The organism is Pseudoalteromonas sp. S3260, assembly GCF_005886925.1.
Lineage (GTDB): Bacteria > Pseudomonadota > Gammaproteobacteria > Enterobacterales > Alteromonadaceae > Pseudoalteromonas > Pseudoalteromonas tetraodonis.
This window is the reverse complement of record NZ_PNCV01000035.1, coordinates 57672-115342: the sequence shown is the minus strand read 5'-3', so window position 1 is coordinate 115342 and position 57671 is coordinate 57672. Positions and strand designations below refer to the sequence as shown.

Below are 57671 nucleotides of genomic sequence, written 5' to 3'. Positions count from 1 at the left end.
TTAATCCGGCACTTACGCCCAATAAGCATAATTGTACGGATGTTTTTGGTTTTGCTAATCGACGTCTCAGTCGCTCAAGCCACATGCTTTATTTCCCCGTAGCATTTTTAGGCGTCAAGTTTATCAAAATAGTCTAGGGAAGTCCTTGAGATTTTTAACAACCGATTAATTTAAATTAAATTTATAATATATTGATTCACAGAACAGATTAAACGCGCATTGTTTTAATTAAAGCTTATAAACGCGAGCTTACTATACTTGATTAAAACACTCAGGTATTAGATAATCTCGTGCATTAGTATAAAGGTATTGAGGGTTATAAAATGTCTGAAGAATTACCCATTAAGTTTAGCGACGCAGCCGCTGTGCGTGTTAAACAGTTAATCGACGAAGAAGAAAACCCAGATCTAAAACTGCGTGTTTATGTCACAGGCGGTGGTTGTTCAGGTTTTCAATACGGTTTTACTTTTGATGAAAAAGCGAATCCTGGCGATTTAGAAATTGTTAAAAACGGGGTTACCTTAGTCATTGACCCAATGAGTATCCAGTATTTAGTTGACGGTGAAGTAGACTACACCGAAGGGTTAGAAGGGGCACGCTTTTTTGTCTCTAACCCTAATGCCACAACAACGTGTGGCTGTGGCGCTAGTTTTAGCGTGTAAAGATACCGTTATTTGAAAAAAAACCGCTTAATTAGCGGTTTTTTTATGTGTTTAAAGTCATAACTCAGTTGGTCTGTATTCTGTTATTTGTATTATTAACACAAAAAAACCAAGTACGAATGCAGAGAAAGCTAAAATATAGATAAAGCCTTTTTTACCCTGTTTGATTGGAATTGCATAATGGCGTAAAAAAAAGTACCAGCCCAAGCATAAAATAATAGGCAGTAAAAAAAGTAGTCTAAACATGATTTAGCCTTTTTAAACAAATAATAAGTTAATAATAAACGGCTTATATTTAAATGAAACAAAAAAGTTATAAAATATTTAACCTTATTCAGAGTTAGTAAATATTTGTTGTTAAACTTTAATCGCATAATTACTAATTAATCATTCAGATCAACGGTGAATGGTATATAATGTATCCAAGAGTGAAACGGGCAAGGTTTCATTTTTCACAATAATAAAGTGTTAATACATATTTGAGCGTTTTTATTGGTTGAATTGTAAGCGTTTACACTGCGCTTTAGTGAGTGGTTGTAGGTTTACAGTGTTGGCGATGTAAAGTGCTTAGCTATATGTATATTTAAACAACGAGTAGGAGTTGTATATGATGGGTAAAACCGTATCTTCGGAAGAAAATGCAAAATTAACAAAGTGGCTTAAAACTAAACGCCATGAAAAAGGCTACACCATGCGTAGCTTAGCGCAAATCTTGGGTACGCCACATTCTTTTATTGGCAAAATTGAAAATCAGGAACGTCGTTTAGATGTAATTGAGTTTGTTCGCTACTGTAATGCATTAGAAGTCGACCCGTATGAAGCATTAAGCTTAATTAAAGCTGACTAACGCTTTCTTTTTGGCTGTAATCGTAAAGTTAAATTAGCGTCTACAGCCAATACTAGTGCAGGGATGCATTAGGTATTTTTATGATAATTTTGCTCTAGTGCATATAGCTTGTGCCTAATTAGAAATAAAAACACTAATGAGGGTAAAACCATAAGTGCAGTTAATACAAAGAACAATGACCAATTCCCCATTAGCCAATCATCAATAACCACGCCGCTGTAACTCGATAATAACGTACGCCCTAAATTACCCAATGATGCCAATAGCGCATAATGGGTGGCGCTAAATGCTCTGTCACACAGCATAGATATAAAAGCAACCATTGCCACTAAAGACCAAGCTTGGGTAAAGCCATCAACTACAATTGCCATTGCATATAAGTGCTCTTGTGGACCAGCTAAGGCAATCCAAGAAAACATTAAGTTAGATGCTGCCATGGCTACGCCACTAATAAATAAGCCTTTCACAATGCCATATTTATGGTTAAAAATACTGCCCAAAAAGGCAAATACAATGGTGATTAACCCCGTGCCGAGTTTTGAGTAATTTGCTATTTGCGTATTACTAAAGCCAACTTCTTTATAAAATACAATCGACATCCGCGCTAAAAATGCTTCACCAATCTTAAATAAGAAAATAAACGCCAGCAGCGCCAACGCGGTTTTAACGCCATTTTTAGCAAAAAAGGTTTTAAACGGATCAACCACGGTAACGCCTAGCCATGCAAGCGTTTTTGTCAGTGGTGTTTGTTTAGTGGCGGCGAGTTTTTCAAGATAAACACGTTCTAGTTCGGCATGTACGGCTTCGCGATTTGATTGTGGCTCTTTAGCCCAAAATACACAGCTAATTAATAACAGCATAATCGCGGATAAAAAATAATACACCTGTGGCCAGTCAATATTTGGCATATCAGCCATGTAAAAAGGCACAGCTCCTAATAAAGCATAGCCAGTCCACCAACCTGAGGTGGCCATTGCAGCAGCCGCGGTGGCTTTGTGAGATTCATTTTCACTAAGGGTATCTATTCGAAAGGCGTCAATTGCAATATCTTGCGTGGCAGAGGCTATAGCGATTAACAAGCAAAGTGCGGCGGCAACCGCTAGGTTTGCTTTCAAATCAAGTCCTGCAAGTAGCAATGTGCCAAGCAAAATAAAGCTTTGGCAAAACAGTATCCAACTACGGCGCTGACCAAGCCAATTATATAAAAAGGGCAGTTTAGTGCGGTCGATTAAAGGTGACCATAAAAAGTTGATGCTGTAGGCACCAAACACAATGCCAAATAGGCCAATCATGCTGCGGCTCAAACCTTCATCTTTAAGCCATGCCGACATTACTGAGCCAATTAATACCCACGGAAAGCCACTGCTCATTCCAAATATAAAAACATTAATCAAACGTTTATCTTTAAAATAAGAAAAGTATTCTCTAACAGAAAGTGTGCTATTCATAGGGGCTCATTGGCTTATACAAAGAGCAGCGAAGGCTGCTCTTATTAAAAAAGTTATAAAGGAACTTGCTCAAGCACCTTAATATTTAATATAACGACCGGTTTTTCGGGTACAAAGTTGTAGCCAATTTTGTCATTAAATCCGGTTTTTACAGCCATGATTTTATCGAGTGTTTCATAGCCTTCCATCACACTGCCAAACACTGCAAATCCCCAATCACGGCCAGGGTTTAAATGATCGTTATCATCCATATTAAAAAAGAACTGACGCGTTCCTGAGTGTGGTTCACGGTCTTGATAAGCCATCGCAATGCTATACATATCGTTTGTTAAGCCGTTACCGCTTTCATTAAAAATAGGGTCGTTTTCATGTAGACCATCGTAATCTTTATCATAACCACCGCCTTGAATTACAAAGTCACGATCATTTTCTACGTCGCGTTCTACACGATGAAACACACTGCCTTGATAGCTTTTATCCGACACGTAAGTCAAAAAGTTATTAACCGTAATAGGAGCTCTTGAGCGGTCTAATTCAACCACAATGCTGCCCAACGATGTCACAATTTCTACTCGAGGAAAAATGTTATCTTTTTGCACAAAACGACCCTCTTGAGCCGCTAAGCTACTAACGCTAAATAATAAGCTTACGCAGATTAAAAAAAGTTGCTTCATTGTTAACCTTCTAAAAATGCAATTAATTCTGGGTCAGATACAATGCGGGTAATTAACTGCTCAGTCAACTTATTGAGCTGACCTTCAACTTTTGCCCTATCATGACCAAGTGGTCCAGATAAATTAGCATTACCGCTATAACGCTTACTGAAATTACTGGTTGGGCGAATCACCCGTACTTCAAATTCAATCTTGGCATCACTGGTATGGCTCATTAGCTTTTCTGTAACCACAGCTTGCAGTGCGTGAATATCTAACTCAAAACGCAATTGCGCTAAATTAGAAATGCTAGCGCCATTGCGACTCAGTGCACTGTCTAGTGCACTTTTAACCGATTCAGTAATACCTGTACTGGCAATGGTTTTGGTTTTGCTCGATTCAATCAGCTTTAAGGTTGTACTGTCACCACGTAAATCAATCACGCTGGTGTTTAAGCTGCTGTTTATTGTGCTTATTTGACCACTTTTATACACAGGGTTGAGAATAAGTTGATTAGGCTGATTGGCACATCCCGAAAAAACCACTAATGTACAACAGCTCAATAATGCTTTTAAGAGTTTCATTTATAACGTCCCACTATTTTTAGTTGCGCTGAGTACCACAAACTTTTTATTAGAGCCTAATAAAGTACAGTTACCAAACATACGGTTTAGTTTGTCATGGTAATCTAGATGGCGGTTACCAATAATACGCAGCTCGCCACCTTCTTTTAATGTGTCTTTTGCTTGCTTGAACATTTGCCATGCTATGTGGTCGGTAACCGCTTGTGCTTGGTGAAATGGCGGGTTACACAATACAATATCTGCGCTTTCACGTTCAAAGTCAGTTAAACAATCATTCTCTATAAAGGTACATTGTTCAAACTTGTCTTCCATGTTGAGCTCAATGTTGAGTCGAGCTGATTCAACCGCCATATATGACTCATCAACAAAGCTAATATGCGCATTAGGACAGCGCGCTAATGTCATTAAACCAACTACGCCATTACCACAGCCTAAATCAATAATATTTTTGGCTTTATTTGTTTGCGGCAAATAATTAAAAAAGAAACGCGCGCCAATATCAAGTGAATCACGTGAAAACACATTGGCATGATTGCTTATTGTAAAATCAGTGCCTTCGAGCGGCCAGCTCACTGGGAAATCTGCACCTTTATAACCGCCAGCGGCTTGGCTAATAATTAAGCGTGATTTTTTTACTGCGAGGCTTGTTTTCGTCTCACCAATAAAATCTTCAAATGCTTTAATCGTAGAGTTATGCACGTCTTTAGTTTTTGCTGCGCCAATAACCGGTGTACCGGGCGCCAGTACTTCGCTTAATTCAGATAGCTGATACTGTAAAAAAGCCAATGTGCGTGGTACTTTTACCAACACTAGGTCTACTTGTTTGGGCAAAGCCGATAAACTATCAAGCTGGCTAAACGCAGTTGTTGCAATTTTGTTTTGCGCTAAGTTATAAGCCGCCGCCTGATGGCTAATATATGAGTCGTTTACTGAACAAACTGTTAATTGTTGCTTGCTAAAGTAACAGCTAAGTGCACCAAAGCTGTCGTTTAAGATCAGCAATGAGCGACAATCAGGGTAGTGTTCATTAACATAGTCAATGAGGTATTCGTCTGCTGAATCCCACGCTTGTAAGCTGCGGTTTTTTTGATCCAAAGGAAAGCGTTCAAGAGTAAAGGTGTTATCGCCGAGCGTAGCTTGCGTAGTCATAATAGTTTAATGATCGGTAATCAAATGATAGGTAAATTCTAACATGCAACCGCCAAACGCCAACCCCCAACTGTTACCAAATGGCTTTTCTTATCAAAGTAGGGTGCTTAGTGCGCAAAAAAGCCTCGATTTATTTTATTATTTGCAGCAAAACTTAAATTGGCAACAACCAAATATAACGGTGTTTGGCAAAACGGGGCCAATACCAAGGCTGCAATGTTTTATCAGCGAAGAGAATCTTGAGTACGGCTATTCTGGGCATAAACTCGATTTAGAGCCTTGGCCAGACGTATTACTTGCTATGCGAACACGTTTAGAAAATCACCTACAGCAACCGTTTAATTCAATTTTGGTTAATTATTATCGAGATGGCCACGATAGTATGGGCTGGCATAGCGATGATGAGGCGCAGCTAGGGCCTGAGCCTACCATAGCCTGTGTATCGCTTGGCGCAGAGCGATTATTTAAACTTAAACACAAAGTAAGTAACCGCATTACTAACATTAAATTACAAAGTGGTAGCTGTTTAATAATGAGCGGCCAAAGCCAACAAAATTACCAACATGCATTGCCCAAACAAACAACGCTTAAACACCCTCGAATAAGTTTAACGTTTCGCTATATTAATAATGGTTTCAGTTAAATAGCATTAGCCATGGTATAGCCGCAGTTGTTATAGTAAGCACATAACTGAATTTTGAGGATGGTTTTTATGTCAATGCAAGAACAAATACGTAACAAGCTAGCCGATGCGATTGCGTGCAAGCATTTAAATGTGATCAACGAAAGCCATATGCACAGTGCAGGCACTGAATCACACTTTAAAGTGATTGTAGTTAGTGAGGAATTTGCTGGTAAGCGATTATTGCAGCGTCATCGTGAAATTAACGAAATTTTAAAAGATGAGCTGGCAAATCATATTCATGCGCTTGCGATGCACACTTACACTCCTGAGGAATTTACAGAGCACGACGGTGAAGCGCCGCAGTCGCCTAACTGTATGGGTGGCTCAAAAATTGGATAACAGGTAGCTAGAAGGTGGTTTGAGCAGAGCGTAACTGATCAGATCAGTTTTTTTTGTTTTAGCCTTTAAACTAGCGCTAATTTTTATTGTAAAAGATATAGGATGATCAATGGTCATTAAGCCTAAAATTCGCGGATTTATCTGCACCAATGCACACCCAGTAGGCTGTGCAGAGCATGTACAAGAACAAATTAATTATGTTAAGCAGCAAGGGGCATTAAAAAATGCACCTAAAAATGTATTAGTTATTGGTGCGTCTACAGGCTATGGCCTAGCGTCTCGCATTACCGCTGCATTTGGTGGTGGCGCTAAAACATTAGGTGTGTTCTTTGAAAAAGAAGGCACTGAGCGTAAAACAGGCTCTGCGGGTTGGTATAATACGGCGGCGTTTCAAGCAGCCGCTGAAGCTGAAGGTTTATGGTCAAAAAATATTAATGGTGATGCGTTTTCTAACGAAATTAAACAAAAAACAATCGACACCATTAAAGCTGAATTAGGTAAAGTTGACTGTATTATTTACAGCTTAGCATCACCACGTCGTACTGATCCAAATACCGGCGAAGTGTTTTCTTCAACGCTTAAGCCAATTGGTAATGCGGTAACCACTAAAAACTTAAATACGTCAAAGCGTGAAATTGATGAAGTAACTGTTGAAGCGGCAAACCAAGACGATATCGACAACACTATTAAAGTAATGGGTGGCGAAGATTGGGAAATGTGGATTGACGCACTTAAAGAAGCGGATGTATTAGCAGATAACTTTAAAACCACGGCTTACACTTATATTGGTAAAGAACTAACGTGGCCAATTTACGGTCATGCAACAATTGGAAAAGCCAAAGAAGATTTAGACCGTGCCACTGCAGCTATTAAAGCTGCTACCCAAGATTTAAATGGTGAAGCCTACGTTTCATCGCTTAATGCGGTTGTTACTCAAGCAAGCTCTGCAATCCCAATCATGCCGCTTTATATTTCTGCCTTGTTTAAAGTGATGAAGGCTGATGGCACTTACGAGGGCACAATTGAGCAAATTCATGCGCTATTCAGTGAGAACTTATACGGTGATTCACCTCGCTTTGACGAGGGCGGGCATTTATTCCAAAACTATAAAGAACTGGAAGATGACGTTCAATCTCGCGTTCAAGCCATTTGGGATAGTGTAGATACAAACTCAATTGATGAGTTAACCGATTATATTGGTTACCATAATGAATTTTTACGCTTGTTTGGTTTTGGTATTGACGCGGTTGATTATGAACAAGATGTAAATCCTGTTGCGCCTATTGCCAATATGATTGACTGACTTGTCGCTGTTAGCGCATTTTTGAAAAAGTCGCCTTGTGCGGCTTTTTTGTTTTTTAGCTTTGATTTGAAAAAATATTTGCTAATTGTTGGCTAATTTACCACTTTGGTCTAGCTTGTATTTTATTAATTGTTAATTACAAAACTAAATAAACGTTTCTCTCGTATAATTTTCATAAATACACTCGCATAGTCAGCCACAATAATGTTAAAATCAAAGCAATATGTGAGGAGTTTTACTGCGCTGCTTGTTTGGTATTTATAGCAAGTCATTTTATATAGCTTGCAATAATACAAATAGCGGCGTGGTTAGTACGATTTTTCAGTTTCTTTCCGTTAATGTAGTGCAAGTGCGTATGATCAATATAAAAAAAGGTCTGGATTTACCCTTAGAGGGCGCACCTCAGCAAGTTATTCATGATGGTTCTGCCGTCAAACGTGTAGCTGTGCTAGGTGAAGAGTTTATCGGTATGCGTCCAACCATGCATGTTCGTGTGGATGACCAAGTCAAAAAAGGCCAGGTACTTTTTGAAGATAAAAAGAACCCAGGCGTATTATTTACTGCACCAGCTTCTGGTACAGTAAAAGAAATTAATCGCGGTGCTAAACGTGTTCTGCAATCTGTTGTTATTGAAGTAAACGGCAGTGAGCAAATCACCTTTGGATCTTTCTCGGAAACTGAGCTTAACAGCTTAGACCGTGAAAAAGCTAAAGAAGTACTAGTTCAATCGGGTCAATGGATAGCGCTTCGTGCTCGTCCATTTAGTAAAGTAGCAGCGTTGGATGCAAATCCGAGCTCTATTTTTGTGACAGCTATCGATACCAATCCACTTGCTGCAGATCCTGCAGTAATTATTGCTGAGAATGCGAAAGCGTTTGAAGCAGGTTTGGCTGTTGTGTCACGTTTAACCGATGGCAAAGTATTTGTTTGTAAGCAAGTAGGTAGTCAAGTTCCTAGTTCACCTATTGCTCAAGTAGAAGTACATGAGTTTGGTGGCGTGCATCCGGCTGGCCTTGTTGGCACTCATATCCATCACCTTGACCCAGTATCTGCTAGTAAGCAAGTTTGGCACATTGGTTACCAAGACGTTATTGCGTATGGTCACCTTTTCCTTACTGGTGAAATTTACACAGACCGTGTGATTTCGCTTGCAGGTCCGCGTGTTAAGAATCCTCGTTTAGTGAAAACACAATTAGGTGCTTCACTTGATGACTTAGTTGCAGGTGAATTAGAAGACGGTGATAACCGTGTTATTTCTGGTTCTGTACTTGCAGGTGCTACGTCGTCTGGCGTTCATGCATTTTTAGGTCGTTACCATGTTCAAGTATCTGTATTACTTGAAGGTCGCGAAAAAGAGTTTTTTGGCTGGATTGCACCAGGTAGTGATAAATTCTCTGTAACGCGTACATTCTTGTCTCACCTTACACCGAGTCGTTTATTTAAAATGACAACGTCTACGGGCGGTTCAAAACGTGCCATGGTTCCACTTGGAAGCTACGAGCGTGTTATGCCACTTGATATTTTGCCAACGCTATTACTACGTGACTTATTGTCTCGTGATTTAGACAGTGCAATTTCATTAGGTGCGCTTGAATTAGATGAAGAAGATTTAGCGTTATGCACCTTCGTTTGTCCTGGAAAATACGAGTACGGCGCAGCCCTACGCGATTGCTTAACTACGATCGAGAAGGAAGGCTAAAATGGGCTTAAAAACTTTCTTAGAAGATATCGAACCGCATTTTGAACCAGGTGGTAAGCATGAAAAATGGTACGCGCTGTATGAAGCCGCTGCGACTATTTTTTACACGCCAGGTTACGTAAACAAAGGTTCAACTCACGTTCGTGATAACATCGACCTAAAACGTATGATGATTTTAGTGTGGATGGCGACGTTCCCTGCCATGTTTTTTGGTATGTTCAACATCGGTCATCAAGCAGCTATGGCGCTTGGTAATGGTTTTGAGCTAGCTAACATTTGGCAAGTAGGTTTGTTCCAGTTATTAGGCGGTGAGTTAACCGTTGATGCTGGTTGGGGCGCAAAAATGTTCTACGGAGCCTGTTTCTTCCTACCTATTTATGCAACAACCTTTATTGTCGGTGGTTTTTGGGAAGTATTGTTTGCTTCTGTGCGTAAGCATGAAGTAAATGAAGGTTTCTTCGTAACCTCTGTATTATTTGCATTAATCCTGCCTGCAACGATTCCTTTATGGCAAGTTGCGCTAGGTATTACTTTTGGTGTAGTTATCGCAAAAGAAATATTTGGTGGTACAGGTCGTAACTTCTTAAACCCTGCGCTTGCTGGTCGTGCGTTTTTATTCTTCGCATACCCTGCACAAATTTCAGGTGACACAGTATGGACTGCCGTAGATTCATTCTCTGGCGCGACTATGCTTGGTCAAGCGTTTGCTGGTACGTTAAATTACGCGACTGATATTGAGCTTTGGTGGAATGCGTTCTACGGCTTTATCCAAGGTTCTATGGGCGAAACGTCTACACTAGCAGTGCTTATTGGTGGTTTATTCCTAATTTATGTACGTATCGCGTCTTGGCGTATCGTGCTAGGTGTATTCCTAGGTATGGTAGTAACCTCATCAATACTAAATACTATTGGTTCTGAAACTAATGCTATGTTTGCTATGCCTTGGTACTGGCATATGGTATTAGGTGGTTTTGCATTCGGTATGTTCTTTATGGCTACTGACCCTGTATCTGCTGCATTTACTGATAAAGGTAAATTAGCATACGGTGCGCTTATTGGCTTTATGGTTATCATGATCCGTGTTGTTAACCCTGCATACCCAGAGGGCATCATGCTAGCAATCTTGTTTGCTAACTTGTTTGCACCATTATTCGATCACTTTGTAGTGCAAGCTAATATCAAGCGGAGGTTGGCACGTAATGTCTAGTAATAACGAATCAATTGGCAAAACGCTAGCTGTTGTTGTCTCATTATGTTTAGTGTGTGCAGTTATTGTGTCGCTAACGTCTGTGCAACTTCGCCCTCTGCAAAAAGCAAATAAAGCAAAAGATATTCAAAGCAATATCTTAGCTGCTGCTGGTATTGGCAAAGTTGATAACGTTGCCGAAACGTTTGATGCTAAAATCGAAACTCGCTTTGTTGATATGCAAAGTGGTGAGTTTGCTGAGCCGGTAGAAGATTTTGACTTTGAAAAAAGCAAATACGATGCTGATTTAAGTAAATCTTTAAAAGAGAATGGTATTAAAGACATCGCCGGTATTCAACGTATTACCAAGCGTGCGCCTGTTTATATCTCTAAAAAAGACGATGGCTCTACTGATGCAATCATCCTTCCTATTCAGGGTTATGGTTTATGGGGTTTAATGTACGGTTTTATCTCGCTTGAAAGCGATGGCGAAACTATTAAAGACATCATTTTCTACAAACATAACGAAACACCTGGTCTAGGTGGTGAAATTCAAAACCCACAGTGGACTGCAACGTGGGAAGGTAAAGAGTTACCAATCCAAATCGTTAAAGGGACTGCAGCCGGTGATGAGCATAAGATCGATGGTCTTTCAGGTGCTACATTAACGTCTAATGGTGTTGACCATGCAGTTGATTTTTGGACTGGCGAAAATGGCTTTGGCCCTTTCCTTGCGAAAGTACGTAAAGGAGCATTGAACTAATGGCTGATACTAAAGAAATGAAGGCGGTCCTATTTGGTCCAGTTTTCGCTAACAACCCAATCGCATTACAAGTACTTGGTATTTGTTCTGCGCTAGCGGTAACGTCTAGCTTAAAAAATGCATTAATCATGTCAATTGCATTGACCTTGGTAACTGCATTCTCTAGCCTTTTTATCTCGACTATTCGTAACCATATCCCTTCATCAGTACGTATCATCGTACAGATGACGATTATTGCATCATTAGTAATCGTGGTTGACCAAGTACTACAAGCTTTCTCTTACGCTACGGCAAAAGAGTTATCAGTATTCGTTGGTCTAATCATTACTAACTGTATCGTAATGGGTCGTGCTGAAGCTTATGCAATGAAGTCACCGCCATTAATGTCTTTCCTTGATGGTATTGGTAATGGCTTAGGTTACTCTGTAGTGTTACTTACTGTTGGCTTTATTCGTGAGTTATTCGGTAAAGGTTCACTATTCGGTGTTGATATTATTCCATTAGTACAAAATGGTGGTTGGTACCAACCTATGGGTCTATTGATCTTACCACCGAGTGCATTCTTCATCATTGGTTTATTCATTTGGGTACTTCGTACTTATAAGAAAGACCAAGTAGAAGCTAAAGCGTAAGGGGCGATAAGTGGAACATTATATTAGTTTATTTGTAAAAGCCGTTTTTATTGAAAACTTAGCATTAGCATTCTTCCTAGGTATGTGTACTTTCTTAGCCGTGTCTAAAAAAGTAACTACATCAATTGGCCTAGGTGTAGCGGTTATTGTTGTATTAGGTATTTCAGTACCGGTTAACAACTTGGTTTACCATGCGGTATTAGCACCAGGTGCATTAGAGTGGCTTGGTTACCCAGAAGCAGATCTTAGCTTTTTACGTTTCTTAACTTTCATTGGTGTTATTGCAGCACTAGTGCAAATTCTTGAAATGGCATTAGATAAGTTCTTCCCACCGCTTTACAACGCATTAGGTATTTTCCTACCACTAATCACAGTTAACTGTGCAATTTTTGGTGCGGTATCTTTCATGGTAGAGCGTAACTATAATTTCGGCGAGTCTGTTGTTTATGGTATTGGCGCTGGTGTGGGTTGGGCGCTTGCAATTACATTACTTGCAGGTATCCGTGAGAAAATGAAGTATTCAGACGTACCAGATGGTTTACGTGGTTTAGGTATTACCTTCATCACTGTTGGCTTGATGGGTCTTGGCTTTATGTCATTCTCTGGTATTTCACTGTAATAATAGCGAGGTCAATCATGGATATTTTCTTAGGCGTTGGTGTTTTTATCGCTATCGTTGTAATACTAGTTTTAATCATCATTGGTGCTAAATCTAAGCTAGTTGCAAGCGGTGATATCATCATCGGCATTAATGGCGATCCAGACAAAGCCATTAAAACATCAGCAGGTAGTAAGCTATTAGGTGCACTATCTGAGTCAGGTATTTTCGTATCTTCTGCATGTGGTGGCGGTGGCTCTTGTGGTCAGTGTCGCGTTCACATTAAAGAAGGTGGCGGTGATATTCTGCCAACTGAACTTGACCACATCTCTAAAGGTGAAGCACGTGAAGGTTGTCGTTTAGCGTGTCAGGTTAATGTTAAAAATGATATGGAAATTGAACTTGAAGAGTCAATTTTCGGTGTTAAAAAATGGGATTGTGAAGTTATCTCTAACGATAACAAAGCAACGTTCATCAAAGAACTTAAGCTACAAATTCCAGATGGCGAGTCAGTGCCGTTCCGTGCGGGTGGTTACATCCAAATCGAAGCGCCAGCTCACCATGTTAAATACGCTGATTTCGATATTCCTGAAGAGTATCGTGGCGATTGGAACCATTTTGGTTTCTTCGACCTGGAGTCAAAAGTAGACGAAGAAACAATTCGTGCTTACTCAATGGCTAACTACCCAGAAGAAGAAGGCATTATTATGCTTAACGTGCGTATCGCTACGCCGCCGCCAAGAAACCTAAGCCTACCATGTGGTAAAATGTCATCGTACATTTGGTCACTAAAAGAAGGCGATAAAGTAACTATTTCTGGTCCATTTGGTGAGTTCTTCGCTAAAGACACAGACGCTGAAATGGTATTCGTAGGTGGTGGTGCAGGTATGGCACCAATGCGTTCACATATCTTTGACCAACTTAAGCGTTTAAACTCTAAGCGTAAAATTAGTTTCTGGTATGGTGCGCGTTCTAAACGTGAAATGTTCTATGTTGAAGATTTTGACGGCCTAGCTGAGCAAAACGAAAACTTCGTTTGGCATACAGCGCTTTCAGATCCGCAACCAGAAGATAACTGGGAAGGCTATACTGGCTTTATCCACAACGTGTTATTTGAGAACTATCTTAAAGACCACGAAGCGCCTGAAGATTGTGAGTTCTACATGTGTGGTCCTCCAATGATGAATGCGGCAGTTATCTCTATGCTTAAAGATTTAGGCGTAGAAGAAGAAAACATCTTATTAGATGATTTCGGTGGCTAATACCCAAACTAAATAAATTTAGTTAAAATACCAGCCTCATAGCACTAAGTGTTATGAGGCTTTTTTATATCAACTGATTGAGTTTGGCTTTACCGCTGATTTTAGTTGATACTCTATTTAACCTTTATAAGTAGGCTATTATGAATCGATTAAGTACAGTTAAAGGCGTGGTAGCCTTATTTTTAATCATATCCACGTTACTTATCACCGGTTGTGGCAATTCACAACACAACGAAGAAGCTTACCTTGAAGGTAAAACGATGGGTACAACTTACCACATTAAGTTTTACGCTGAGCAAGTTGACCCTCAAGCAATACAAGCAGAAATCGATGCGGTTTTAGTTGATATCAACCAGTCTATGTCGACCTATATCGAAGATTCAGAAATAAACACCTTTAACCGTTTAGATGCCAACGAAGTAATGCCAATCAGTGATGACTTCAGGGCAGTTATTAGTGAATCTATGCGTATAGGTAATTCAACTAAGACCCTAGATGTGACTATGGGGCCGCTAATCGATTTATGGGGATTTGGTCCTGATAAAAAACCAACAAAGCGCCCAACGGATGAAGCACTGGCAAATATGGTCAGTAACATTGGTATAGATAAGCTGGTCCTTAATGAGCAAGGGTTAGCTAAAACAGTTGCTGATTTAGAGCTGTCGTTTTCGGCTACCGCAAAAGGCTATGGTATTGATAAAGTTGCTGAGCTATTACAAAGTAAAGGTATTACAGATTACATGGTTGAAATTGGTGGAGAACTGCGTATTGCTGGTACAAAACCAGACAATCAAGCATGGCGAATAGCAATTGAACAACCTGATGCAAATCCGGGCGAGCGCAAAGTACACCGCGTATTAACACCGGGTAATAATGGTATTGCCACCTCTGGCGATTATAGAATTTTTTATACTATGGATGGTGAAACCTATACGCACCTTATTGATCCGATGACAGGTATGCCAATTAAGCACGACTTAGTCTCTGTCACAGTTTTGCACCCAAGTGCAATGACGGCGGACGGTTTAGCGACTGCTTTAACGGTAATGGGCATGGAAGGGGCACAACGTTATGCTGAGCAGCATGATTTACCTGTGTATTTAATTGCGAAATCGGCACAGGGGTTAGTCACCTATTCAAGCCCTGCGTTTAAGCCTTATTTATAGTCTTTAGGTTTATATCCTTATCATGAGGGTATATAATGCAATAAGCTCAGATATGATGTTTGGGCTCATTTTATTGCTGAACAATAGGGGCTAAGCAATGTCACTTTTTTTTCTAACCTTTGGCTTACTTATTTTAATTGTCGCTGCGATGGCGATAGGCATGATAGTACAAAGAAAATCGATGGCGAGTAGCTGCGGAGGCTTAGGCTCTGTAGGTATTGATAAAGCATGTGATTGCGATGATCCATGCGATAAACGCAAAAAGCGTCTGGCCAAAGAGCAAGTATGGAAAGAAAACCAAATTCTTTAAATAGGGTATCCCTGTTTAAACAAAAAACCTCTCGTAGCTCACTACGGGAGGTTTTTTATTTATATCGGCATAAATAAATCACCAGCCGATAAAATAATCGTGTTTTTATCTTGAACAGAAAATTCTCTTTGTTATACTCACGCCCGAACTTTCAGTAAGTTTTGAAAGTTCTATTGATGCGGATCAAAACTAGCTTGGCAAAATAGTGCTAATGCGTTGAGACTGTATTTCATGTCACTGTATAAGGCTTTACGGCTGCAACCTTTTTTGTTGCCACGGTGTACACCGAATTTTGTTATTAGTCATTTTAATAGGTTAATGTTTTTGAGCTCACTTTCTTTGTTTCATACCAGCGCTTTGCTTACCTTAGGTAAGTCAGTGTTGCATGAGCGCTTTAAAAAAGCGAAAAAGGGCGTGAGTGTGGCTGTAACATTATTAGTTTTTAATGTCGTTATGTTGCTTAGTGGCGCTATTGAGGATGCCTTTAGGCTTGAAGCATTGGTCAGTGATGGCTTTTTTATAGAGCCATTATTACTGACAATTGCCGAATTTTTAGCTCATCCCATCTTATCGTGTCAGTTACTTATTGGCCTTTGTTGGCTATTGTTCCACATGTTTCCAGCGCGTCGTGCTGGGATAATCCTCCGTAAAGCAGCCTTTGCTTTTAGCGAGGCTAAAGTTCAGCAACCAGTGCAAGCTGCGCATGGTTGTCGTGCTCCACCTAGCTTTACAGGTTGTCTGTTTACCCATTAATTTTATGGGTATAGGTTACACCTGTGGTATCTAATTATTTATTCTTGCTGTAAATAACGATTACTTTCATTGTAGCTTAGTGTTTTTTACACACTCTCAGCCAACCACACCTCACCCAAGTTAATTTTTATTGCGTTATATTAATGTGTTTAAAAAAGCTGGGTTGGTTCTGCTAGGTGTTTATTATTAAGCCAGTGGTCAATACTTCATGCTTGCATTCGCTCTGCATTATTGTAATTCAATCTTAATTAACTTGGGTTTTTATCAAATATCGTTGCTAAATATTTTTTGGCAGCTAATAAAAACTCTTTAGGTTTTAGGATAGTCCCTTGTTAATTCGTAACCTTTTTAATATTGCTTTAGCTAGTATGGCGCTGATTTTATCAGGCTGTAATGGCGGGGTACTCGACCCAAAAGGGCAGATAGGTATTGATGAGAAAAATCTGATCATCATCGCCACTGTGCTTATGTTGTTAGTTGTGATCCCCGTTATTGTGATGACTTTATATTTTGCTTGGAAATACAGAGACACACAAAACCATGAAATTTACGCACCAAAATGGGCTCACTCTAATAAGATTGAGGCTGTTGTATGGGCGGTTCCTATTGTTATTGTTGTTATTTTAGGTGTGATCACCTGGCAGTCAACTCAAGAGCTTGACCCCTATAAACCGATAGAGGGTAAAGGTGAACATCTTACTGTTGAAGTGGTGTCACTTAATTGGAAGTGGTTATTTATTTACCCTGAACAAGGTATTGCCACGGTAAACGAATTGGTATTTCCTGCTAATGTTCCGGTTGAATACAAAATCACGTCAGAAAGTACCATGAACTCGTTTTTTATTCCTCAGTTAGGTAGTCAAATCTACTCAATGGCGGGTATGGAAACTAAGCTGCATTTAATTGCTAATGAGCCAGGCACGTTTAAAGGCTTTTCGGCTAATTACAGTGGTGCGGGTTTTACTGGTATGAAATTTAATGCCATCGCAACGCCAACAAAAGCTGACTTCAACCAGTGGGTTGAACAGGTAAAAACTAACGCTAATAACCTTACTCATGCCAATTATGTTGAGCTTGCAAAAGCAAGTGAGAACAACCCAGTCGCTTACTATGGCAAGGTTGATGACGGTTTATTTCATACCATAGTGATGAAATACATGCAGGCGCATGGCGATATGAACAAAAAACACCACTCGATGGATAAACATCAGCAGATGAGTAATGAGCATCAAGCAATGGGTAATCATTCAATGCCATCATCACACAGCCAGGGCGAGGAATAATCATGTCGTTTTTAGGTAAATTATCTATAGATGCAATTCCGTTTCATGAACCTATTATCATGGTTACCATGGCGGTGATTGCTGTTGTCGGGCTTATTATAGCTGGGCTAATAACAAAATATAAAAAATGGGGTGTGCTTTGGCGTGACTGGATCACCTCGGTTGATCATAAACGCTTAGGCGTTATGTACATTTTATTAGCGCTAATCATGCTGTTTCGTGGTTTTTCTGATGCCATTATGATGCGTGCGCAGTTAGCGCTTGCTACCAGTGGCGCGCCAGGTTATCTGCCACCAGAACATTACGACCAAATATTCACCGCTCATGGCGTTATTATGATCATCTTTATGGCGATGCCATTTATGATTGGTTTAATGAATATTGTTGTACCACTGCAAATTGGTGCCCGTGATGTGGCTTTTCCATTTTTAAATAATTTAAGTTTTTGGTTTACCGCTAGTGGCGCCATTTTAATAAATCTATCGCTGATATTTGGTGAATTTGCTAAAACAGGCTGGGTTGCTTACCCACCGTTGTCGGAGTTGACCTTTAGCCCTGGGGTGGGGGTCGATTATTATATTTGGGCCTTGCAAATATCGGGGCTCGGTACGCTATTAACCGCTGTTAACTTCCTAGTGACAGTATTTAAAATGCGTGCCCCTGGTATGACACTGATGAAAATGCCAATTTTCACTTGGACATGTACGTGGGCAAATATCTTAATTGCGGCATCATTTCCAATTTTAACCGCAGTGCTGGCCATGCTAACGCTAGACCGTTATTTAGATTTCCACTTCTTCACTAATGAAGCCGGCGGAAACGCCATGATGTATATCAACCTGTTTTGGGCATGGGGTCACCCAGAGGTATACATTTTAGTATTACCAGCTTTTGGTATCTTCTCTGAAATAGTGTCGACCTTCACTGGTAAACGTTTATTTGGTTATAAATCGATGGTATATGCCAGCGGTGCCATTTCTATTCTTGGTTTTATTGTATGGTTACACCACTTCTTTACTATGGGTTCAAGTGCCAATGTAAATGCCTTCTTTGGGGTAATGACCATGGTCATAGCTGTGCCTACTGGGGTTAAGTTATTTAGTTGGTTGTTTACTATTTACCGTGGCCGTTTGCGCATTACTGTACCTGTACTTTGGACGCTTGGTTTTATGGTTACCTTCAGTATTGGTGGTATGACGGGGGTATTACTGGCAATCCCTGGTGCCGATTATGTATTGCATAACAGCTTATTCTTAATCGCTCATTTCCATAACACCATCATTGGTGGCGCAGTCTTTGGTTACTTAGCGGGTTTTGTTTTTTGGTTTCCAAAAGCAATGGGCTTTAAGCTTGATGAACGTTGGGGTAAAGCATCATTTTGGTGTTGGTTAATCGGTTTCTTTGTAGCCTTTATGCCATTGTACGTACTCGGCTTTTTAGGCATGACTCGTCGCTTAAATCACTCTAATAATCCTGATTGGAATATCTGGCTTTATATTGCTGCAGTGGGTGCCGTGATTATTATGTTCGGTATTATTTGCCAAGTTATTCAGCTTTATGTGAGCTTTAAAAACCGCGAAGCGCTTGATGATACCACCGGCGATCCTTGGAACGGTCACACCCTTGAATGGTCAACGTCATCACCGCCACAATACTATAACTTTGCTGAAATCCCGCATGTTGATGATATTGATACATGGACTGACATGAAAGAAAAAGGCCTAGCTTATCAAGGTAAATCTAGCTATAGCCCAATTCATATGCCAAAAAATACCGCATCGGGTGTGCTTATTGCTGCGAGTTTAACGGCGTTTTGTTTTGCCATGATCTGGCATATTTGGTGGTTAGCAGGGCTTGGTTTTATTGGTGCAATTGCGCTATTTATTAACCGCGCTTACACCAGCGATGTTGATTACTACGTGCAAAACGATGAAATATTACAAATTGAAGGCGCGCATATTGCCAGTAATACGAAGGAGGTAAGCGCATGAGTACGTTATCTGCAACTCAAGGCCATGTAAATTTTGAGTCTCATAGCGTAAGTCATACGCATGAACATCACGATACCTCTGGCGATACAATCTTTGGCTTTTGGCTTTATTTAATGACCGATTGCCTTTTATTTGCCTCATTTTTTGCAACCTACGCAGTGCTTTATATGAACACCGCAGGTGGTGTATCGGGCAAAGATATTTTTGAGCTTGATTTTGTTGCCGTTGAAACTGCGGCGCTACTTATAAGTAGTATTACTTTTGGTTTTGCCATGATTGCCGCTCAAGGGCAAAAAAAGGCGCTGACGCTTGGTTGGCTCGCGGTCACTTTTTGTTTAGGCGCGGTGTTTATTGGTATGGAAATTTATGAGTTTCATCATTTAATTGTTCATGGCAATGGCCCACAGCAAAGTGCTTTTTTAACATCGTTTTTCTCATTAGTGGGCTTGCATGGTTTACATGTAACTGCAGGCCTTATCTGGATGAGCATAATGATGATTGAGGTGATTAAGCGCGGTTTAGGTAAACAAACCGTCACGCGCTTAAGTTGCTTAAGCTTATTTTGGCACTTTTTAGATATTGTGTGGATTTGTGTATTTACTGTTGTTTATTTAATGGGAGCAATGTAATGAGCCATAGCGAAACGCATGCTTTAGCGCAAATGCAAAGCCAACATCATGATCAGTCACACGGCAGTGTAAAAACCTATCTTATTGGTTTTGTCTTGTCAGTGATTTTAACGGCCATTCCATTTTGGATGGTGATGGAGGGCGATTTTTCAAAAGTCACCACGCTTTGGAGTATCGTTACTTTTGCAATCGTGCAAATTTGGGTGCATTTAAAATACTTTTTACACCTTAATTTCACCACCGATGAAGGCAAAGCGAATACCTTTACCTTCTTGTTTAGCGCGTTGATCATCGTCATGGTGGTTGGACTGTCTGTTTGGATCATTTATGAATCAAACGCAATGATGATGTATTAGAGGTTTCAGATGTTTCGTCGTTATTTAGCTGTTACTAAGCCAGGTATTATTATGGGGAATTTGATCAGCGTTGCCGGTGGTTTTTTACTTGCCGCCCGCGGTGATATAGACCCATGGTTAATGTTGGTTACCTTGGTTGGTTTATCGCTTGTTGTTGCATCGGGATGTGCCATAAACAATGTTATTGATAGAGACATTGATGTTGCTATGGCACGTACTCGCTCACGTGTAACTGTAACGGGCGAAATGTCTGCAAAAGCCGCTTTAAGCCATGGCGTGTTATTAGGGCTAATTGGCTTTGGCTTATTAATCGCCTTTACCACTCAAGCGGCGGTATTTTTTGCCGCCTTTGGCTATGTCATTTATGTAGGGGTGTACAGCCTCTACATGAAACGCAACTCTGTTTACGGCACCTTTATTGGTAGTCTATCGGGCGCAGTTCCACCTGTTGTTGGCTATTGTGCCGTTACGGGTGTGTTCGATATGGGTGCATTAATACTGCTGGTGATGTTTAGTTTGTGGCAAATGCCGCACTCATATGCGATTGCTATTTTTCGCTTTAAGGATTACCAAGCCGCTAATATTCCAGTATTGCCCGTGGCGCAAGGTGTTAATAAAGCTAAGCGCCATATTGTGCTTTATATTGCAGTATATGCTTTAGTAGTGATGCTATTGCCAATTAGTGGTTATACCGGTGCTGCCTTTATGGCCGTTGCCTGTATTACCAGTTTTTGGTGGTTACTCATGGCACTTAGAGGGTATCGCTACAACATAGACACCACCCGTTGGGCACGCCAAGTGTTTGCGTTTTCAATTATTAATATTACCGCTTTGAGTATTGCCATGGCGGTTGATTATCAAACAATTGCGCCACAGTTAGTGGCGCTAAACTGATCTAAAACGATCAATGAACCGAGTTAATTCCCAAAGTTAACCAAAGGCTCTGAGCATTGCGAGGAGCCTTTTTTCATTCCTAAAATAAGGCTGCTATTGAGTGCTTATTGGCATCTACCAGACTTTGTTTTATTTTATTTCTTATAGCGGCTGATTTATTTTGACTGAGTTTGAAGTTACCTTGCCAGTGAATTGGCGTAAGCTCTATAAAACTCAGGTGTTGATACATTGTATTGCGATGCTGCTCAGGCACTTCATCAGTTTTCCACTCAGGCTCAAATGTTTTCTCAAAATGACTAGTAAGGGTTCGCATTACGAGATCTTTTTTTAGCTCATCTTTAATAATATGTACTTTTGCAGTCACTAACACCGATGCGTAAAGCCAGCTAGGCAATGTTTGATTATCCGCATAGGAGGGTGATAAATAGCAATTGTCACTATTAAAGAGTAAATTCACCTGTTTATTATCAAGCTTTGATAGTGGATTATGCTTTGCTACATGTGCAATAAACATATTTTCTAAAGAGTTGAATAACATAGGTACATGACAAATGTTATTTAATTTACTATTTGAGCAGGGCATAAAAATTGTTGCTAATGGAAAGTTATTAATAAGCGCATGCAATTGCTCGGTATTTTTTTGCATAAAGTGCTCGGGTGGGTACATTATAATTGCTCCTCAAGCCGTAGCTTTATAGCTGGCCATTCATCTTCTAGGCGTCGGTCTTTTTGGGCTATTCCTTCATACTTAGCGCCTAAACGGGCAATTGCATTGCGTGATTGTTGATTGTGCTCATGGGTATTAAAGCTAATCCGTACTAAATTAAGTTGATTAAATGCATATCTCAGAAGTAAATATTTTGCATGCGTATTTACGTATGTCCGCTGTGCAGTGAAGCTAATAAAGGTATGGCCAATTTCAGCGCTTAAGTTGTCACTGTCTAACCTAAATAAACGGGTTGTGCCAACAACTTGCTGTGAATGTTTATCAATAATGGCAAATACCACTTGCTCGTTTTGATTAAACTGCGCGCTATGTGTAAACCATTGCTCCAACTTAACTTGAGTTTGTGCGTAATTACTTAATACCCACTGCCAAATTTGTGGATGTTTACCTGCTTGATATAGACCCTCGAGATGTTTGAGTTTAAGTGGCTCTAAGGCAACCTTGTTGGTTTGATGAATTTGCGTTGTGAACATTATAAGCCCCATATTTTGCTATTTATTCATAACAAATGTACGCTTTATTGGTTTATTAAAAACAACCAAAATTTAATTTTTACCTATACCAGTTTGGAAGGTGTTTATGCAGCCACTTAATATAAAGCTCACTAGCCAGAGTAAAGCTAAATACCTGCAAATAGCAGATGCACTTAGGGAGTCGATTATAAAAGGGGACATTCTCGCTGGCAGCAAACTCTGCTCTGCACGCGATATGGCACAAGCATACGGATTAAACCGTCATACAATAATGAATGCCCTACAACTTCTTGTCGCAGAAGGATGGTTGGAATCCTATGAACGATCAGGCTACAGCGTTACCAATACATTGCCTATTCAAAACAGTATAAACATTGCCCAGTCTCAAGCATTGGCTCCTAAGCCGTATCGATTTGCTACCACGCTTACGGTGTCAGGACCTACAATGGACTTAAATCACTATGCTTATAACTTTGCTGGAGGCTTACCCGATTTAACACGCTTTCCCTATAAAGAATTTAAACGCTCTGTAAGTCATGTGTTTAATCATTTAGATACCAGCCAATTTCACTATGGTAATGTGGCTGGGCAGCCTAATTTAAAATCGCAAATTAGTCATTATTTACACAAAGCACGAAACCTAAAAACAGCCGATATTCTTATGTGTAATGGCTCTCAAGAAGCGCTTTTTTTAGTATCAAAAGCCTTTATTAATAAAGGCGATTATGTTGCAACCGAAACCTTAGGTTACCCGCCTGCTCGTAAAGCATTTGCAGCATGTGGCGCGCAGCTTATAGATATAAAACAAGATGATGAAGGGTTGTGTGTTGATGATTTTAAAACTCAGCTTGAACGCTATCCCATTAAACTTCTGTATTTAACGCCACTGCATCAATACCCAACGACTGTGACCTTATCACCCACCCGGCGCTTACAAATTTATCAGCTGTGTTATGCCCATAATGTGATGATTATTGAAGATGACTACGACCATGAATTTCACTACCGTTGCCAGCCTTTGCAACCCATGGCTGCCGATGACCCCGCAGGCATTGTGATATATCTATCAACGTTTTCAAAAATTATGTTTTCAGCAGCAAGGATTGGCTATATCTGTGCAGCGCCTGGGGTAATCGCACAATTAACCGCATGGAAGCAGCTAATGAACCATAAAAATGATGTGATTATGCAATTAGCTGTCGCACACTGGATGAAAGAAGGTGGTTTTGAACGCCATTTAAAGCGTATGACAAAGCTCTATAAGCAGCGCTATGAAGCGATGGGTGATTATCTAGCGCAGCTGCAATTATCAGGCTATCCAATTGAATATATAAAACCCGACGGTGGCATGGCGATGTGGGTTAATTTAAATAAACCGGTGGACCAATTAAAGCAAGTACTGCAAAGTAAAGGCGTGTATGTACAGGTTGAGCCTGAATTTTACTTTAAAGACTCAGAACGCAGCTTAATACCTAAGCAACACAGTTATGTACGTTTAGGATTTGCTGGGCAATCAACTTTGGCGATGCAAGCTGGACTTGAATTGATTGCTGAACACGTTTTCAAATAAAGCTTATTTGCTTAAGCTTTCAGCATCATAAAACATCGGTTTCAATGTGCCACAATTTATAAATTTATAATTGAGCTCACCAGCAGAGGGCACTTCAGTTGAGGTGCGAAACTTTTGTAAACAGGCACCACTTAAATCAACAAACATAATATGATGATAGCTTGGTGGTTGAGTTATTTGGTGAATGTAAATACGCTCGTTATTTTTTAGCGTAACCATGTCGTACTGTTGCCATTTTGAGGCTGGGCTTAAATCAGTTAGCTCACGAGTAAATAACTGCTCGCTAAGCTCTATTAATTTATCGCTGTAAACTAAGCTACCTCCTTGTCTATAATCTCCAAGATACACATCTGCGGTAATCGCGACTTCTTCGCCTCGCATTAAGCGTTGAATATTAAACGGCTTTGATTTTACTGTAACTAACTCAGCATCACGTACTAAATCTAAAAATGGAATATCAGATACATCTACCTTGTACATAACATGCATATCAAAGGGAAGCTCAAAGCTTGGAATGTTAATGGCGTATACACTTGAACCTTTATTAACCAATACCATGGCATGCTCTGCTTCATATTTGGGGTTTAATGGCGGAAGTTCTGGTGGCTCTTCGGCATTAGCAAGCGAGCTGGTACAAAATATAATGCTGATAAATAAATATACGAAGTAGGGTAGCCGCATAATAACCTCAATTAATTTATAGATATAAAGTGTAGTATACATTTATACATAATTATCTTTAGTTATATTTTAGTAAAGCTTAAACGTGATACACACTAAAGCTTTAGCGTGTATCAGTACATTTAGGGTTAGCTATTATCTAATTGCTTTTTTCACTTCGCGCCAGTCAATAATTTTAAAGTTTTGTGGTTGGAGAGGCATACGATTATAACCGTCTTGTACTATAAGCATACCCTCAGGATAACCTGGTAAAGCTTTTGCTGTAACGGTTAAACCGTCAGTTTCACCTACGCCATCAATGCCTTTATCTAGGTTTGCAATTACATTAAACTTACCTGCAAAGCTTAGACTAGGCTGTGTGTCATCTGAGATTTTATAAAGCACATAGCTATTATCGCCTTGGCTTGATACCACTAAATAGCGAGCATCATTAGCATGATAAATTTCCATACCTTCAACATCTGCCACCAGTTGCTCATTAACACTTTGTAGCTTTACTGCTTTGTTACCAGCGGTAGGCTCTGCACCGATATACCAAATGCCTGCATCTTCTTCACCTGCAAATAGTTGGCCTAGATTATCATCAGCGCTACAGCCTTCAGGTTGGCTTGGTAGAGTAAACTCTCTAACCAGTTCACCACTTAAATTACTTTGCTCACCGATGAGTTTATATTGCTGAAATAAACCTGATTTATCATTAACAAACACGTAATGGCCAGACTCAGAGGAATACATACACATACCGTAAATCTCAGGTAGGTTAGTGGCTATTTCTGTCACATGGTTTACTTGGTTATCGCCATCTACAGTAAATACGCTAATGCTATTAAGAGTACGGTTACTGGCAGTGATCCACGTATGGGTCTGGTTGTTTATGTCTTGATGTTGGCGCACATCAACATTATTTAAACGGCCAACATTAAGCGATTGTACTTTGCTGCCAGCAAGGTCATAAACCATCAAGCCGCGGCGTTTATCTGTGCCTAAAATTAAGCTTTTTTTAGCGTCTTGCTCATTAATCCAAATAGCCGGATCATCTGCTGCATCACCAAACGCAGCAACCGGTGTAGTTTGTGCGCTGGCATGAAGGTGAGTCATCGCGACATTGTTTTGTGAAGTCGCTGTTTGCGCTGTGTAGTTAACGTTTGCTTGAATGTAAGCGCCTGTTTCATCATCAATTAATACCAGCTGGGCTTGACTGTCATTGATAAAGCTCGCTGCAACAGACTCTATTGTGTGCTCACCTGCCAGCGACCATTGGCTTAGCTTGTCTGTTTGAGCTTGGTAAGCATAAACCTTATTACCATCAGTGGCACTCAGCCATAATGTACCGTCTTGTGATACCGATAGAGCCCCGATTTCACTGTTTAATTCGCCGTATGGCTGTACTAAAGCCACAGGTTGCTTATTGGCAGCTGATTCCGCATCAGCATTAATGGCCCACACTCCGAGCTCTGCCTCACTCACATACAGGGTTTTTGTGTCGTCATTTACTGCACAACCTGAAGCCTCTGTGACTGCAGAGAACTCACGTACTGCGATATTTTTAGCTTGGTTAGTGGCTAAATCATAAATAACCGTTTCGCTGATCAAGCCGCGAACATCTGGCACAAATGCTGATACAGTTTCGTTATTGCTATTTTTAAATAAACACACGGCATCGGGCTGGGCTTGAGGTGGACTAATGCGGGTGAGTTCATTTAGCTGCCAAGTTTGGCCATTTTTTATAAGCTTAAAAATGGCTACGTTGTCTTGGTTGTTATCTAGAGTTGCCAATAAAAATTGCTGCGCTGATAATTGTTTTAGTGAAATTGACTTAAAGTTACCGGCTAACAGCACTCGGCTTTTCTCGTTATCGGTAAGTAATAAGCCCTGGCTTTCGCTCGTCATTAGCCATTGATTATTACCAAGTGCAGCTGCTTGTGAGCCTTGAATGTTTTGTTGTGGGCCAAATAACTTAGCCTCAACAGCCAGCTTTGCTATTTCAGTCGTGTTTTGGGTATCGTCATTACTTGTACAACCGCTAAGCGCAGTTACAAGCACAGCACTTGATAGCACCGCTGAAATTGTATTTAGTTTAAAGTTCATTATTTTATCCTTTACTTATCTAGGTGCTTTTCAGTGTTAAAACGTACTTCACCAAGGTGATTAATCGCGCTTACACTGAGAGTTTCGCCATTGATAGAGATACTTAAAAAACCAGGTGTTGCTTCTGCGTAGCGGGTAAATTCACGTTGTTTTACAAACCGCGCTTCGCTGCCACCACCAGAGACAAAGTGAGCCACCTTGCTATTTTTTGGTTGGTTGTATTGCAAGTCGTGCTCGTGCCCTGCGATATAAGCGTGCACGTTATGACGCTCCAAAATAGGTTCTAAAATGTCGCGAAGCCCTTGGTTGCGGCCAAAGCGTTTGCCGCTTGAGTAAAGCGGGTGATGGCCTACCACAATTTTCCATTTTGCGTTACTGCCAGCAAGTTGGGTTTCAAGCCAATCCAATTGTGTTTGATAACTTTGCCCTTGAGTTGAGCGGTATTTTTCACGGGTTTTATATTCAGGTTGAATCGGGTTGGTATCTAAAAACACCATTAACACTTGCTCGTTGTTTTCAAGCGCAAATGTTTTACTGTAGTACCTTGCAGGTAACTGCCAGCGCTGACTTTTTGCGGTGTAGTCAATTTGTGCTTGGGCATTACCTAAGTAATCGTGATTACCTAAAACAACATACCAATCTTCAAATGTGTGCGGGCCATGGTATATGTTCTCAAAGGCTGATTGCCAAAGAGGATCGTTCACACTTGCCACGCCATTTGGGTAAAAGTTATCGCCGGTCGAGACAATAAAATCGGCATCAGTTTGATACATAGCAATTTCTAGCTGATGAGCCACCTCTTTTTGATAAAAGTGGCCGTTGTGTCCCCAATCACCAATAACCATAAAGTTAAGGCTATTAGGTAACGTAGTTAACTTGGCTATTTTTTGTTGTTGATATAGTGCATCTTTATAAATAACGGGCTCACCAGCACTGAGCGCTGATGAGCTCAGTAGGGCGGCCATTATGAAAGACAATTTAAACATGTTCTAACTCCAAAAAGGCACGTAATAGCAATTTATCACGTGCCTAAAATGATGATACCTGCTATTAAAATGCGTAGCGCAACATTAGTTGAACCACAGGACCTGCTTCTTCCGATTCAAGCTCGTACTCATCAAAGTCACGATTGTTTTGATCATCAAGCGAGTCAAACTTATTGAAAACTTCGTCTTTACTGGCATCCAGTAAGTTTGAACCTACAAGGCGTAGAGTGATGTCATCCCAGCGCTTTTCAACGAAAAGCTCTAAATCAGCACCGTAAGAGGTGGTAACTTCTTCACCTACAAAGCGTCCGTATGCATCACCTTGGTTACGGTAAGTTGCACCAAATGATGCACGCAGTATTGGTAAATCTTGGATAAAGCCAATGTTATAAACATAATCTGATTGGTCATTAAACTTACGTTTACCAAAGCTGTCTTCAACTTCACTATCAAGCCAAGAGTAGTTTAAGAAAATACCAGTATTTGGCATGTTGATTGCGCTCAGTGGCGTTGATAAATCAAACTCAATACCTTGTACTGTGCCATCGCCAGTATTTTGTGGTTGCAGTACAAATGTACCTTCGCCTTCTGAGCCTTCAACACCTGTGCTGGCAATTTCAATTAAATCGCTAACGTCACGGTAAAATACGTTTACACCGACAACGCCACTTTTACCTAAACGGTATTCGTAACCTAAATCGATACCCCAAGAAGATTCTGGCTTAAGGTTTGGGTTACCTAAAAAGTCATTATCAGCGAGCTCTTCTTCAAGTAGGGCGGGTGTTATGTAGTCAAAGTCAGGGCGACGTAAGCTACGTGCAATAGAGGCGCTTACTCGACCGTTATCACTTACACTGTAACGAAAGTGAGCCGAAGGTAAGAAAAAGTCATAGTCATTCTCGGCAGTTACGCCTTCATTGGTATCGGTAATACTTGAATCAGTTGACTCCCAGCGCACCCCCATCTCCCATGAGAACACATCCGCTTCATGCTTGATTAGCGCAAATAAATCAAAACGGTCTTCTTCAAGTTTATTAACTCCGCCGTCTACTGGTTCAAATTCGTTGTTAAATTGTGCTAATGACATTGGCGTCTCGCTAAATTGAGCCCATCCAGTCAGTGTTTGCTCACTTTCATCTTCAGCGACAAAAATGGCGGTATCGCGCTCTTTGCCTTGCACAAAAGCACCAAATTGAACTTCTTTCGAGTCACCTACCAGTAAGCTGTGCTGCCATTGTAATGACCATTCTTTATCATCGATATCAACGGTTTCTTCTGCTTCTTCAAACACCATTGGGAGCTCTGAGGTATCAAGCTCAACTTCTTGTTCATAAACAGATTCTTCAAAGCTGGCATAACCTAATTTAAATTTGCTGGTACCGCCCAGTAGGGGTAATTCATAGCCAGAATTAATGTTGTAGTTAGTTTGGTCAATAAACGAAACGTTTGCGTTATCTGAGATTAAATTACCACCCTCAACGACAGAGCCTGAGGTTGCAGTGGGGTCGTCGTATTCAAAAGAGCGTTCGTCTTCGGTGCGGTCGGTATCAACCCACATGGCGCTAATATCAAACTTGCCGCCGTTATCAAACACCTTTTCAAAGCTGGCATTTAAAGAGGTATCATCACCATCACGAGTATCAGATTGATCTTCACGGTTATCAAAATCGTCTGTTGCATAATTAGGGTTATTTTCAGGGCTATCGCCATAACGTCTGCTTGATTTTTGTTTTGGGTTATAACGACCTTGTAAATTGGCACCTACTAGTAAACGGCCACCTGCAAACTCAGTACCGTAAACGCCCGCAAAGCTTTCTTTTAGTTCGCCGTCATCGTAACGTAAGCCACCAGCGCGAATATAACCGCCGTCTAAGCTATAGCCATCGCGAAGTACAATATTAAGTGTGCCTGCTATGGCATCGGCAGAGCGGTTGGCACTAGATGAACGAATAATTTCTACACGCTCAATTAATTCTGCTGGAATACGGTCCACAAAAAATGAACGGTCAGCACCGGCACCCGGTACTTCTTCGCCATTAATGAGTACTTTAGTATACGCAGGGCTTAAACCGCGCATACGTGCGCCGTCTGATTCAAGTACGTCAGATAAAAAAGTCACACTAGGAACACGCTTTAGTGCATCACCCGCGGTGAGTGGTTCAAAACGCTGAAAGTACTCTTGTGAATATTCAAGCGTGGGCGCTAGTTCTTGCGAGCGGTTGCGATAACCAATCTCACCATAGACCACAAGCTCTTCAGAAATCTTTACTTCAGGTTCTCTTGGCGATGTTTGTTCTTGTGCATTTACGCTAATACTAAATTGGCTCAGTGCTAATGCCGCCACAACAGCATTTAACTTAAATTGTTTCATTGATTTGCTCCGGTTGTCCTTGGTTTGGTGAGCAAACTAAAAAAAGTTAATGACGCTAATGTGACAGTTTTACAGTTAATTCCTGACAAAACGCGAACTTAGTGCTTTTTAAACAGACATTTGAGCTGTTTAAACACGGCTCCAGCGCACTAAAAATGGTTATTACGAGGTTAAATACTTATAAATTTTAATCTCAATGTCATATCAATGAGCCAAAATGACCCTGACGAACACAGCATGACTAAGCTAGCATGCAGACCAACATAGACTAAAGAAGCCACCCTAATGCGATATAACCCATTTACCAACCATGCAAAATTAACTAATACCATCATTTTATTATTAGTTATTGCTGTAGCAATATGCGCTTACTTTGGTGAACTTAAGCAATGGCAAGAAATTGCGTGGCTCGATATTGTTGGTGAGGGCGGTATTGTGTTGATGACACTCAGCTGGATAGTTGCGTTACTTATTTCACGACCGCCAGGCAAAGTAACTACCTTATTAGTGTTAGGTTTAGGTTTGTTTATGTTCTCAGCCACACTCGATTTACTCGATGAGTGGTTAAAGCAACCTTCACAATTATGGCTCACCTGGTTTGAATCACTGCCAGCGCCGTTTGGTATGTCGCTTACCAGTGTTGGGCTTTATTATTGGCATCAAGAACAATTTGTTTTAAATCGTCAATTGCGTCGTCGAGAAGCGCATCTGCGAGAGCATGAAAAAGTCTGTCCTGTAACAGGGTTATACCGAGTTAACTACTTACATTCACTCATGCAGCAACAACAAACAGAGCAGCAAGGCGGCACTTTAGGTGTTATTGATATTCGTGATTTTGCAAAGTTTAATGCGCAGTTTGGTTTTAGTGAAGGCGATAGGTTACTAAGAGAAATTAGTGATTTATTAGTAATGAATTGCCGATTAAATGATGTGCTTTGTCGCTATGCCGGAGATTGCTTTATTGTGCTTATGCCGAATACCAGCCAAAGCCAAGCCAAAGAATTACTAGCGCAAATGAAAGCGGCGCTTAACCATTGTGCGTTTAAAGTCGCAAAAAGCAAAGGCGCACAGTTTCAGCATATTTTAACCGCCACCATGGCAATGGATTTAGCGCAAGATCCAGTGCAGCAAACCAGCCTGTTACATCAACAATTACAACAACAAAAGGCGCTTGTAGGTGCAGCAGTATATTAGCCTAGATGATAAATACCTCAGCGCCGAGGGGATTATCACTGCGCTGGTGGAGCTTGCTCAAGGACGAGGGATCCCGCTGCATAAATTGCTGCGTGGTACGGGTATTTTTGAGCAAGATTTATATGATCTACCACAGCGCTTTAGTTTATCGCAGTTATTGGCTTTAATTAGCCAGTTTAAAGCCTTAATGAAGAGTAATGATAGTGGCTTTTTACTGGGTCATCAATTGGTTAATGACGTTAGCCCAGCAGTGCAAAGTGTGCGTTTAAGCCCCAGTTTAGGTATGGCTTTGAAGCAATTACAACAAATTAGTACCGTTATTGCCCCTTTATTATTTACCCGTAGGCATATATTTAAAGACGATTTATATCTGTACTTGCAACCGAGTATCGGTATGGACGAGTCATTAAAAAATTATTGTTTTGAAATATACAGCGCTGCGTTAATGAGCTTACTAAAACGAGTATGTAATGTGTATCCACATTGTTATTTTGACTTTACTTGTAAACGCCCTCGGCATATTCAAGAATATGAGCAGCACTTAGGCTTACGAATACGGTTTGAACAACCCTATACCCGTTGGCACTTTAATAAACAACTACTTAAGTGCACAAACCCAGAGGCTAGTCAGCTTAGGTGGCAGCAGTGCATAGCGCAAAGTGAGTTACATAAGAATGTATCACAGTCTTTTGTTGAGGCTGTGTGCCAGCGCATTTACCGTGATAAAAACAACAGCCTTGCTAACAGTGCTGAGCATTTTGCCATGAGCTCTGCTACGTTTAAACGTAAGTTAAAACAACACGGTGTCAGTTACTCTCAATTACAAGATGAGCAAAATAAACTTAAAGCGCTTTATTTACTGGGGGTGTGCCAGCAAGGTAATGAACGAGTGGCTAATCGGCTTGCATTTTATGATATTCCTAATTTTCGCCGTGCATTTAAACGTTGGACAGGTATTACGCCGAGTCAGTTAAAAGTATAATTAAAAACTGGCTGCTTGCTCAATAACAATGCCATGGCGCTTTGCTAGTCGCTGATGATCTCTGTCATAGCCTCCACCAATCACAGTGGCCACCGGGGTGTTATTTGCAAGACAACGCTTAAGCACTAAGTGGTCGCGCTTTTCTATTCCTTGCCAACTAATATCCAGTTTGCCTAAGCCATCCTCTTGCCAAATATCAACCCCAGCATCATACAAAACCAGATCTGGGTTAAGCTCGTTTAATAAAAATTGCAGCGTATCGTCAACAATACCTAAGTATTCAGCGTCTTGCATATTATTGGCTAAACCAATATCTAAATCGCTAGGGGACTTTCTAAACGGGAAGTTTTTCTCACAGTGTATTGAACAGGTAAACGCATAAGGTTGATGAGCCAGCATGGCTGCCGTGCCATCACCTTGGTGAACATCTAAATCAAAAATGAGTACGTTAGTCACTTCACGGTTTTGAATTAACGTTTGTGCGGTAAAAGCCAAATCGTTCACCATACAAAAACCCGAGCCAAAATCACTGTGGGCATGGTGAGTGCCACCCGCTAAATGGCACGCAAGACCACTTTTAAGCGCTAAACGCGCAGTTTGCAGTGTCCCTAATGGGGCGGTAAATGTGCGGTTCATTAGTGCTTGCGACCAGGGTAAGCCAATACGGCGCATGGCTTTTTCATCTAGGCGATTATGCCATAAATCGTGAATGTAGTTTTCACAATGTACTATTTCTAGCTCTTCTACACTACCATGTGGTGGTTCTGTGATATTACTGCCAGCAAGCCCAAGGGTTTTAACATGCTGGTATAGCTGCGCAAATTTACTCATTACAAAGCGATGCTTGGGATCAAAACTAAACGAGTAATTAGGATGATAAACTAAAGGTAGATTGGGATTTAGACTCATATCTGCGTCGTTTAATTATTTTTGGTTATGGTAATCAACTTCACGCAGTGCGTCTATTTATGTTTGGTAAATAAGCGTTTCAAGCTCACGGTGTAATAATGTTTCATCAGCAAGGTTTAGTTCAACCAAGCGCTTTAAATGCGTGATACTGTCTATATCAATACTATGGCATTTAAGGCCAACATGATTTTCTTCTATGTGACGAATAACCACCGGCATTTTTATTTCAATATCGCTTTGTGGCAAAGTAAAGCGCAGTACTGCCTCGTCATTTTTGTTCCCAGTAAATGCATCGCTTTTAGTAATAAGCGCACCATGTAAAGAAATATCTAATAGGGTACATGCATACTGGGAGCTAGCCGTTTCCAATTGCGCTGCTGTAGAGAACATAATACGAGAAAATTGCCGACGGTTTTGCATAATAATCTTATAAAGTTGTTATTTATAATAAGCATAGCTGGTAATGCTCAACACGCCAATTTGCTCAAAGATAAAAATAGCTCGCATAAAAAAGCCCCGCATAAAATGCAGGGCTTTTAACTTATTCACTGTGGCTGTTAGCCAATTTTTTTGTACTTAATACGCTTAGGCTGTGCAGCTTCTGCGCCAAGGGTCTTTTTGAGCCACTCTTCGTACTCAGTGTAGTTACCATCAAAGAAGTTAATTTGGCCTTCGTCACGGTAATCTAAAATGTGTGTAGCAATACGGTCAAGGAACCAACGGTCATGCGAGATACACATGACACAACCAGGGAATTCTAAAATAGCATTCTCAAGAGCACGTAATGTTTCAACGTCCAAGTCATTGGTTGGCTCATCCAGTAGCACTACGTTGCCGCCTGCTTTTAACAGCTTAGCTAGGTGTAAACGGTTGCGCTCACCACCAGATAAGTCTTTAACAAACTTTTGTTGATCGTTACCTTTAAAATTAAAACGGCTAACGTAAGCACGGCTTGGGAACTCAAAGTTACCAATTTTTAGTACATCTTGGCCATCAGAGATTTCTTGGAATACCGTTTTGCTTTCGTCCATGTTGCCACGGAACTGATCAACAGTTGCCAGTTCTACTGTTTCACCAATGCTGATATTACCGCTATCTGGCTGCTCTTCACCGCTTAGCATTTTGAATAGCGTTGATTTACCTGCGCCATTGGCACCAATAATACCCACAATAGCGCCTTTAGGCATGCTAAAGCTTAAATCATCAATTAAAACACGGTCGCCAAAGCTTTTACGTAAGTTGTTTACTTCTAATACTTGGTCACCTAAACGTGGGCCAGGTGGAATAAACAATTCGTTGGTTTCGTTACGTTTTTGGTAATCAGACTGCTGTAGTTCGCTAAACTGCGCCATACGTGCTTTTGACTTAGCTTGACGACCTTTAGGGTTTGAACGCACCCATTCAAGTTCTTGTGCAATTGATTTTTGACGTGCTTTTTCAGATTTTTGCTCTTGCTGTAAGCGGGCATCTTTTTGCTCAAGCCAAGACGAGTAGTTACCTTCCCACGGAATACCTTCACCACGGTCAAGCTCTAAAATCCAGCCAGCAACATTATCAAGGAAGTAACGGTCATGCGTTACTGCCACAACGGTGCCTTCGTAGTCATGTAAGAAGCGCTCTAACCAGGCAACCGACTCAGCATCTAAGTGGTTAGTTGGCTCATCGAGAATAAGCATATCTGGTTTTTCAAGTAACAAACGACAAATAGCAACACGACGGCGTTCACCACCTGAAAGGTGCTCAATTTTAGCGTCCCACTCAGGTAAACGAAGTGCATCGGCAGCACGCTCTAAAACGTTATCAATATTGTGGCCATCATGCGCTTGAATAATTGCTTCTAATTCGCCTTGCTCTTTTGCCAGTGCGTCAAAGTCAGCACCTTCCATTGCGTATTCGTTATACACTTCGTCAAGGCGGTTAAGGGCATGTTTTACTTCACCTACAGCTTCTTCAACAATTTCACGAACTGTTTTGCTTTCGTCCAAAACAGGCTCTTGCGGCAAGTAACCAATTTTAGTGCCTGGTTGAGGGCGAGCTTCACCTTCAAAATCTTCATCAACACCTGCCATAATGCGTAGTAATGATGATTTACCAGAACCATTTAGACCTAGCACACCAATTTTTGCACCAGGGAAAAAATGCAACGAAATATCTTTTAAGATAGTGCGTTTTGGTGGCACAACCTTAGATACTCGACTCATCGAGAATATAAACTTATCAGGTAAAACCATAGAAGAAGCCTTCAATAATAATAAAAATTTCAATGCTGTATTGTAGTGGCTCACAGGTGAAACAGTCAACGAATGGGGCTGTTTTAAAGTACATATTCAATTTGTACAAACCGAGTGAATAAATTTCATTTAGACATCTATACATCTAGAGGTTGATATTTTTCACATTCTGTTCATAATGAGAGCGTATTAATTCTCGGTTTTTATGAGCAGGAGCTTTAAGAATGCCAATTACAGTAGAAGACGAATTGCCAGCTATTGCACGTTTACGTCATGAAAACGTGTTTGTAATGCCAAAAACACGTGCAAAAACGCAAGAAATACGCCCTATGCGTTTGGCTATTCTTAATCTTATGCCTAATAAAGTAGAAACCGAAGTACAGTTTATTCGCTTGTTGGCTAATTCTCCGCTGCAAGTAAATGTAGAGCTACTGCGCCTTGACACGCATCGTAGCAGTAGCAACTCAGAGCAACACTTAGATACCTTTTATCGTTACTTTTCAGAAGTGAAAAACAATAATTACGATGCACTATTAATTACCGGTGCGCCTTTGGCACATTTAGAGTATGAAGAAGTGGCGTATTGGGAAGAATTCAAAGTGATTATTGATTGGGCCGAGCAGCATGTAACCTCTACCTTGTTTTCGTGCTGGGCTGCCCACGCGGCTTTATATCACCGTTATAATTTAAAGCGCGATTTAAAAGACAACAAACTCTGCGGGGTGTTTACCCATCAATGCTACTTTGCCCATGGTGCACTTACCCGCGGCTTTGACGATACCTTTTTAGTGCCGCACTCACGTTATGGCCACATAGATATAGATAAAATAAACGCTTGTGAAGAGCTGGTGGTATTAGCGGGCTCTGAACGAGTAGGGGCGTATTTACTTAAAAATAAATCGGGCAGCCAAGTGTTTATTACCGGCCACCCAGAATACGATGCCGACAGTTTAAAAGCCGAATATGAGCGCGATTTACAAAAAAGCCCCGATGCGCCAAAGCCCGAAAACTATTTTCCTGATGACGATGCCAGCAAGCAACCGTCTAAAACATGGCAAAGCCACGCGTTTTTACTGTTTTCAAACTGGTTAAATTATTACGTTTACCAAACCACACCCTATGATATTAACTTAGTTAGCCAAGACGTAAGGACTAACAACTATGCCGAATAATCCTCAAAACAATAAGCATCAAGAGCTGAGCGCTGCGCTCAAACAGCGCATTTTAATTTTAGATGGTGCAATGGGAACCATGATCCAAGCGCATAAGCTTGAAGAGCAAGATTACCGGGGGGAACGTTTTAAAGATTGGCACGTGCTTATTAAAGGTAATAACGATTTATTAAGCCTAACCAAGCCTGAAATTATTACTGACATACACCGCAGTTTTTTAGCCGCCGGTGCCGATATTATCGAAACTAACACCTTTAACTCGACCACTATTTCGATGGAAGATTACGACATGGCGAGTATAAGCCGTGAAGTTAATTTAGAGTCAGCTAAGTTAGCCCGTGCTGTATGTGATGAATTTAGCGCTAAAACCCCAGAAAAACCGCGCTATGTAGCAGGTGTTTTAGGGCCAACATCTAAAACCTGTTCGTTATCTCCGGATGTAAACGACCCGGGCTATCGTAATATCACCTTTGATAAGTTAGTGACTGCGTATGTGGAGTCGACCCTTGCGCTTATGGAGGGCGGTGTAGATATTATTTTAATCGAAACCATATTCGACACGCTTAATGCAAAAGCCGCCTCATTCGCGGTAGAAGAGGCGTTTGAACAAGCAGGGCGTAAATTACCAGTAATGATATCAGGCACTATTACCGACGCCTCAGGCCGCACGCTTTCAGGGCAAACCACCGAAGCATTTTATAACTCTATTCGCCATATTAAGCCGCTTTCAATTGGCTTAAATTGCGCCCTAGGGCCAGATTTATTACGCCAATACGTTGAAGAGCTATCACGCGTATGCGAAACCTTTGTCTCTGTTCATCCTAACGCGGGCTTACCCAATGAGTTTGGAGAATACGATTTAGAAGCAGGCGACATGGCAAAAGAGATCATAGATTGGGGTAAATCGGGCTTTATTAATATTGTTGGCGGTTGCTGCGGCACTACGCCTGCGCACATTCTTGCCTTTGCCAAAGGGCTTGAAGGCGCAGCACCACGAAAATTACCAGAGCTTGAAGTGCGCATGCGTTTATCAGGCCTAGAAGCCTGTAACTTAAATTAAGGAGCCGCCAATGACCCAACAAATTGCAGTATTTACCAATGTCGGCGAGCGTACTAACGTAACTGGCTCGGCCATGTTTAAACGTTTGATCATGGAAGAAGACTACGAGACCGCCCTGAATGTGGCCCGCGAACAAGTAGAAAATGGCGCACAGGTTATTGATATCAACATGGACGAAGCCATGCTGGACTCAAAAGCGGCCATGGTTAAGTTTTTAAACTTAATTGCCTCAGAGCCTGATATTTCTAAAGTACCTATAATGGTCGACTCCTCAAAGTGGGAAGTTATAGAAGCAGGCTTAAAGTGTATTCAAGGCAAGGCCATTGTTAACTCCATTTCACTTAAAGAGGGTGAAGAGCCGTTTATTCGCCAAGCTAAAATTATAAAACGCTTTGGCGCCGCCGCTGTTGTGATGGCGTTTGATACCGAAGGTCAAGCCGATACCGCCGATCGTAAGTTTGAAATTTGTGAGCGCAGCTACCGTATTTTGGTCGACGAAATTGGCTTCCCGCCAGAAGACATTATATTCGACCCCAACATATTTGCCGTTGCCACCGGTATAGAAGAGCACGACAACTACGCCGTAGAATTTATTGAAGGCACCCGCCGTATTAAGCAAAATTTACCGCACTGTAAAGTGTCGGGTGGGGTGTCAAACGTATCGTTCTCGTTTAGAGGTAATAACCCAGTACGTGAAGCGATTCACTCGGTGTTTTTATACCATGCTATAAAAGCGGGTATGGATATGGGCATAGTAAACGCAGGGCAGCTTGCGGTTTACGACGACATCCCCGATGAACTTCGCAAAGCCGTAGAAGATGTAATTCTTAATACCGACCCCGGTGCTGGCGAGCGCCTTGTTGAACTTGCGCCTAAATATTCAGGCATGGCACAAGCTGAGCGGGTAGAAGATTTAGAATGGCGCACTTGGTCGGTTGAAAAACGCCTAGAGCATGCTCTAGTAAAAGGCATAACCACCTTTATAGATGAAGATACAGAAGAGTGCCGCGCTGGCGCCGATAAACCTATTCATGTCATTGAAGGGCCACTTATGGATGGCATGAACGTGGTTGGGGATTTATTTGGTGCCGGTAAAATGTTTTTACCCCAAGTGGTTAAATCGGCTCGGGTAATGAAACGCGCGGTCGCCTACCTTGACCCATTCATTGAAGCCGAAAAAGAAGAGGGCGCGACCAACGGTAAAATTGTTATGGCTACCGTAAAAGGTGACGTGCACGATATAGGTAAAAACATTGTAGGCGTAGTACTGCAATGCAATAACTACGAAGTAATCGACCTTGGGGTAATGGTCCCAGCAGATAAAATACTGCAAACAGCAATTGACGAAAAAGCCGATATTATAGGCCTTTCGGGCTTAATTACCCCATCGCTTGATGAAATGGTACATGTTGCCAAAGAAATGAAGCGTCGTGGCTTTGAGCTGCCGCTAATGATTGGCGGGGCAACCACCTCAAAAGCGCATACCGCAGTAAAAATAGAGCCGCAGTACGACAAAGGCGTGGTGTATGTAAATAATGCCAGCCGCGCCGTGGGTGTGGTGTCTAATTTACTTTCTAAAGATCACAAAGCAGAATTTTTAGCTAAAACCACCGCCGAATACGACAAAGTACGCGAACAACAAGCACGCAAAAAGCCGCGCTCAAAACCAGTTACCATACAGCGCGCCCGCGATAATGCTGCAAAGCTCGATTGGGATAACTACACGCCACCCGTGCCTAAAAAGCTGGGCGTGACCGAGTTTAAAAATGTATCAATCGCGACTTTACGCAAATACATAGACTGGACGCCGTACTTTATGACCTGGTCAATCGCCGGTAAATATCCGCGCATATTGACCGACGAAGTAGTGGGCGAACAAGCACAAAGCTTGTTTAAAGATGCCAACGACATGCTCGATGAACTTGAAAAGTCAGGCAGTTTACAGCCATTAGGTGTTATTGGTTTATTCCCTGCAAACCGCGTGGGCGATGATATAGAAATTTACACCGACGAAACGCGAAAAGAGCTATTAACTACCTCATGTCATTTACGCCAGCAAACCGAAAAAACCGACTTTGCTAATTACTGTTTAGCCGATTACATTGCGCCAAAAGGCACGCCTGATTACTTTGGTGCGTTTGCGGTAACAGGTGGCTTAGAAGAAGACGACCTAGCCAATGCGTTCGACGCACAGCAAGACGATTACAATAAAATAATGGTAAAAGCGGTTGCCGACAGGCTTGCTGAAGCCTTTGCCGAATACTTGCACGAACAAGTGCGTAAAGAGTATTGGGGATATGCACCAGATGAAGACCTGCCTAACGATGAACTCATTCGCGAAAACTACCAAGGTATTCGCCCAGCACCGGGTTACCCAGCGTGCCCAGAGCACACCGAGAAAAAGAAAATTTGGCAGTTACTCGATACCGAAAAACGCATTGGCATGCAGCTCACCAGCTCATACGCCATGTGGCCAGGCGCTGCGGTTTCGGGCTGGTATTTCTCACACCCAGAGGCAAAATACTACGCCGTAGCCGCTGTGCAAAAAGATCAGGTGGAAGACTACGCCAAACGAACTAATATGACGCTCACAGAGGCTGAAAGGTGGCTATCGCCTAATTTGGGGTATGAGCCAGAGTAAAAGAGCAGCGGTCAAAAGTTGAAGCGGTCAGTTTTTAGCTGTCAGCTATCAGTAAAAGAAAAACGAGCCTAATTTGGCTCGTTTTTTAAATTACACATAAAAAATCTTTAAGGATTATTAGCGAGTAGCTCATCTACTTTTTTTATAACATCTTCTGGTGTTGGCTCAGTCGTTTGTTGTTTTAACTAATCTATTATTTCTGAGCTGACTCTGTAACCCTTTTCAATGCAGTAGTGTTGAGAGGTAACCCAAATATCTGCCCCCCTAGAGGTGCAATACGAATTACAAACAGTGTAGCCTTCACTTTTAATTTTACTTTTACTTTCAATAAAGTAGGTATAAGTAGGAACTGAAATCAATAGCAAAATCAGAGTAACCCCGCAGAGCTTATACCATTTAATTAGAAGCTCTGGTTTTATTTCAATATTTCTTACTTTTAAGAATATCAGTCGAGTAAGCATTGCAAATGCTGGCGTGCCTAAAATTAAACACGCACTAAAACTCTTCTCCTCAAAGATTAGCTGATGTTGATTCAAAGCTTCAAAAACGAGTGTCACCTCACTGTATGAGATCATAGGCAGAGTAATGGTGAGAACAAAGAAGAAAGTAAATAAAAAAATACCCTTTATATTTTTACTTAACGTTATTCTTTCGTGTTTTATTAAACTCCCTTTAATCATCATTTAAATAAGGTATACAAATAAATTACGGTTAAACTTTATATGGTTTTCGTCATGTGCATTATAAGCAACTCTTAGACTAGCTATAATTTTTTAGTTATCCTATTAGTATAAATTAAACACATAGCTGTTCCTTCAACAAGAGCGCCTACAAGAATAAATAAACTAGACTCCACTTTAAATCTTTCACTGTGAAAAACGAAATAGCAGGCTTTGTTTAGGCTAAAAAAAGTAAGGTGTCTTATGTCAATTTTAAAAAAGCATAAAGCAGGTTTAGTTTATATAAAAATATTATCATCGTATCAATTTTTAATGGAATTGGTTGTGCAATTAGCTTTTTTAAAAGGATTGACATGAATAAAAAAACTTCAAACTTAGTCGTTATATTTTTATCTGCATTCATTACATCGTTTGTTAGCCGCTATTTAACTGATTCAATAATAAACCTAAAAGATCTACCTTTTTATATGGAGTTTTTACTTTTCCTAGCTATTTATTTGGTAATTTATTTCCCACTAAATTGTGTATTCGAAAAATTCGTTGTTAAGTCAACATCTGATAGTTAGCAAAACAGTAAGGCAGAATGAGTCAGAGGGTTCGCTATACAAGGCTTTACAGGTATCTTTGCTTATTGTTTTGTCGCATATCTGTGTAGTAATCGGCTTGCTCTTAACCACTTTTAAACAAGGCAATTTTATGAAAACGATTGGCATGCTCGGAGGTATGAGTTGGGAGTCAACAGCCAGCTATTACAAAGCGTTAAACCACGGTGTTAAAAATGCGTTAGGTGGGTTGCATAGTGCTAAAATTTGTATGGTGAGCGTCGATTTTGCGGAAATTGAAACGCTGCAGCATCAGGGCGATTGGCAACAAACAGCCACTATACTCACCGATGCGGCTAAATCTGTAGAGGCTGGTGGTGCCGACTTTTTACTTATTTGTACCAACACTATGCATAAAGTGGCCGATGAGATTGCCAGTAATATTACAATTCCTATTTTACATATTGCTGATGCCACCGCAGAGCAATTAAAGCACTATGGCATTACGCGAGTAGGGTTATTGGGCACGCAATTTACAATGGAGCAAAACTTTTACAAAGAGCGTTTAACCGATAAGCATAACATTGAGGTATTAATACCTGAACCTAATGAGCGAAAGCGAGTGTACGAGGTTATTTATTCGCAGTTATGCCCAAGGGCTTATTGATGATGATTCGCGAGCCGATTATGTGCGTATTATAGAGCGATTATTTGCACAAGGCGCACAGGCCATCATTTTAGGCAGTACTGAAATCGCCTTGTTGGTAAAGTCACAACATACGCAGGTTCCGCTTTACGATACCACCAAAATACATGCCGAGGCAGCAGTAAAACTAGCGCTGGCCAAATAAATAAGATTGAGCTTAATTCTGTAAATAATCACTTCGTTATGCTTGCATACACTGATGCTAATAGTTAAGGAATCTGGGGGTAGAGGTGAAAAAGCTTACTATTTATTTGTTACTTTTATTATCTGTTGGATATTCTTCAGTTGCTTTGTATTCGCTTATTAATAGTGATATTGAAGATGTTATTATTTGCAGCACTAATGAGAATACTCACTATATACCAAGTGACGCTTGCGAATATTACTTGCTTAATTATAGAGCAGATAAGGGTGATATCGAATCACTTGAATCAGGCGCTGGTCTAGCATTTTTATTTGAAATTAAAGATATAGATAAGCGCGATGCTTATATCGAATACTTTATTTCTAAAGGAATCAAAGTAAATACGTTAAGTCACATAGATGGTTTATCACCTCTACACTCGGCTATTTTGCTTAATGACTTTGGTTTAGTGCAACTTTTAATGGATAAAGGCGCGAGTATTACCATTAAAGAAAAATCACATGGGCTTACACCTTTAGAGTTTATTCATAAACTGAGTGAAAAAAATGCTCAGATAGATAGGCAGCTGATATCTGAACTTTTGACGTCGATTTCAAATAATAAACAGGCTGGTTAATTCAAAAATTACCGAATATGTTAAATCTAGTGATTCTATTATTAACCAACAAAAAAACCGCCAAATGGCGGAAAGCTTAAATCAAAGACATCAAGGACTGTGCTTGCGTTAAAATGTGTACACGATTTTAGTAGGTTGTGTACACTTTTTCAACTAGACAAGCACTACTAACTCAGCAATACTTCTTATAAGGAATAAATCAGCCAGTAAGAAAAATGGAGACTTTGCAAAATGTTATTTGGACTTATTAATGATATAAAGGCGTCAATACGAAGGAAAGAGCTTGATAGGGAGTTAGAAAGAAGCACAAACAAGATTTTTTCTGATCTTCAGTTGGATTCTTTAAGCCGGTTATTTGACGGTGTTAACTCGAAAAAAACAAAAGAAATATTGACTGCTTTTAATCAACTTTACAAAAAAGAATGTACGGGCGAAAGGATTATTTTTATTGGTAGCGAGTCATATACTTTAATCTTTGTGAAAGGAGCCTTAACCAAGATAAGAAAAGTGGAAGATAAATTTGGAAGAGATTAGCATGTAACTTATACAAGATATTTTTTGTACTTTAAAATATTGGATCTGGGTGCTAATGGTCTTAAACGCGTAGATACTCAGCCTGAAAATATATGACGGAAAATATAGAAATACCTAATATTTATCATATACTTAATGTTTTTAATAAACGTTTTACTTGTGTTGGTTGCCATTTTTTTCCGTCAATTTGTAAATTAGTCATAGCTTTTGCTAGTGATGTATTTGATTGATTGGATTTGATTAGCTCTAAAACCATTGGGCGCAGCTTCTCAGCTCTTTGCTTAGCAGCTTCTTTCTTAGCTGCAATTGCTTTATCGTGACCAGCTCTAACACCCCCAAGCTTCACGCCACGGGATTTTGCTTCTGCTAGTGCAGCTTTTGTACGCTTACTTATAAAATCTCTCTCTTGCTCGGCTAGGGCTGCATAAATGTGTAATTGAAACTTATCAGCGTTTGGCATCATTGCGACTTTAACGTCTACCTCTTCAATTACTCTTGAGAACACGCTTACTTTCCTAGATAAGCGGTCAACTTTTGCAACTAAGAGCGTTGCACCATTATTTTTACAGGCTGCAATGGCATCTTGAAAGTGTGGGCATTCTTCTATATCAGAGCCACTATGTATACTTGTATGGGTACTTACAACTTTATAAGGCTGCTCTGAATAAGTGTTGAGATAAATAGATACATCACGCTGTTGGGCTTCAAGACCTAAACCACTGTTGCCTTGCTTCTTTGTTGAGACACGATAAAACACAACATACTTTTTCATAATTAATCACCCAATGTTTTAGATGCGATATATCATATACCAAGGGGTTACATACTGCAACGTTCGTTGGTTGTGTAATGTGTGCTTGCGTAAATAATAGGTATATCAAGGATTTAACGATATTTGTGTGTATTCAAATAAGGTTAGTATATAGTTAATTAAGTGGTTGGATAGGCTGCTAGTGGCGTGAATACTGGCTTTCAGGGGAATTATATATTAATTTTTTATATTTTCTCTGTAGCTATGTGATCGTACTTCCAGTTCGTTTAACAAAAAAGCTTATTTTATTTGAGTCCTTCCAAATTTATATGGTTTTGTACCTTTTCGAATTTTGCATATGTAGCTGATCCAGTAAAAGGAGGCCTTTAATTGAGTATGATTTCCTCTACTTAAAACCCTGTGATATTTGTAATTATTGTCTGGAATGGTACAAGTGTAAACATAACCACTGTTATAAGATTCGGAGGTAACCTCTTTAAGCTCTATGTCTGGTATATATTGCCTTAAAGTTTTATCCCAAGCTGAAGAGATAACACCACTTATACCCGTAGCTCGATTTTTCTTTTCACTTACAAATGTATGAAGGTGAACGTGCCAGCCCTTTTTATCTTCCCTTTCAACACACCAAGCATAAAAGAGTTTTCCTCTATCTTTGTTATCCCATAATCTTCCGTTTTCAAGCAGCTTGAAGAAATATTTCGTTAACTTCTCAAAATCTTTCTCTGTGTAATATTCAGATACCGATTTAGGAATTTTTAATACTCTATGTTGATGCAGGAGTTTAGCGTATGTGTTACTGGCTGAATCCATTAGCTTATAGCAAGATTCTAAGCGATTAACTAGGAGGTTTTGTTCTTTGTTATTAACAGGCAATTCTTTATATTCAAGTTTCTTAAATAACCTTCTGTTTGTCTCGGGCATAGTAATTATCCTTTTAATTTATTTTATAAGTATAGCGATAAAGATATATACCTTTTAAAAAAGGTTATAAGGTTTTTCTTATATAGTTGAACACTCAAAAAGGCCTGTAATGGTGGTTGTTCGGTGCATTCTTAGTGTTGCTAACAATAAACTTTCTGATATAAAAAGCTAAGGGGAAGTTTTGACATAAACCTTTATCAGAAATTAATCTCAATAGGATAATTTAGGCTAACCATTTGGGTAATTCTAATTTCATCAAAACCAAGTTTCTCTAGTGTCAATGCAAAATTGTAGCAGGGTGGGTTAGTTGTCATGAAAGAATATCCCAATCTTTCCAAAAGTTTTTTTACGTTAATCTTTTTATCCGTCATGTAATTTCCTTAATAAATAAAAAATAAGCTCTCTAAAATGAGGGCTGAGAGTTTTTTATATGTTTTTAGTGTGATTGTATTGCTGAGGTACTAAAGTGGCTGAGATGGCGTGCTAGGGAGGTTAATCTAGCAAACTAAGTAATGATTGTTTGAGCTTTTGCTCGTTATCTGCTTTTTTATCTTCTTCTTTATCTGCTTGTTGTTGTTCGTACTCACTTAATAAGTCGTCAATAAACGATTCTTTTACCTCATCAAGCTCATTCTGATACTGAGTTTTTACTTCCCTCTCAAGAAGTTCCAATTCTTTGTCCTGAAGCGAAAGCGGTTTATTTAGAAAGACTTTATAGCTGCCATTTGCTGCAATTGTCCGCTTGTAATCAATTGTATAATCCGCCCATTTTGATTGGTGTAATTGTTCTAACACTTTGGTAAAAGTAGGGGCAAACAAAACAATTTGAGAAAAATCCTTATCATTACCCAAAGGTGGGAGTGCTTTAGTATATTGGGCTGTAGCGTTGGATAACCTCTTAGCTAATTCATCATTATCTATTAGCCATCTTTGTTTATGCTGTTCTAAAACCTTTTGAAGTTGGGCAGGTAATTTCTTGCTCATTATTCACCACCTCCAACAATTTGGCTTACAACCTTGCTTAGTGGTATGCCCTCGTTCAACATGTTTAATGCTTTAAGGTATTTAGAGCGCTCAACAGTGTCTACTTGAACGCCTAGATCTCTAAGAATATCCTTCAAGCTTGTGTGTTGTTTAATCAGCTCAGAACAAAGCAGTTCGCCTGTTTGAATGTTATAAACGCTTTTAGTAGTGGTTACTATTTCGAATGTTGTCATGTGTGTATACCTCTTGATTATAAAAAGAAAAAAAGCACAGAGCTCCGCTAAAGACTGATGAAAGAAATGTAGGAGTTGTGCTTTAAGTTTTGGAAAGTGGGGGGTGGTTTAACACTAGTGAATGTATTGGTGTTTATACAACTATTATACACCAGTATGAATAATTATGCAACTATTGTGCATATTTGATGGGTGTTTATTCACTTGTATCTATGGGTTTATTAATTGTGGTAATCGATACGATTAATTTTTTCTTGATACAGTTGTATATCAGGGTCAGTATAATTCCTCGTTGCCGTATTATTTCTGCTGTGACCAACTAGGTGGTAAACATGTTCATTATTTAACTCATCATTCATCATATTTATAACTGAATGTCTGAAGCTATACATTACGATTTTACGATTCCAGAGATCGTATGTAGGAATATTGAACTCAGCTCTAAAGAAGTTGAAGTGTTCTGTTAACTTGTTGCTTTCAAAATTGAAAAGCGCTTCATCAACTTTATCTTTAACAAAATCCATAAAACCTAAACTTATCAATTTTGTATGAATAGGTACTCGTCTTTGTGCATTTACTGTTTTGCCACTTCTAATATAAAAACACTCAATACCTGTTTCTGGATCGGTAATGATGTCATCATAGTGAAGACTCGTAACTTCCTCATTCCTCATTCCGTGGTACGCCATTATCAACACAGCCCAGCTATATCTTTGACTGAGGTTTCCCGAGCAATAATCAATTATTAATCTTGCTATATCGGCTGGCATTTTAGCTCGAGCACATAGGCGATTTTTTGGGATAGCTAGTGCTAACTCATATTCACTTAATGGGTTTGTATGAATGTGGTTTTTGTATTTAAGGTATTGAAATATATATTTTAACGTACTTCTCCAATCAGATAATGTAGACGTTGTTAATAGTTCAGGCACTGCAAACTCATTTAACTGTGATTGATCTGCATCGCGTAAAAAGTTCCACAAGGCTTCTTGTTTCTTGGCTTTCTTAGTTGCATTATCAGGAAACTCATCATTTTCATCAAAACCATATCGCTCGGGTCTTAGCTTACCTCTTGTTGGTAATTTACAAATAATGTTCCATATGTCTTCAATATCTTCATGAGTAACAGTATCTAATGACTGTCCATTAAACGCTGTAGTGAGCATTTGAAAAGCGGGGTTAAGATTCGCTTTAAATTTATTAAAGTTTTTAATATCTTGTCTTGTTTTTCTTAGATAATTCCAAAAGTCTTCTTCAATATCAGTTAGGTATATTTTTTTTACTGGTATAGGTTGCTGCTGATTTTCAGTAACTAATCTCGTATTTACTTCAGCTGGTAGAAAATCTTGGAAGTGCTCTTTAAGAGAGTTAAGCTCTGAATTAGCTAATGTTATATTGTTGTTATCATTTGCTATGGATATCTTATTAGCGTAATTGTCAATAATAGACCCTAGATAACTATACCGTTCGCTTTCTACTGAAGGGTATTCAAAGTAATACATATAATCGTGTTCTGTGTCTAATTCATACTTACCAGTTGCGGGGTCAGGGGCTGATAGAGCAAGCCTCAAATAATCAAATTTATAAGTTATTTTTTCGGATAACCATTGTGAATATGTTAGGTACTCAGGGCGGGGTTCTGGGACAGAAATAGGTAAGTTATCATAATCATATTGGTGGTTTCTTTGGCTGTCTGTTTCTTTGTACCACTGATTAAAATAACTTTTTGCTGTAGTAGATAATGGCTCCGTTATTGCTTTACCAACTCTAACAACATCGTTTAAACGATTAGAGAGCAGCTTATCTATGAATTGGTCAATATCCTCTTTGCTCACGGGCTTCCCTAAATAATTTGCTTTTCTAATGAAACACATTATCTCAGAAACGTAAGCTCTACAAGAACTTGGGCTATCTGTTTTGAGTGATTTACGATAAATCTTGTCTGATAAACGATAATTAAAGCTGTAAGTTTCATTTCGTTTTATTGTGTGAGCTATTGTGGTCATAATTATGTGTACAAGGTTTGGCACAATAGGAGTGTACTTTGATAAATTGCTGATTATAATGTATTTATTTGAACATAAAAAACCGCCAAATGGCGGTTTTTTATTAGCAAGTAAAGCTGTTAACACGCTTATATTAATGACCTTTCTCAAAGTCATTTACTTCGCGCTCGGCTTCCTCTTTCGACTTACCGTATTTTTGCTGAATTTTACCAACAAGCTCGGTACGGCTACCTTCAATTTTATCTAAATCATCGTTGGTAAGATCGCCCCATTTTTGCTGCGCTTTACCTTTAAGTTCTTTCCAATTTCCTTCGATACGATCGCTATTCATAATTAGCTCCTTATTAAGAGTGATGATTTTTCATTTTAAAAGCGTTACTAATAAAATGATTTTTAACGTTCACTTATAAAGTTGCAAAGCCTATACCAGAAAATAAAACTTTTAATTTTATTTATATATCAACTGTTTATGGTTTTTTGATGCGTAAAGTTTTTTAGCTGGTGGCGAGCTTTATAAAAATTCTGCAGGGTGGCTTGTAATTATTTCAGGGACTGTCACTTCAGGGGGGGTTACTTCAAGGGGGATTATTGCAGGGACACTGTGCTGGCTTTTATTAGTATAAAAAAAGCGAGCTATTAAAGCTCGCTTTGCTGTTTAATAAAGGAATTAATGTCTAAAGCTAGGCATTAGCGCAGGAATGCCTGGCAGCATGCCTACCAGTGCCATTACACCGGTTAATAGTACAAACATTATAAGTGGGATGACCCAGCGACTCATTCGCGATAAATCAGCACTTCTTTCTTTACAGCCAATAAGGCCCAAGTTATCAAGTAGCATAGTTAGTGACCAACCAAATGCAGGGTTTACTAGGCTTGATGCAAACACCACAATGGCGGCTGATTGGGTGGTTTTACCTTCACGGGTCATTTCCATACCCGCTTCAAGTAGTGGAATAAACACCCCTACAATTAAGGCAACACATAATACTGGCTGCCAAATAGCTAAGTCCATTGGGTAACCCCAAACACCCGCGATAATACAAAATAACGCAGTTAAAATTGCGCCTGCAGGAATAGGGCGTTTTGCAATAGCAGCAGGAACAATGTAAGTGCCCCAAGATGACGCAAAGTTAGCACCGCCTAATAGCGAGCCAAAGGTTTGTCTTGTTGATGCGCTAAGCATGGTATCGTCGATATTCATTTGTACTTTTTCAGTACGCTCTGGGTAACTAATTTTTTGAAATACTTGATGGCCTAAAAAGTCAGGCGACCACATAGCAACCGCTAAAACTGCAAAAGGAAGTACAACCACAAAGCTTTCTGCTGTTGGTAAGCCAAGCATCCAGCCGGTGTTTTCGCCCCACCAGTACATAGGGTTCATGTTTGGTAAGCCCGGTGCAGTATGAAACTCAAACGGTGCGCCCAATGCAAAAGCAGTAAAACCACCAATTAAACAGCTCAGTGGCACGGCTAACCAGCGTTTTTTGTAATGCTCCAATAAAGCATAAAGTAAAATTGTGGCTAAGATTACGATAAAGGCAATATGGGTCATTTGAATTTCTTCAGCCCATGCAAATAGTTTTTTAACCTGAGAAATGGTACCCACAAAGCCTAAATAGAGAAGCAAGCCACCACATACCCCTTTACTGGTGAGCTTGGCCATGAGACTGCCGCCTTTACTGAATGCTAATATCAATCCAAAGGCACCTATGAGCAAGCCAAAGGCCATAGGGTGTCCGCCTGCGGCAACCACAATAGGAATTAATGGAATGAGTGGGCCATGAGTACCCGCTAAGTTAGCGGTCGGTAAAATAAAGCCAGAAAATAGTAAAATAAATAACGAAACAATTAAAAGTTCGTAGCGTACGTTTTCAAGTACAAAGCCATCACTCAACCCCAAAGGGCCTGCAAAAGTGGCAGCAATGGCTGCAACCATCACAACTTTACCTATAGTTGCGGCCATCGCTGGAATGGTGTCTTCAAATTCAAAGCGATAATCTCTAAACGGTAAATTTGGACGCCAGCGTTTTGGCTGCATAATTTGCAGTTCGTGCTCTAGATAAGCGTCGCGGCTTTCAAACTCAGAGCTGGGTTTATGAAGATTTTCATAGCTATCGGACACGGTTTGAGTATCCGCTCCTGGTATAGCATCAGATGAATTATCATCTAGCGGCTTGGTGGTCATGACTTCTCCTGCAACTTAGTTGCTAACTCAAAATAAAAATACAGCTTTTACAAAGCAAATGAACGTTGAGTGCGCAGGGTAAAACAGCTTGCTACAGATTGTAATTAGGCAAAAGGTCGTGCATAGCCCAGTTTAACGCTTTGTAAGTGTTAACAAAAATAGCAAAGGGATGTGTTGTAACTGGCTTGTTAAATTTAAAAGATCTTTAAATTCAATGGTTTATGTTTTTGTTTTTACAGTGTGATCTTGCCATGTAAAATAGCAGAAAGGTCATAAAATCAGCAGATTCAGCAGCAATCATTCTTTAGTCTAATAAAGGTGGCGTTAGCCGCTATTTGCTTATTATAAATACAATTAGCCGCAAAGTTGCACAAAAGCTAACAATACTAAGCTTTAACGGAACGACTATTTTTGGACTCAAGATAGGGTTTTGAAAGGTAATAATAGGAGTAAAGTAAAAATATGGCGCAAAGTGACTAAACGAGAAATGCCTTTATGTAACGTATTTATAAAGGCATTTCTGGGTACGCTTGTTTGTTTTCACCGCCAGTTAAACGCTGTAACAACCGACGTTGGCTTGACAGTAATTGCCCTGAGCGTTCATTCATTATTTTGCAGGTTTTAGTTTTTAGCTCAAGCTGGTGTAATAATTTTGTAGTGAGCGAGTTTATATCAGCAGGCAGCAACGCGGTTAATTGTGCTAAGCCTTCTTTGCCACCTTGCAGGCCTAAACTCACCAAAAAGCCATCGCGCTGGTTATGTGATTCATTTAAGCTTTCTAAAAAGCCAAGCATTTTTTTATTGTGTGTTTCTAGCTGAGATTACGTTGGCTTAGCAATTCGTATTGCGTTTCAAGTAATTCAATTAACGCGTCTAGCTTAATAATGTCTTGTTGCAGACTTACAATATACTCTTTTACAGTTTTCATTTTTTATGAAGTTCAACCATAGCGTTAACGGTTTCATCAATACTAATTTTAAATTCACCACTGGCAATTTCAGCCTCGGTTGACGTGTTAGGGAGCACCGAGTCAAACCGAGCGCTATGAGCCAAATAACCCAATAGCTAACAACGATGGTTATGTATTTTACTCCAACGTAAATGCACTTGAAGAAATGGCCGACATGATGTCTGCAAGTCGCAGTTATCAAACATCTGTTGAAGTTATGGGGCGTGTAAATAGCATGCAGCAAAGCATTCTTAAGTTAGGACAATAATTTTATGCAAGTTAATTCAGCCGTTCCAAGCGCAGCCGACGGGGCAAAAAACACTACGAATATTGCCGGTAATAGCTCAGCAGATGAAATGTCGACCATGTTTTTAGAGTTACTTGTTGCGCAAATTAGTAATCAAAATCCATTACAACCTATGGACGGCACTCAATATGTGAGCCAGCTTGCGGAGTTTTCTAATGTTGAGTCGTTACAAAGCATTCGCCAAAACACCGCCGATGGTTTGGATTATGTGAGCAGCTTAGCGGTGCTTGAAGCCACTAATATGGTTGGCCAAACGGTTGATGTACAAGCAAGCAGTATTGCTCTTGAACAAGATGGCAGTGTCTCTGGCATGGTTAATTTAGGGGAAGCGGCAGACTCTGTCACTGTGCAACTTTATAACCAAGATGGTGAATTAGTTGAAGAAAAACAACTGCCTTATTCTGGAGTCGGTTCATTGCGTTTTGAATTTGAAAACCAAGAAGCCGGTGCGTATGCAGTGAGAGCGTATGCCACTACTGAAGAGGTACCAAAGCAGCTTGATACTTGGCTAAGTGGTGAGGTTGAGCGTGTTTCTGTAGGTAAATCGTTAGAAGATATTTTATTACAAGTCGATGGTTTGGGTAATTTTGGTATCACTGAAATTAATCAAGTGGCATAAATAAGAGGAATAAATAATATGTCTATGTTCAATATAGGATTAAGTGGTCTTAAAAGTACCCAAACAGGATTAGAAGTAACCAGTAATAATATTGCTAACTCGGGTACTGCTGGTTATAAAAATAACACCGCAGAATTTGCCGCAGTGTATAACGGCAGTCAACGCGGCGGCGTTAAAGTTGCCAATGTTAAAGAAGATTTTGTCACCGGTGGTGAAATTGTGCGCACCGGTAATGCGCTAGATATTGCTATTGATGGCCAAGGTTTTTTTGCCATATCAGAAAACGGCCGCACGGCTTACACCCAAGCAGGCCAGTTTCAGTTAGATAACGACTTAATATGAATCGTTATAACGGTAATAAGAGTCAAATTATCGAACTAATGAAAAAACATAACACTAACGTGGCTGATGAAATACAAGAAAAAATGTACGATTTTGACAGCTTAATTAAGCAAACAGACGAGACATTAACCTTGTTGCTTAATGACATTCCTGATGAGTTATGGACGATGTCATTAAAGGGTGTGAACAGTGAGTTTTTAGCGAGTGTTTTAGGTGCACTACCTAAACGTTTAGCGCAAGTGTACCAACAACAAATTGACGGCTTAAGTGCACAACCATTGAGCAAAGTGATTGCCGCCAGAAAAGAAATTATGTCGATTGTCAGAGACATGAGCAAACAAGGTGATATTGAATATCGCTTATTTGAAGAAGAGACTGCAGGCTAACTATGAGTCAAGCATTTAGGTTTCCCACTTTAAATAAAAATGAGCAACATCAAACGCTGCAAGAGCGTTTAGATGCTGCTCAGCGTGTTGGTTTACAGCAGGGCTATGAAGAAGGGCTCACGCAAGGGGCAGCCGATAAGCAAAGTGAGTTAGAGCAGCAAATGGAGCAACAAATAGAGCTACGGGTTGCTGAACGTCTTGAAGCGCAAAAAACACAGCTTATTGAACGTTTTAACACTTTATTCGACAAAGCGAATAACGAACTACTTAACTTTAATGATGAGTTTAAACAAGATCTTGCCTTGATGATAAGCAAGTTAGCAGAGCATGTTATTGACTGCGAGCTAAAAGTACGCCCCGAAATACGCTCGCAGCTGATTGAAAAAGCCATTACCTTGCTTAGCAATCGCGATGTAGTAACAAAAGTTATGATCTCAGGGGCTGATCGCCACTGCTTTAATGATGCACGTTTAGCTGAATTTTCGGTGCCGGTTTACTTTGATGAGGCTCTGATCAGTGGAGACGTTGAACTGGTGGCAGAGCAACAAACACATCGATTTTCTTTTTCAGAGCGCCTACAAAGCTTACTGGATGAAGTGATACCTGAAATACTCAAAGCGCAGCCGCATGACTAACCCCTTACACACTAGTTTAAAATCTGCGCTGAAAGCGATAACCTCGCCTGAATTAGTTAAAAGTTATGGCCGCTTAACGCGAGTAAATGGTTTAACGCTTACCGCTACCGGTGGGCAATTTGCTATGGGTGAAAAATACCAAGTAGAAAGTGTTGATGGTCACTGGTATGACGCTGAAGTCGTAGGCTTTAATCAAGATGAAGCCTATTTAATGCCCCTGAAAAAAATACAAAATTTATATTCAGGTGGACGCGTTAGGCCAGTTATAAAAAACAACCATGTGGCTATTTCTGAAAAGTTATTAGGGCGTGTGCTTGATGCGCAAATGCAACCCATTGATAACTTAGGCCCACTTGAACAAGACAGCACAAAAAGCGCCAGTAAATTGGGTAACGATTATTCTTTAACACCGCTGGAGCGCAAAGGCGTTATCGAGCCGCTAGATGTGGGTATTCGCGCTATTAATAGCCTATTTAGTGTAGGTAAAGGCCAGCGGTTAGGGTTATTTGCAGGTTCGGGTGTGGGTAAAAGTAAATTACTTGGCATGATGACCCGTTTTACCTCGGCCGATGTAGTTATTGTAAGCCTAGTCGGTGAGCGTGGTTGGGAAGTAAAAGATTTTATTGAGCAAAGCTTAGGTAAAAAAGGCTTAAAAAAAGCCATTGTAATAGCATCCCCAGCAGACGATTCTCCCTTATTGCGTATTAAAGCCGCCGAGCTTAGCCATAAATTGGCGGCTTATTTTAGAGATAAAAATTCAAATGTATCGCTGTTGATGGACTCATTAACCCGCTATGCGCAAGCACAGCGAGAAATTGGCTTATCGGTAGGTGAGCTGCCCGCATCTAAAGGGTACCCGCCATCGGTATTTAGTAAATTAACCCAGTTGGTTGAAAGCTCCGGTAATAGTGAAAAAAGTAAAGGCAGCATGACCGCCATTTATACGGTATTGGCTGAAGGCGACGATCAACAAGATCCAATAGCCGATAACGCCCGAGCAATTCTTGATGGCCATATAGTATTGGATCGCACCTTAGCAGAAAGGGGTCATTATCCGGCCATTAATATTGGTTCATCGATTAGTCGAGTGATGCCAAATATAGTAAGTGATGAGCAGCTAAGTTTTTGTTATAAATTGAAAAAACTTTATAGCCGCTACATGCAAGTGCATGAGCTTATTCCTTTAGGGGCGTATCAGGCAGGTAAAGATCCTGAACTCGACAGTGCGGTAAATTTGTATCCAAAAATCGAATCATTTTTATGCCAAGGATTGAACGAACAAGTGGATTTCTCACAGTCAGTGAATCAGTTAAATGCAGTGATGGGTGAACTGAATGATTAATAAATTTTTAGGATTACAACAACAAAAATTAGATAAAATGCTGGCCGAGCAAACTCAATTACAACAAAGAAGTAACTTAGAGCAGCAACGACTATCGCAGCTACAACAGCACATAAACAGTATGGATAAAAACCAGCAAATGAGCTCGGCGCTAAGCTTACAAAATTTATCAGGGATGAAACGCATTTTGTCTGGTTTGTCAGCGCAGCAACAAGCGCGGATTCATGATTCACAGCAAGATGAATTACGTCAACAGCAAGCTTGTTCTAAGCAAATGAGCTTTACCAAAGGCATAGAAGGGATAGTAAGCAACAGGCACCGTGCTTTTCAAAGCCAAGCGCAGCAACAAGAAGCTAAAGTTTTAGATGAAATGATAAGCCAAGCACATAGTCGTACCCTACATAAATAACTGCTAATTTTTGCTACAATGGCGACAAAGTATTTTAGGGTAAATAGCGTGCTGCCGGTTCAAGAAATATATAACTCACTCATTGATGCATTAAAAGCCAACCCAATCACCTTACTGCAAGCGCCGCCTGGTGCAGGTAAATCAACGTGGTTGCCATTACAGCTTATGCGCGATGGGCATTATAAACACATAGTGATGTTGGAGCCTCGGCGCTTAGCTGCACGTAATATTGCCAATTATTTAGCGCATTGCCAAAACGAAACGCTGGGGCAAAGTGTCGGTTTACGGGTGCGAGGTGAGAGTAAAGTAAGCGTACACACGCGCCTTGAAATAGTCACCGAAGGCATGCTGACACGCATGTTACAAAATGACCCTGAACTCAGTGATGTTGATTTACTGATTTTTGATGAGTTTCATGAGCGCTCTATCGCAGCAGATACCGCGCTGGCTTTTGCTTTAGAATCGCAAGCGGCGCTACGTGAAGATTTAACCATTATGCTGATGTCGGCCACCCTTGATAGCGAACGCTACACTGGGTTTTTTAATTGCCCAGTGATTCAGTCAAGCGGGCGAAGTTACCCGATTGACGAAATATATTGCCCAATAAAAGATGAAAGCCGCTGGCTTGATGCCATCCCCGCTATTATAAAACAAGCACTCAATGAGCAAACCGGCAGTGCGCTGGTATTTTTACCCGGCCAGCGTGAAATACTGCGAGTGCAGCAAGCGCTGAGCGACTTGCCCAGTAATTGTATTGTTGCCACATTATTTGGCGAACAAGATAAAGCTAATCAACAAGCTGCAATTTCACCTGCGCCTCAAGGGATGCGAAAAGTAGTATTAACGACCAATGTTGCCGAAACAAGTTTAACCATTGAAGGTATTAGAATTGTTGTTGATAGCGGCAAGCGCCGTGCAGCCAGCTTTAATTTAAAAACTGGTGTGACTGAGCTTACTACGCAAAGTATATCGCGTTCATCGGCAGTACAACGCGCAGGGCGTGCAGGAAGAATAGAGCCAGGGGTTGTGTACCGGTTAGGTTCAAAACAAACTTTTGAGAGACGAAACAGCCACGATAACCCTGATATTCTTACCTCAGATATTAGCCAACTGATGCTTGAGGCAAAGCAGTGGGGCGCAAGCATTAGTGAACTCACCTTACTTGACCCGCCGAGTGAGCAACAATGCAGCCAAGCTACTAATTTATTATCTATGCTTGAAGCCATAGATAGTAACGGTAAGCTCACCACGCTGGGCAGTAAAATGTTGGGCTTTGGTGCCGATATTCGCTTAGCGCATATGTTATTAAAAGCGCAAATGTTAGAGCCACGGTTAAGTGGGGTTTATCGCTTAGCTATTTATTTAGTGGCCTTACTAGAAAGCCGAGTTAACACTGCCAATGAGCTCAACCTAGCACTGCATAGTCAACAACAACGACCACATCCGGTGTTTAAGCAGCAATTAAATTATTGGTTAAAACGCTTAAAATTTACCGATAGCCGCACAGATTTAAACACTGAACATTTAAGCTTATTAGTGTCGCTTGCCTACCCAGATCGCATCGCTAAAAAACGTGGCAATGGCTACTTATTAGCAAATGGGGCAGGGGCTGAGCTAAACCCTGACTACTGGCATAATGACGAATATATAGCTATTGCCAGTATGGGCGGGCATAAAGGCGGGCGAGTTTTTGCAGCCACGGCGCTAAATCCATTAGCGCTTAAAGAGTATTTACCGCATTTATTCACTGAGTTGACCCGCTGCGAGTTTGATGAAAAAGCCGCTCGGTTTATTCATCAAGATGAAGTAAAACTTGGGGAAATTACCCTTAGTAGCCAACCAAGTAAACATAAGCTTGATAAAACAGAACGGGCCAAGGCATGGCTTAGTTTGTTTGCCAAACAGGGCTTTTCACTGTTTAACGAGCAAAAAGAAAGTGAGCAACTACTTATTAGAATGTGCCTAGCTAGCAAATTGATGCCAGAACAGTTTCCTATTATTAGTCAGCAGCAGCTCATTGAAACAGCAGGTGATTGGTTAGGGGTATACCTTGAAGATATTAAAACCCTTGAGCAACTTAA

57 protein-coding genes and 2 pseudogenes (2 of these 59 cut by a window edge) are annotated in these 57671 nt (G+C 40.3%); 36 read left to right on the top strand and 23 right to left on the bottom strand.

The window, feature by feature from the left end; translation table 11 throughout:
• Positions 1-85, bottom strand: partial view of a chloride channel protein gene (locus CWC14_RS06785; protein WP_013464337.1) — the 5' end (the start) only. 1598 nt of this gene lie to the left of the window's left edge; 85 of the gene's 1683 nt are visible here — the first part of the coding sequence; it begins with the start codon at positions 83-85; its stop codon lies off the left edge, out of view.
• Positions 86-323: 238 nt separating this feature from the next.
• Between CWC14_RS06785 and erpA the strand changes: the two genes are divergently transcribed.
• Positions 324-662: an iron-sulfur cluster insertion protein ErpA gene (gene erpA, locus CWC14_RS06780; RefSeq protein ID WP_002958911.1), complete on the top strand. Its 339-nt coding sequence runs from the start codon at positions 324-326 to the stop codon at positions 660-662.
• Between the two features lie 57 nt (positions 663-719).
• On the opposite strand, the gene CWC14_RS19720 is transcribed toward erpA, so the two are convergent.
• Positions 720-908, bottom strand: a complete 189-nt coding sequence (locus tag CWC14_RS19720; protein ID WP_138562021.1) for a hypothetical protein — start codon at positions 906-908, stop codon at positions 720-722.
• Positions 909-1269: 361 nt separating this feature from the next.
• Here CWC14_RS19720 and CWC14_RS06770 point away from each other — a divergent pair, with 361 nt between their 5' ends.
• The gene (locus CWC14_RS06770; protein WP_008111877.1) at positions 1270-1509 is read left to right on the top strand and encodes a helix-turn-helix domain-containing protein; all 240 of its coding nucleotides are present in this window, start codon (positions 1270-1272) and stop codon (positions 1507-1509) included.
• Between the two features lie 68 nt (positions 1510-1577).
• Here CWC14_RS06770 and CWC14_RS06765 read toward each other — a convergent pair whose 3' ends face one another.
• The 4 genes from CWC14_RS06765 to CWC14_RS06750 are packed head-to-tail and all read right to left on the bottom strand — an operon-like array spanning position 1578 to position 5343.
• Positions 1578-2957 carry an AmpG family muropeptide MFS transporter gene (locus CWC14_RS06765; RefSeq protein WP_138562019.1) on the bottom strand — a complete coding sequence of 460 codons (1380 nt, stop codon included), beginning with the start codon at positions 2955-2957 and terminating at the stop codon, positions 1578-1580.
• Between the two features lie 53 nt (positions 2958-3010).
• The gene (locus CWC14_RS06760; RefSeq protein WP_013464341.1) at positions 3011-3631 is read right to left on the bottom strand and encodes a peptidylprolyl isomerase; all 621 of its coding nucleotides are present in this window, start codon (positions 3629-3631) and stop codon (positions 3011-3013) included.
• A 2-nt stretch (positions 3632-3633) separates the two neighbouring features.
• Positions 3634-4194, bottom strand: coding sequence for a YajG family lipoprotein (locus CWC14_RS06755; RefSeq protein ID WP_138562017.1), 561 nt, complete (start codon positions 4192-4194; stop codon positions 3634-3636).
• Positions 4195-5343 carry a methyltransferase gene (locus tag CWC14_RS06750; RefSeq protein WP_138562015.1) on the bottom strand — a complete coding sequence of 383 codons (1149 nt, stop codon included), beginning with the start codon at positions 5341-5343 and terminating at the stop codon, positions 4195-4197. It lies immediately after the preceding gene.
• Positions 5344-5386: 43 nt separating this feature from the next.
• On the opposite strand from CWC14_RS06750, the gene CWC14_RS06745 reads away from it, so the two are divergent.
• The 17 genes from CWC14_RS06745 (at position 5387) to cyoE (ending at position 21192) form a co-directional block, all read left to right on the top strand.
• Positions 5387-5986 carry an alpha-ketoglutarate-dependent dioxygenase AlkB family protein gene (locus tag CWC14_RS06745; RefSeq protein WP_076922903.1) on the top strand — a complete coding sequence of 200 codons (600 nt, stop codon included), beginning with the start codon at positions 5387-5389 and terminating at the stop codon, positions 5984-5986.
• A 69-nt stretch (positions 5987-6055) separates the two neighbouring features.
• On the top strand, positions 6056-6367 hold the full coding sequence (locus tag CWC14_RS06740) for a BolA family protein (RefSeq protein WP_013464345.1): 312 nt from the start codon (positions 6056-6058) through the stop codon (positions 6365-6367).
• Positions 6368-6476: 109 nt separating this feature from the next.
• Entirely contained in the window at positions 6477-7670 is a 1194-nt protein-coding gene (gene fabV / locus CWC14_RS06735) for an enoyl-ACP reductase FabV (RefSeq protein ID WP_024601887.1), read from the top strand.
• Positions 7671-8025: 355 nt separating this feature from the next.
• On the top strand, positions 8026-9369 hold the full coding sequence (locus CWC14_RS06730) for a Na(+)-translocating NADH-quinone reductase subunit A (RefSeq protein WP_138562013.1): 1344 nt from the start codon (positions 8026-8028) through the stop codon (positions 9367-9369).
• Position 9370: 1 nt separating this feature from the next.
• Complete coding sequence (locus CWC14_RS06725) at positions 9371-10576, top strand: NADH:ubiquinone reductase (Na(+)-transporting) subunit B (protein WP_138562011.1); 1206 nt, start codon at positions 9371-9373, stop codon at positions 10574-10576.
• On the top strand, positions 10569-11318 hold the full coding sequence (locus CWC14_RS06720) for a Na(+)-translocating NADH-quinone reductase subunit C (protein ID WP_008111895.1): 750 nt from the start codon (positions 10569-10571) through the stop codon (positions 11316-11318). Before CWC14_RS06725 ends, CWC14_RS06720 begins: the two co-directional genes overlap by 8 nt.
• Positions 11318-11950: an NADH:ubiquinone reductase (Na(+)-transporting) subunit D gene (locus tag CWC14_RS06715; protein WP_006791491.1), complete on the top strand. Its 633-nt coding sequence runs from the start codon at positions 11318-11320 to the stop codon at positions 11948-11950. Before CWC14_RS06720 ends, CWC14_RS06715 begins: the two co-directional genes overlap by 1 nt.
• 10 nt (positions 11951-11960) lie before the next feature.
• Positions 11961-12569: an NADH:ubiquinone reductase (Na(+)-transporting) subunit E gene (nqrE, locus tag CWC14_RS06710; protein WP_036979660.1), complete on the top strand. Its 609-nt coding sequence runs from the start codon at positions 11961-11963 to the stop codon at positions 12567-12569.
• 17 nt (positions 12570-12586) lie between these two features.
• Positions 12587-13810, top strand: a complete 1224-nt coding sequence (nqrF, locus tag CWC14_RS06705; RefSeq protein WP_076923220.1) for an NADH:ubiquinone reductase (Na(+)-transporting) subunit F — start codon at positions 12587-12589, stop codon at positions 13808-13810.
• Between the two features lie 140 nt (positions 13811-13950).
• Positions 13951-14976: an FAD:protein FMN transferase gene (locus CWC14_RS06700; RefSeq protein WP_076923221.1), complete on the top strand. Its 1026-nt coding sequence runs from the start codon at positions 13951-13953 to the stop codon at positions 14974-14976.
• Positions 14977-15073: 97 nt separating this feature from the next.
• A complete protein-coding gene (nqrM, locus tag CWC14_RS06695; protein ID WP_010391098.1) occupies positions 15074-15286 on the top strand; it encodes a (Na+)-NQR maturation NqrM in 213 nt (70 codons plus the stop codon).
• Positions 15287-15610: 324 nt separating this feature from the next.
• Entirely contained in the window at positions 15611-16039 is a 429-nt protein-coding gene (locus CWC14_RS06690; RefSeq protein ID WP_138562009.1) for a hypothetical protein, read from the top strand.
• Between the two features lie 329 nt (positions 16040-16368).
• The gene (gene cyoA / locus CWC14_RS06685) at positions 16369-17322 is read left to right on the top strand and encodes a ubiquinol oxidase subunit II (protein ID WP_138562007.1); all 954 of its coding nucleotides are present in this window, start codon (positions 16369-16371) and stop codon (positions 17320-17322) included.
• Positions 17323-17324: 2 nt separating this feature from the next.
• The gene (cyoB, locus tag CWC14_RS06680; protein WP_138562005.1) at positions 17325-19313 is read left to right on the top strand and encodes a cytochrome o ubiquinol oxidase subunit I; all 1989 of its coding nucleotides are present in this window, start codon (positions 17325-17327) and stop codon (positions 19311-19313) included.
• Positions 19310-19942, top strand: coding sequence for a cytochrome o ubiquinol oxidase subunit III (cyoC, locus tag CWC14_RS06675; RefSeq protein WP_076923274.1), 633 nt, complete (start codon positions 19310-19312; stop codon positions 19940-19942). Before cyoB ends, cyoC begins: the two co-directional genes overlap by 4 nt.
• Positions 19942-20298 (top strand): cytochrome o ubiquinol oxidase subunit IV, encoded by a 357-nt coding sequence (gene cyoD, locus CWC14_RS06670; RefSeq protein WP_013464355.1) that lies wholly within the window; start codon positions 19942-19944, stop codon positions 20296-20298. The genes cyoC and cyoD overlap by 1 nt, the downstream gene beginning before the upstream one ends.
• Before the next feature lie 9 nt (positions 20299-20307).
• Positions 20308-21192, top strand: a complete 885-nt coding sequence (gene cyoE / locus CWC14_RS06665; RefSeq protein ID WP_008111919.1) for a heme o synthase — start codon at positions 20308-20310, stop codon at positions 21190-21192.
• A gap of 79 nt (positions 21193-21271) precedes the next feature.
• Here cyoE and CWC14_RS06660 read toward each other — a convergent pair whose 3' ends face one another.
• Together CWC14_RS06660 and CWC14_RS06655 are read right to left on the bottom strand one after the other, a co-directional pair.
• Positions 21272-21859 carry an FMN-binding negative transcriptional regulator gene (locus CWC14_RS06660; RefSeq protein ID WP_138562003.1) on the bottom strand — a complete coding sequence of 196 codons (588 nt, stop codon included), beginning with the start codon at positions 21857-21859 and terminating at the stop codon, positions 21272-21274.
• Complete coding sequence (locus CWC14_RS06655; protein WP_138562001.1) at positions 21859-22392, bottom strand: GNAT family N-acetyltransferase; 534 nt, start codon at positions 22390-22392, stop codon at positions 21859-21861. The genes CWC14_RS06660 and CWC14_RS06655 overlap by 1 nt, the downstream gene beginning before the upstream one ends.
• A gap of 106 nt (positions 22393-22498) precedes the next feature.
• Here CWC14_RS06655 and pdxR point away from each other — a divergent pair, with 106 nt between their 5' ends.
• A complete protein-coding gene (gene pdxR, locus CWC14_RS06650; protein WP_138561999.1) occupies positions 22499-23962 on the top strand; it encodes a MocR-like pyridoxine biosynthesis transcription factor PdxR in 1464 nt (487 codons plus the stop codon).
• 3 nt (positions 23963-23965) lie between these two features.
• Here the strand turns inward: pdxR and CWC14_RS06645 are convergent, their stop codons facing one another.
• From CWC14_RS06645 to CWC14_RS06630, 4 genes are all read right to left on the bottom strand, one after another.
• Positions 23966-24643 (bottom strand): hypothetical protein, encoded by a 678-nt coding sequence (locus tag CWC14_RS06645; protein ID WP_138561997.1) that lies wholly within the window; start codon positions 24641-24643, stop codon positions 23966-23968.
• A gap of 135 nt (positions 24644-24778) precedes the next feature.
• Complete coding sequence (locus CWC14_RS06640; RefSeq protein WP_138561995.1) at positions 24779-26731, bottom strand: phytase; 1953 nt, start codon at positions 26729-26731, stop codon at positions 24779-24781.
• An 11-nt stretch (positions 26732-26742) separates the two neighbouring features.
• Positions 26743-27717 (bottom strand): metallophosphoesterase, encoded by a 975-nt coding sequence (locus CWC14_RS06635; protein WP_138561993.1) that lies wholly within the window; start codon positions 27715-27717, stop codon positions 26743-26745.
• Positions 27718-27781: 64 nt separating this feature from the next.
• Positions 27782-30088 carry a TonB-dependent receptor plug domain-containing protein gene (locus CWC14_RS06630; RefSeq protein WP_138561991.1) on the bottom strand — a complete coding sequence of 769 codons (2307 nt, stop codon included), beginning with the start codon at positions 30086-30088 and terminating at the stop codon, positions 27782-27784.
• A gap of 285 nt (positions 30089-30373) precedes the next feature.
• Between CWC14_RS06630 and CWC14_RS06625 the strand changes: the two genes are divergently transcribed.
• Together CWC14_RS06625 and CWC14_RS06620 are read left to right on the top strand one after the other, a co-directional pair.
• Positions 30374-31282 (top strand): GGDEF domain-containing protein, encoded by a 909-nt coding sequence (locus CWC14_RS06625; RefSeq protein ID WP_138561989.1) that lies wholly within the window; start codon positions 30374-30376, stop codon positions 31280-31282.
• A complete protein-coding gene (locus tag CWC14_RS06620) occupies positions 31266-32264 on the top strand; it encodes an AraC family transcriptional regulator ligand-binding domain-containing protein (protein ID WP_138561987.1) in 999 nt (332 codons plus the stop codon). The genes CWC14_RS06625 and CWC14_RS06620 overlap by 17 nt, the downstream gene beginning before the upstream one ends.
• Here the strand turns inward: CWC14_RS06620 and CWC14_RS06615 are convergent, their stop codons facing one another.
• The 3 genes from CWC14_RS06615 to ettA all read right to left on the bottom strand — a co-directional run bounded on the left by CWC14_RS06615 (position 32265) and on the right by ettA (position 35404).
• Positions 32265-33173, bottom strand: coding sequence for a histone deacetylase family protein (locus tag CWC14_RS06615; protein WP_138561985.1), 909 nt, complete (start codon positions 33171-33173; stop codon positions 32265-32267).
• Between the two features lie 57 nt (positions 33174-33230).
• On the bottom strand, positions 33231-33593 hold the full coding sequence (locus CWC14_RS06610; protein WP_138561983.1) for a PilZ domain-containing protein: 363 nt from the start codon (positions 33591-33593) through the stop codon (positions 33231-33233).
• A gap of 137 nt (positions 33594-33730) precedes the next feature.
• Positions 33731-35404 (bottom strand): energy-dependent translational throttle protein EttA, encoded by a 1674-nt coding sequence (gene ettA / locus CWC14_RS06605; RefSeq protein ID WP_024601901.1) that lies wholly within the window; start codon positions 35402-35404, stop codon positions 33731-33733.
• A 224-nt stretch (positions 35405-35628) separates the two neighbouring features.
• Here ettA and CWC14_RS06600 point away from each other — a divergent pair, with 224 nt between their 5' ends.
• From CWC14_RS06600 to CWC14_RS06565, 6 genes and pseudogenes are all read left to right on the top strand, one after another.
• Positions 35629-36576 carry a homoserine O-succinyltransferase gene (locus tag CWC14_RS06600; RefSeq protein ID WP_138561981.1) on the top strand — a complete coding sequence of 316 codons (948 nt, stop codon included), beginning with the start codon at positions 35629-35631 and terminating at the stop codon, positions 36574-36576.
• Positions 36566-37636: a homocysteine S-methyltransferase family protein gene (locus tag CWC14_RS06595; protein ID WP_138561979.1), complete on the top strand. Its 1071-nt coding sequence runs from the start codon at positions 36566-36568 to the stop codon at positions 37634-37636. Before CWC14_RS06600 ends, CWC14_RS06595 begins: the two co-directional genes overlap by 11 nt.
• Before the next feature lie 10 nt (positions 37637-37646).
• Positions 37647-40277 carry a methionine synthase gene (gene metH, locus CWC14_RS06590; RefSeq protein WP_138561977.1) on the top strand — a complete coding sequence of 877 codons (2631 nt, stop codon included), beginning with the start codon at positions 37647-37649 and terminating at the stop codon, positions 40275-40277.
• Positions 40278-41653: 1376 nt separating this feature from the next.
• Positions 41654-42350 (top strand): annotated as a pseudogene (locus tag CWC14_RS06575) (aspartate/glutamate racemase family protein).
• Between the two features lie 85 nt (positions 42351-42435).
• Positions 42436-42966, top strand: coding sequence for an ankyrin repeat domain-containing protein (locus tag CWC14_RS06570; RefSeq protein WP_138561971.1), 531 nt, complete (start codon positions 42436-42438; stop codon positions 42964-42966).
• A gap of 231 nt (positions 42967-43197) precedes the next feature.
• Positions 43198-43500, top strand: coding sequence for a hypothetical protein (locus CWC14_RS06565; protein WP_138561969.1), 303 nt, complete (start codon positions 43198-43200; stop codon positions 43498-43500).
• Between the two features lie 124 nt (positions 43501-43624).
• Here CWC14_RS06565 and CWC14_RS06560 read toward each other — a convergent pair whose 3' ends face one another.
• The 8 genes from CWC14_RS06560 to CWC14_RS06525 all read right to left on the bottom strand — a co-directional run bounded on the left by CWC14_RS06560 (position 43625) and on the right by CWC14_RS06525 (position 51395).
• Positions 43625-44272: a recombinase family protein gene (locus CWC14_RS06560; RefSeq protein ID WP_138561967.1), complete on the bottom strand. Its 648-nt coding sequence runs from the start codon at positions 44270-44272 to the stop codon at positions 43625-43627.
• A gap of 279 nt (positions 44273-44551) precedes the next feature.
• Positions 44552-45193 carry a YagK/YfjJ domain-containing protein gene (locus CWC14_RS06555; protein ID WP_138561965.1) on the bottom strand — a complete coding sequence of 214 codons (642 nt, stop codon included), beginning with the start codon at positions 45191-45193 and terminating at the stop codon, positions 44552-44554.
• 492 nt (positions 45194-45685) lie between these two features.
• Complete coding sequence (locus tag CWC14_RS06550; protein ID WP_138561963.1) at positions 45686-46177, bottom strand: hypothetical protein; 492 nt, start codon at positions 46175-46177, stop codon at positions 45686-45688.
• Complete coding sequence (locus CWC14_RS06545) at positions 46177-46410, bottom strand: hypothetical protein (RefSeq protein ID WP_138561961.1); 234 nt, start codon at positions 46408-46410, stop codon at positions 46177-46179. Before CWC14_RS06545 ends, CWC14_RS06550 begins: the two co-directional genes overlap by 1 nt.
• A 221-nt stretch (positions 46411-46631) precedes the next feature.
• Positions 46632-48542: a tyrosine-type recombinase/integrase gene (locus CWC14_RS06540; RefSeq protein WP_171036831.1), complete on the bottom strand. Its 1911-nt coding sequence runs from the start codon at positions 48540-48542 to the stop codon at positions 46632-46634.
• Between the two features lie 7 nt (positions 48543-48549).
• Complete coding sequence (locus CWC14_RS06535; RefSeq protein ID WP_010391132.1) at positions 48550-48747, bottom strand: CsbD family protein; 198 nt, start codon at positions 48745-48747, stop codon at positions 48550-48552.
• Positions 48748-49083: 336 nt separating this feature from the next.
• Positions 49084-50601 (bottom strand): DUF3360 family protein, encoded by a 1518-nt coding sequence (locus CWC14_RS06530; protein ID WP_008464416.1) that lies wholly within the window; start codon positions 50599-50601, stop codon positions 49084-49086.
• A 506-nt stretch (positions 50602-51107) separates the two neighbouring features.
• Positions 51108-51395 (bottom strand): hypothetical protein, encoded by a 288-nt coding sequence (locus CWC14_RS06525; RefSeq protein WP_249928716.1) that lies wholly within the window; start codon positions 51393-51395, stop codon positions 51108-51110.
• Positions 51396-51641: 246 nt separating this feature from the next.
• Here CWC14_RS06525 and CWC14_RS19960 point away from each other — a divergent pair.
• The 8 genes and pseudogenes from CWC14_RS19960 to hrpB all read left to right on the top strand — a co-directional run.
• Positions 51642-51818, top strand: a pseudogene (locus CWC14_RS19960) (flagellar basal body rod C-terminal domain-containing protein); the annotation flags it as partial.
• Between the two features lie 4 nt (positions 51819-51822).
• A complete protein-coding gene (locus CWC14_RS06510) occupies positions 51823-52476 on the top strand; it encodes a flagellar hook assembly protein FlgD (protein ID WP_054202054.1) in 654 nt (217 codons plus the stop codon).
• 18 nt (positions 52477-52494) lie between these two features.
• On the top strand, positions 52495-52818 hold the full coding sequence (locus CWC14_RS06505; RefSeq protein ID WP_283957448.1) for a flagellar hook-basal body complex protein: 324 nt from the start codon (positions 52495-52497) through the stop codon (positions 52816-52818).
• Positions 52815-53204, top strand: a complete 390-nt coding sequence (locus tag CWC14_RS06500; protein WP_249928715.1) for a FliG C-terminal domain-containing protein — start codon at positions 52815-52817, stop codon at positions 53202-53204. The genes CWC14_RS06505 and CWC14_RS06500 overlap by 4 nt, the downstream gene beginning before the upstream one ends.
• 2 nt (positions 53205-53206) lie before the next feature.
• Positions 53207-53839 (top strand): FliH/SctL family protein, encoded by a 633-nt coding sequence (locus CWC14_RS06495; protein WP_138561957.1) that lies wholly within the window; start codon positions 53207-53209, stop codon positions 53837-53839.
• Positions 53832-55181: a FliI/YscN family ATPase gene (locus CWC14_RS06490; protein WP_138561955.1), complete on the top strand. Its 1350-nt coding sequence runs from the start codon at positions 53832-53834 to the stop codon at positions 55179-55181. The genes CWC14_RS06495 and CWC14_RS06490 overlap by 8 nt, the downstream gene beginning before the upstream one ends.
• Positions 55174-55590, top strand: a complete 417-nt coding sequence (locus CWC14_RS06485) for a flagellar FliJ family protein (RefSeq protein ID WP_138561953.1) — start codon at positions 55174-55176, stop codon at positions 55588-55590. Before CWC14_RS06490 ends, CWC14_RS06485 begins: the two co-directional genes overlap by 8 nt.
• 48 nt (positions 55591-55638) lie before the next feature.
• Positions 55639-57671: the 5' portion of an ATP-dependent helicase HrpB gene (hrpB, locus tag CWC14_RS06480; protein WP_138561951.1), read on the top strand. 394 nt of this gene lie beyond the right edge of the window; only the first 2033 of its 2427 coding nucleotides appear in the window; its start codon is at positions 55639-55641; its stop codon lies off the right edge, out of view.

Excerpts from the sequence above, each read along its gene's own strand:
- erpA (WP_002958911.1), top strand. The coding sequence starts at position 324 with ATGTCTGAAGAATTACCCATTAAGTTTAGCGACGCAGCCGCTGTGCGT.
- CWC14_RS19720 (WP_138562021.1), bottom strand. The coding sequence starts at position 908 with ATGTTTAGACTACTTTTTTTACTGCCTATTATTTTATGCTTGGGCTGG.
- CWC14_RS06770 (WP_008111877.1), top strand. The coding sequence starts at position 1,270 with ATGATGGGTAAAACCGTATCTTCGGAAGAAAATGCAAAATTAACAAAG.
- CWC14_RS06765 (WP_138562019.1), bottom strand. The coding sequence starts at position 2,957 with ATGAATAGCACACTTTCTGTTAGAGAATACTTTTCTTATTTTAAAGAT.
- CWC14_RS06760 (WP_013464341.1), bottom strand. The coding sequence starts at position 3,631 with ATGAAGCAACTTTTTTTAATCTGCGTAAGCTTATTATTTAGCGTTAGT.
- CWC14_RS06755 (WP_138562017.1), bottom strand. The coding sequence starts at position 4,194 with ATGAAACTCTTAAAAGCATTATTGAGCTGTTGTACATTAGTGGTTTTT.
- CWC14_RS06750 (WP_138562015.1), bottom strand. The coding sequence starts at position 5,343 with ATGACTACGCAAGCTACGCTCGGCGATAACACCTTTACTCTTGAACGC.
- CWC14_RS06745 (WP_076922903.1), top strand. The coding sequence starts at position 5,387 with ATGCAACCGCCAAACGCCAACCCCCAACTGTTACCAAATGGCTTTTCT.
- CWC14_RS06740 (WP_013464345.1), top strand. The coding sequence starts at position 6,056 with ATGTCAATGCAAGAACAAATACGTAACAAGCTAGCCGATGCGATTGCG.
- fabV (WP_024601887.1), top strand. The coding sequence starts at position 6,477 with ATGGTCATTAAGCCTAAAATTCGCGGATTTATCTGCACCAATGCACAC.
- CWC14_RS06730 (WP_138562013.1), top strand. The coding sequence starts at position 8,026 with ATGATCAATATAAAAAAAGGTCTGGATTTACCCTTAGAGGGCGCACCT.
- CWC14_RS06725 (WP_138562011.1), top strand. The coding sequence starts at position 9,371 with ATGGGCTTAAAAACTTTCTTAGAAGATATCGAACCGCATTTTGAACCA.
- CWC14_RS06720 (WP_008111895.1), top strand. The coding sequence starts at position 10,569 with ATGTCTAGTAATAACGAATCAATTGGCAAAACGCTAGCTGTTGTTGTC.
- CWC14_RS06715 (WP_006791491.1), top strand. The coding sequence starts at position 11,318 with ATGGCTGATACTAAAGAAATGAAGGCGGTCCTATTTGGTCCAGTTTTC.
- nqrF (WP_076923220.1), top strand. The coding sequence starts at position 12,587 with ATGGATATTTTCTTAGGCGTTGGTGTTTTTATCGCTATCGTTGTAATA.
- CWC14_RS06700 (WP_076923221.1), top strand. The coding sequence starts at position 13,951 with ATGAATCGATTAAGTACAGTTAAAGGCGTGGTAGCCTTATTTTTAATC.
- nqrM (WP_010391098.1), top strand. The coding sequence starts at position 15,074 with ATGTCACTTTTTTTTCTAACCTTTGGCTTACTTATTTTAATTGTCGCT.
- cyoB (WP_138562005.1), top strand. The coding sequence starts at position 17,325 with ATGTCGTTTTTAGGTAAATTATCTATAGATGCAATTCCGTTTCATGAA.
- cyoC (WP_076923274.1), top strand. The coding sequence starts at position 19,310 with ATGAGTACGTTATCTGCAACTCAAGGCCATGTAAATTTTGAGTCTCAT.
- cyoD (WP_013464355.1), top strand. The coding sequence starts at position 19,942 with ATGAGCCATAGCGAAACGCATGCTTTAGCGCAAATGCAAAGCCAACAT.
- cyoE (WP_008111919.1), top strand. The coding sequence starts at position 20,308 with ATGTTTCGTCGTTATTTAGCTGTTACTAAGCCAGGTATTATTATGGGG.
- CWC14_RS06660 (WP_138562003.1), bottom strand. The coding sequence starts at position 21,859 with ATGTACCCACCCGAGCACTTTATGCAAAAAAATACCGAGCAATTGCAT.
- CWC14_RS06655 (WP_138562001.1), bottom strand. The coding sequence starts at position 22,392 with ATGTTCACAACGCAAATTCATCAAACCAACAAGGTTGCCTTAGAGCCA.
- pdxR (WP_138561999.1), top strand. The coding sequence starts at position 22,499 with ATGCAGCCACTTAATATAAAGCTCACTAGCCAGAGTAAAGCTAAATAC.
- CWC14_RS06645 (WP_138561997.1), bottom strand. The coding sequence starts at position 24,643 with ATGCGGCTACCCTACTTCGTATATTTATTTATCAGCATTATATTTTGT.
- CWC14_RS06640 (WP_138561995.1), bottom strand. The coding sequence starts at position 26,731 with ATGAACTTTAAACTAAATACAATTTCAGCGGTGCTATCAAGTGCTGTG.
- CWC14_RS06635 (WP_138561993.1), bottom strand. The coding sequence starts at position 27,717 with ATGTTTAAATTGTCTTTCATAATGGCCGCCCTACTGAGCTCATCAGCG.
- CWC14_RS06630 (WP_138561991.1), bottom strand. The coding sequence starts at position 30,088 with ATGAAACAATTTAAGTTAAATGCTGTTGTGGCGGCATTAGCACTGAGC.
- CWC14_RS06625 (WP_138561989.1), top strand. The coding sequence starts at position 30,374 with ATGCGATATAACCCATTTACCAACCATGCAAAATTAACTAATACCATC.
- CWC14_RS06615 (WP_138561985.1), bottom strand. The coding sequence starts at position 33,173 with ATGAGTCTAAATCCCAATCTACCTTTAGTTTATCATCCTAATTACTCG.
- CWC14_RS06610 (WP_138561983.1), bottom strand. The coding sequence starts at position 33,593 with ATGCAAAACCGTCGGCAATTTTCTCGTATTATGTTCTCTACAGCAGCG.
- ettA (WP_024601901.1), bottom strand. The coding sequence starts at position 35,404 with ATGGTTTTACCTGATAAGTTTATATTCTCGATGAGTCGAGTATCTAAG.
- CWC14_RS06600 (WP_138561981.1), top strand. The coding sequence starts at position 35,629 with ATGCCAATTACAGTAGAAGACGAATTGCCAGCTATTGCACGTTTACGT.
- CWC14_RS06595 (WP_138561979.1), top strand. The coding sequence starts at position 36,566 with ATGCCGAATAATCCTCAAAACAATAAGCATCAAGAGCTGAGCGCTGCG.
- metH (WP_138561977.1), top strand. The coding sequence starts at position 37,647 with ATGACCCAACAAATTGCAGTATTTACCAATGTCGGCGAGCGTACTAAC.
- CWC14_RS06565 (WP_138561969.1), top strand. The coding sequence starts at position 43,198 with ATGTTATTTGGACTTATTAATGATATAAAGGCGTCAATACGAAGGAAA.
- CWC14_RS06560 (WP_138561967.1), bottom strand. The coding sequence starts at position 44,272 with ATGAAAAAGTATGTTGTGTTTTATCGTGTCTCAACAAAGAAGCAAGGC.
- CWC14_RS06555 (WP_138561965.1), bottom strand. The coding sequence starts at position 45,193 with ATGCCCGAGACAAACAGAAGGTTATTTAAGAAACTTGAATATAAAGAA.
- CWC14_RS06550 (WP_138561963.1), bottom strand. The coding sequence starts at position 46,177 with ATGAGCAAGAAATTACCTGCCCAACTTCAAAAGGTTTTAGAACAGCAT.
- CWC14_RS06545 (WP_138561961.1), bottom strand. The coding sequence starts at position 46,410 with ATGACAACATTCGAAATAGTAACCACTACTAAAAGCGTTTATAACATT.
- CWC14_RS06535 (WP_010391132.1), bottom strand. The coding sequence starts at position 48,747 with ATGAATAGCGATCGTATCGAAGGAAATTGGAAAGAACTTAAAGGTAAA.
- CWC14_RS06530 (WP_008464416.1), bottom strand. The coding sequence starts at position 50,601 with ATGACCACCAAGCCGCTAGATGATAATTCATCTGATGCTATACCAGGA.
- CWC14_RS06525 (WP_249928716.1), bottom strand. The coding sequence starts at position 51,395 with ATGCTTGGCTTTTTAGAAAGCTTAAATGAATCACATAACCAGCGCGAT.
- CWC14_RS06510 (WP_054202054.1), top strand. The coding sequence starts at position 51,823 with ATGCAAGTTAATTCAGCCGTTCCAAGCGCAGCCGACGGGGCAAAAAAC.
- CWC14_RS06505 (WP_283957448.1), top strand. The coding sequence starts at position 52,495 with ATGTCTATGTTCAATATAGGATTAAGTGGTCTTAAAAGTACCCAAACA.
- CWC14_RS06500 (WP_249928715.1), top strand. The coding sequence starts at position 52,815 with ATGAATCGTTATAACGGTAATAAGAGTCAAATTATCGAACTAATGAAA.
- CWC14_RS06495 (WP_138561957.1), top strand. The coding sequence starts at position 53,207 with ATGAGTCAAGCATTTAGGTTTCCCACTTTAAATAAAAATGAGCAACAT.
- CWC14_RS06490 (WP_138561955.1), top strand. The coding sequence starts at position 53,832 with ATGACTAACCCCTTACACACTAGTTTAAAATCTGCGCTGAAAGCGATA.
- CWC14_RS06485 (WP_138561953.1), top strand. The coding sequence starts at position 55,174 with ATGATTAATAAATTTTTAGGATTACAACAACAAAAATTAGATAAAATG.